Annotated in this window: 50 protein-coding genes, 1 tRNA gene and 2 pseudogenes (2 of these 53 only partly in view); 31 read left to right on the top strand and 22 right to left on the bottom strand. The window is 63.0% G+C overall.

Annotated elements, in window-relative coordinates:
- Positions 1-153, bottom strand: the 5' end (the start) of a protein-coding gene (locus IGS60_RS18625) for a (Fe-S)-binding protein (protein WP_230505796.1). The gene continues 639 nt to the left of window position 1, outside the view; the window shows 153 of its 792 coding nt (coding positions 1-153); its start codon is at positions 151-153; its stop codon lies beyond the left edge, outside the window.
- A 140-nt stretch (positions 154-293) separates the two neighbouring features.
- Here IGS60_RS18625 and IGS60_RS18620 point away from each other — a divergent pair, with 140 nt between their 5' ends.
- The 10 genes and pseudogenes from IGS60_RS18620 to IGS60_RS18575 all read left to right on the top strand — a co-directional run bounded on the left by IGS60_RS18620 (position 294) and on the right by IGS60_RS18575 (position 9,032).
- Positions 294-1,007 carry a FadR/GntR family transcriptional regulator gene (locus tag IGS60_RS18620; RefSeq protein WP_230505795.1) on the top strand — a complete coding sequence of 238 codons (714 nt, stop codon included), beginning with the start codon at positions 294-296 and terminating at the stop codon, positions 1,005-1,007.
- Between the two features lie 83 nt (positions 1,008-1,090).
- Entirely contained in the window at positions 1,091-1,504 is a 414-nt protein-coding gene (locus IGS60_RS18615) for a hypothetical protein (protein WP_230505794.1), read from the top strand.
- A 287-nt stretch (positions 1,505-1,791) separates the two neighbouring features.
- Entirely contained in the window at positions 1,792-2,550 is a 759-nt protein-coding gene (locus IGS60_RS18610; RefSeq protein WP_230505793.1) for a TorF family putative porin, read from the top strand.
- 57 nt (positions 2,551-2,607) lie between these two features.
- Entirely contained in the window at positions 2,608-4,698 is a 2,091-nt protein-coding gene (locus IGS60_RS18605) for a methyl-accepting chemotaxis protein (RefSeq protein WP_230505792.1), read from the top strand.
- Between the two features lie 141 nt (positions 4,699-4,839).
- Positions 4,840-5,454, top strand: a complete 615-nt coding sequence (locus IGS60_RS18600; RefSeq protein WP_230505791.1) for a hypothetical protein — start codon at positions 4,840-4,842, stop codon at positions 5,452-5,454.
- Between the two features lie 80 nt (positions 5,455-5,534).
- Positions 5,535-5,681 (top strand): annotated as a pseudogene (locus IGS60_RS18595) (IS1595 family transposase); the annotation flags it as partial.
- A 172-nt stretch (positions 5,682-5,853) separates the two neighbouring features.
- The gene (locus tag IGS60_RS18590; protein ID WP_230505790.1) at positions 5,854-6,882 is read left to right on the top strand and encodes an acyl-CoA dehydrogenase; all 1,029 of its coding nucleotides are present in this window, start codon (positions 5,854-5,856) and stop codon (positions 6,880-6,882) included.
- A gap of 1 nt (position 6,883) precedes the next feature.
- The gene (locus IGS60_RS18585) at positions 6,884-7,654 is read left to right on the top strand and encodes a PIG-L deacetylase family protein (protein ID WP_230505789.1); all 771 of its coding nucleotides are present in this window, start codon (positions 6,884-6,886) and stop codon (positions 7,652-7,654) included.
- The gene (locus tag IGS60_RS18580; RefSeq protein WP_230505788.1) at positions 7,651-8,295 is read left to right on the top strand and encodes a class I SAM-dependent methyltransferase; all 645 of its coding nucleotides are present in this window, start codon (positions 7,651-7,653) and stop codon (positions 8,293-8,295) included. The genes IGS60_RS18585 and IGS60_RS18580 overlap by 4 nt, the downstream gene beginning before the upstream one ends.
- Positions 8,292-9,032, top strand: coding sequence for a glycosyltransferase family 2 protein (locus tag IGS60_RS18575; protein WP_230505787.1), 741 nt, complete (start codon positions 8,292-8,294; stop codon positions 9,030-9,032). Before IGS60_RS18580 ends, IGS60_RS18575 begins: the two co-directional genes overlap by 4 nt.
- Positions 9,033-9,036: 4 nt before the next feature.
- Here IGS60_RS18575 and IGS60_RS18570 read toward each other — a convergent pair whose 3' ends face one another.
- From IGS60_RS18570 to IGS60_RS18560, 3 genes are all read right to left on the bottom strand, one after another.
- Positions 9,037-10,086, bottom strand: a complete 1,050-nt coding sequence (locus IGS60_RS18570; RefSeq protein ID WP_230505786.1) for a hypothetical protein — start codon at positions 10,084-10,086, stop codon at positions 9,037-9,039.
- Between the two features lie 49 nt (positions 10,087-10,135).
- The gene (locus IGS60_RS18565) at positions 10,136-12,145 is read right to left on the bottom strand and encodes a S9 family peptidase (protein ID WP_230505785.1); all 2,010 of its coding nucleotides are present in this window, start codon (positions 12,143-12,145) and stop codon (positions 10,136-10,138) included.
- Between the two features lie 204 nt (positions 12,146-12,349).
- A complete protein-coding gene (locus IGS60_RS18560) occupies positions 12,350-13,519 on the bottom strand; it encodes an MFS transporter (RefSeq protein WP_230505808.1) in 1,170 nt (389 codons plus the stop codon).
- 140 nt (positions 13,520-13,659) lie between these two features.
- On the opposite strand from IGS60_RS18560, the gene IGS60_RS18555 reads away from it, so the two are divergent.
- Both IGS60_RS18555 and IGS60_RS18550 read left to right on the top strand, forming a co-directional pair.
- Entirely contained in the window at positions 13,660-14,655 is a 996-nt protein-coding gene (locus IGS60_RS18555) for an AraC family transcriptional regulator (RefSeq protein ID WP_230505784.1), read from the top strand.
- A gap of 17 nt (positions 14,656-14,672) precedes the next feature.
- Positions 14,673-14,861 (top strand): annotated as a pseudogene (locus IGS60_RS18550) (integrase core domain-containing protein); the annotation flags it as partial.
- Positions 14,862-15,097: 236 nt separating this feature from the next.
- Here the strand turns inward: IGS60_RS18550 and IGS60_RS18545 are convergent.
- From IGS60_RS18545 to IGS60_RS18510, 8 genes are all read right to left on the bottom strand, one after another.
- Positions 15,098-15,538: a hypothetical protein gene (locus tag IGS60_RS18545; RefSeq protein WP_230505783.1), complete on the bottom strand. Its 441-nt coding sequence runs from the start codon at positions 15,536-15,538 to the stop codon at positions 15,098-15,100.
- A gap of 250 nt (positions 15,539-15,788) precedes the next feature.
- Positions 15,789-15,926 carry a hypothetical protein gene (locus IGS60_RS18540; protein WP_162995750.1) on the bottom strand — a complete coding sequence of 46 codons (138 nt, stop codon included), beginning with the start codon at positions 15,924-15,926 and terminating at the stop codon, positions 15,789-15,791.
- Positions 15,927-16,185: 259 nt separating this feature from the next.
- Positions 16,186-16,494 carry a hypothetical protein gene (locus IGS60_RS18535; RefSeq protein ID WP_230505782.1) on the bottom strand — a complete coding sequence of 103 codons (309 nt, stop codon included), beginning with the start codon at positions 16,492-16,494 and terminating at the stop codon, positions 16,186-16,188.
- A gap of 126 nt (positions 16,495-16,620) precedes the next feature.
- Positions 16,621-16,697, bottom strand: a tRNA-Pro gene (locus IGS60_RS18530).
- A gap of 103 nt (positions 16,698-16,800) precedes the next feature.
- Complete coding sequence (locus IGS60_RS18525; protein ID WP_230505781.1) at positions 16,801-17,415, bottom strand: TetR/AcrR family transcriptional regulator; 615 nt, start codon at positions 17,413-17,415, stop codon at positions 16,801-16,803.
- A gap of 63 nt (positions 17,416-17,478) precedes the next feature.
- Complete coding sequence (gene adeC / locus IGS60_RS18520; protein ID WP_070219161.1) at positions 17,479-18,927, bottom strand: AdeC/AdeK/OprM family multidrug efflux complex outer membrane factor; 1,449 nt, start codon at positions 18,925-18,927, stop codon at positions 17,479-17,481.
- 1 nt (position 18,928) lies between these two features.
- Entirely contained in the window at positions 18,929-22,093 is a 3,165-nt protein-coding gene (locus tag IGS60_RS18515; protein ID WP_230505780.1) for an efflux RND transporter permease subunit, read from the bottom strand.
- A gap of 15 nt (positions 22,094-22,108) precedes the next feature.
- Positions 22,109-23,329, bottom strand: a complete 1,221-nt coding sequence (locus IGS60_RS18510; protein WP_070310281.1) for an efflux RND transporter periplasmic adaptor subunit — start codon at positions 23,327-23,329, stop codon at positions 22,109-22,111.
- 421 nt (positions 23,330-23,750) lie between these two features.
- Between IGS60_RS18510 and IGS60_RS18505 the strand changes: the two genes are divergently transcribed.
- Positions 23,751-25,265: an ATPase domain-containing protein gene (locus tag IGS60_RS18505; protein WP_083286944.1), complete on the top strand. Its 1,515-nt coding sequence runs from the start codon at positions 23,751-23,753 to the stop codon at positions 25,263-25,265.
- 7 nt (positions 25,266-25,272) lie between these two features.
- A complete protein-coding gene (locus IGS60_RS18500) occupies positions 25,273-26,814 on the top strand; it encodes an ATP-binding protein (RefSeq protein WP_230505779.1) in 1,542 nt (513 codons plus the stop codon).
- 3 nt (positions 26,815-26,817) lie between these two features.
- Here the strand turns inward: IGS60_RS18500 and IGS60_RS18495 are convergent, their stop codons facing one another.
- Positions 26,818-28,704 (bottom strand): MFS transporter, encoded by a 1,887-nt coding sequence (locus IGS60_RS18495; protein WP_230505778.1) that lies wholly within the window; start codon positions 28,702-28,704, stop codon positions 26,818-26,820.
- Positions 28,705-28,950: 246 nt separating this feature from the next.
- On the opposite strand from IGS60_RS18495, the gene IGS60_RS18490 reads away from it, so the two are divergent.
- Both IGS60_RS18490 and IGS60_RS18485 read left to right on the top strand, forming a co-directional pair.
- Positions 28,951-32,145 (top strand): DUF2339 domain-containing protein, encoded by a 3,195-nt coding sequence (locus IGS60_RS18490; RefSeq protein ID WP_230505777.1) that lies wholly within the window; start codon positions 28,951-28,953, stop codon positions 32,143-32,145.
- A complete protein-coding gene (locus tag IGS60_RS18485; protein WP_230505776.1) occupies positions 32,142-33,596 on the top strand; it encodes a DUF3999 family protein in 1,455 nt (484 codons plus the stop codon). The genes IGS60_RS18490 and IGS60_RS18485 overlap by 4 nt, the downstream gene beginning before the upstream one ends.
- Positions 33,597-33,620: 24 nt before the next feature.
- Here IGS60_RS18485 and IGS60_RS18480 read toward each other — a convergent pair whose 3' ends face one another.
- Positions 33,621-34,364: a helix-turn-helix transcriptional regulator gene (locus IGS60_RS18480; protein WP_230505775.1), complete on the bottom strand. Its 744-nt coding sequence runs from the start codon at positions 34,362-34,364 to the stop codon at positions 33,621-33,623.
- A gap of 160 nt (positions 34,365-34,524) precedes the next feature.
- Here IGS60_RS18480 and IGS60_RS18475 point away from each other — a divergent pair, with 160 nt between their 5' ends.
- The 3 genes from IGS60_RS18475 to IGS60_RS18465 are packed head-to-tail and all read left to right on the top strand — an operon-like array spanning position 34,525 to position 36,172.
- The gene (locus tag IGS60_RS18475; protein ID WP_230505774.1) at positions 34,525-34,947 is read left to right on the top strand and encodes a hypothetical protein; all 423 of its coding nucleotides are present in this window, start codon (positions 34,525-34,527) and stop codon (positions 34,945-34,947) included.
- Between the two features lie 23 nt (positions 34,948-34,970).
- Entirely contained in the window at positions 34,971-35,384 is a 414-nt protein-coding gene (locus IGS60_RS18470) for a hypothetical protein (RefSeq protein ID WP_230505773.1), read from the top strand.
- 5 nt (positions 35,385-35,389) lie between these two features.
- Complete coding sequence (locus IGS60_RS18465) at positions 35,390-36,172, top strand: DUF2145 domain-containing protein (protein WP_070290560.1); 783 nt, start codon at positions 35,390-35,392, stop codon at positions 36,170-36,172.
- Here the strand turns inward: IGS60_RS18465 and IGS60_RS18460 are convergent.
- From IGS60_RS18460 to IGS60_RS18435, 6 genes are all read right to left on the bottom strand, one after another.
- The gene (locus IGS60_RS18460) at positions 36,169-37,215 is read right to left on the bottom strand and encodes an AbrB family transcriptional regulator (RefSeq protein ID WP_230505772.1); all 1,047 of its coding nucleotides are present in this window, start codon (positions 37,213-37,215) and stop codon (positions 36,169-36,171) included. The two genes, IGS60_RS18465 and IGS60_RS18460, sit on opposite strands and share 4 nt — an antisense overlap.
- A gap of 2 nt (positions 37,216-37,217) precedes the next feature.
- Positions 37,218-38,291 (bottom strand): ABC transporter ATP-binding protein, encoded by a 1,074-nt coding sequence (locus IGS60_RS18455; RefSeq protein WP_070219149.1) that lies wholly within the window; start codon positions 38,289-38,291, stop codon positions 37,218-37,220.
- A gap of 20 nt (positions 38,292-38,311) precedes the next feature.
- Entirely contained in the window at positions 38,312-40,102 is a 1,791-nt protein-coding gene (locus tag IGS60_RS18450; protein WP_070219148.1) for an iron ABC transporter permease, read from the bottom strand.
- 78 nt (positions 40,103-40,180) lie between these two features.
- Complete coding sequence (locus IGS60_RS18445) at positions 40,181-41,278, bottom strand: ABC transporter substrate-binding protein (RefSeq protein ID WP_070219147.1); 1,098 nt, start codon at positions 41,276-41,278, stop codon at positions 40,181-40,183.
- 43 nt (positions 41,279-41,321) lie between these two features.
- Positions 41,322-42,317, bottom strand: a complete 996-nt coding sequence (locus IGS60_RS18440) for a tripartite tricarboxylate transporter substrate binding protein (protein ID WP_230505771.1) — start codon at positions 42,315-42,317, stop codon at positions 41,322-41,324.
- Positions 42,318-42,320: 3 nt separating this feature from the next.
- Positions 42,321-43,382 carry a porin gene (locus IGS60_RS18435; protein ID WP_230505770.1) on the bottom strand — a complete coding sequence of 354 codons (1,062 nt, stop codon included), beginning with the start codon at positions 43,380-43,382 and terminating at the stop codon, positions 42,321-42,323.
- Between the two features lie 214 nt (positions 43,383-43,596).
- Here IGS60_RS18435 and IGS60_RS18430 point away from each other — a divergent pair, with 214 nt between their 5' ends.
- The 4 genes from IGS60_RS18430 (at position 43,597) to IGS60_RS18415 (ending at position 47,035) form a co-directional block, all read left to right on the top strand.
- A complete protein-coding gene (locus tag IGS60_RS18430) occupies positions 43,597-44,319 on the top strand; it encodes a response regulator (protein ID WP_070219206.1) in 723 nt (240 codons plus the stop codon).
- Positions 44,316-45,809: a sensor histidine kinase gene (locus tag IGS60_RS18425; RefSeq protein WP_230505769.1), complete on the top strand. Its 1,494-nt coding sequence runs from the start codon at positions 44,316-44,318 to the stop codon at positions 45,807-45,809. Before IGS60_RS18430 ends, IGS60_RS18425 begins: the two co-directional genes overlap by 4 nt.
- 168 nt (positions 45,810-45,977) lie before the next feature.
- Positions 45,978-46,538, top strand: coding sequence for an outer membrane beta-barrel protein (locus IGS60_RS18420; RefSeq protein WP_070290554.1), 561 nt, complete (start codon positions 45,978-45,980; stop codon positions 46,536-46,538).
- 143 nt (positions 46,539-46,681) lie between these two features.
- Positions 46,682-47,035, top strand: coding sequence for a ribonuclease E inhibitor RraB (locus IGS60_RS18415; protein ID WP_083293510.1), 354 nt, complete (start codon positions 46,682-46,684; stop codon positions 47,033-47,035).
- Positions 47,036-47,102: 67 nt separating this feature from the next.
- On the opposite strand, the gene IGS60_RS18410 is transcribed toward IGS60_RS18415, so the two are convergent.
- On the bottom strand, positions 47,103-48,425 hold the full coding sequence (locus tag IGS60_RS18410) for a homoserine dehydrogenase (protein WP_070219142.1): 1,323 nt from the start codon (positions 48,423-48,425) through the stop codon (positions 47,103-47,105).
- A 71-nt stretch (positions 48,426-48,496) separates the two neighbouring features.
- A complete protein-coding gene (locus IGS60_RS18405) occupies positions 48,497-49,726 on the bottom strand; it encodes a pyridoxal phosphate-dependent aminotransferase (protein ID WP_034750427.1) in 1,230 nt (409 codons plus the stop codon).
- A gap of 423 nt (positions 49,727-50,149) precedes the next feature.
- Between IGS60_RS18405 and IGS60_RS18400 the strand changes: the two genes are divergently transcribed.
- The 8 genes from IGS60_RS18400 to IGS60_RS18365 all read left to right on the top strand — a co-directional run.
- Positions 50,150-50,542 (top strand): Mth938-like domain-containing protein, encoded by a 393-nt coding sequence (locus IGS60_RS18400; protein WP_070219140.1) that lies wholly within the window; start codon positions 50,150-50,152, stop codon positions 50,540-50,542.
- Entirely contained in the window at positions 50,539-52,212 is a 1,674-nt protein-coding gene (locus IGS60_RS18395; RefSeq protein WP_230505768.1) for a glycosyltransferase family 39 protein, read from the top strand. Before IGS60_RS18400 ends, IGS60_RS18395 begins: the two co-directional genes overlap by 4 nt.
- Positions 52,213-52,418: 206 nt before the next feature.
- Positions 52,419-53,555, top strand: coding sequence for a DegT/DnrJ/EryC1/StrS aminotransferase family protein (locus IGS60_RS18390; protein WP_230505767.1), 1,137 nt, complete (start codon positions 52,419-52,421; stop codon positions 53,553-53,555).
- Between the two features lie 11 nt (positions 53,556-53,566).
- Positions 53,567-54,562, top strand: a complete 996-nt coding sequence (locus tag IGS60_RS18385; RefSeq protein WP_099410120.1) for a glycosyltransferase — start codon at positions 53,567-53,569, stop codon at positions 54,560-54,562.
- Positions 54,562-55,479, top strand: a complete 918-nt coding sequence (locus IGS60_RS18380) for a formyltransferase (RefSeq protein ID WP_230505766.1) — start codon at positions 54,562-54,564, stop codon at positions 55,477-55,479. The genes IGS60_RS18385 and IGS60_RS18380 overlap by 1 nt, the downstream gene beginning before the upstream one ends.
- Positions 55,480-55,500: 21 nt before the next feature.
- Positions 55,501-56,553 (top strand): bifunctional UDP-4-keto-pentose/UDP-xylose synthase, encoded by a 1,053-nt coding sequence (locus IGS60_RS18375; protein WP_070290550.1) that lies wholly within the window; start codon positions 55,501-55,503, stop codon positions 56,551-56,553.
- Complete coding sequence (locus IGS60_RS18370) at positions 56,553-57,512, top strand: polysaccharide deacetylase family protein (RefSeq protein ID WP_070219135.1); 960 nt, start codon at positions 56,553-56,555, stop codon at positions 57,510-57,512. The genes IGS60_RS18375 and IGS60_RS18370 overlap by 1 nt, the downstream gene beginning before the upstream one ends.
- Before the next feature lie 75 nt (positions 57,513-57,587).
- Positions 57,588-57,671, top strand: the 5' portion of a protein-coding gene (locus IGS60_RS18365) for a peroxiredoxin (protein ID WP_034750445.1). Its footprint extends 387 nt past the window's final position; 84 of the gene's 471 nt are visible here — the first part of the coding sequence; its start codon is at positions 57,588-57,590; the stop codon falls past the right edge of the window.

Below are 57,671 nucleotides of genomic sequence, written 5' to 3'. Positions count from 1 at the left end.
CGGATAGTGCACCAGCAAGCCTTCCCGTTCCAGCAGGCGCACCGCGTCGAGCCCCGCCTGCGGCACGAACAGGTCGACCAGGCAGGTGGCGAACAGGTACACCTCGTGTGGTGATGGCGGATAGTGGCGCGGCTGGCGCGGGTCTGGCTGCATGAGTGTGTCTCCCCGGCGCTCTGTGTGTTGCTGCGGCGCCGCTGTGTGTTGTTAAGAATGACCGGTTCACGCATAATTCCAGCTTCCGCAAGCCACTTCAAATTGCTCGGACCACTTTAAAACAACACCGGAAGACATCGATGGCGACAGGCATGCAAACGCGGGGCAGGGTCGAGCTGGTGATGCGCAGGCTGGAGACGGCCCTGCTGGACGGCAGCTTGCCGGCGGGCGCGCAATTGCCGGCCGAACGCCTGCTGGCGCTGCAATATGGGGTCTCGCGCAACACCGTGCGCGAAGCGGTGCAGCGGCTGGCGGCGCGCGGCCTCGTGCGCAGCCGGCGCGGGGCCGGCGTGTTCGTGACCGATCAATTGCGCACCGGCATGGCGTCACCGTGGAGCCAGCTGGTGGCCGACCACCCCGCCCTGCGCGACGACATCCTGGAATTTCGCCGCGTGCTGGAAGGGGCGACGGCCTATTTCGCGGCGCAGCGGGCCAACGGCGACGAGCGCGCGCAGATCATGGCGCTGCTGGCCGAACTGGAGCAGGCACGCGCCAGCGACGACAAGCACGGCGAGGCGCAGGCCGACGCGCGCCTGCATGAAGTCATCGCCCAGGCGTCGCACAACACCATGTTCCTGCACTTGCACACCAGCATCATCGGCATGCTGCGCGAACACATCACCATCAATGGCACGGGCTTGCGCCAGCAGGACGACGCGACCTCGCTGCAGCTGCTGTCGCAGCACCGCACGCTGTGCGAGGCCATCTGCGCCAGCCAGCCCGAGGAAGCGCGCACGGCCATGCAAAGCCACATCGATTTCGTGCGCACGCGCGTCACCAGCGATGACGACTGACGCCACTGGTAGGACCACAGTCCATGGCCACAGCGGCGGCGAAAGCTGCTAACATCGCGCGCCGCCATTGACTTCCTCCTGCCATGACCGTCCTCGTCCACACCCACCCGCTGGTGCTCCAGCTGGAAAACGACTTGCTGCCCCTGTTCCGCGCCGCCCTGCCCGCACTCGCGGCGGCGGCCCCACGGGCGCTCGCCTCCGTATTCGCCTTTTCCAGCGGCACGGCCAGCGCCTTCCACGATTATCATTTCGGCATTTCCTGCCTGCTCGAGGACGTGCCCGACGATGCCCCGGAAGAAGTCGCCCTGCTGGTCAGCGTCACGGGACTCGAATCGGGCGCCCGGCTCAGCGCACAGGTCGTCTGGGGCCAGCCTTCGGGCCGGGTGGAAACGCAGGCCGACCTGTCGGCGGGCGACCTGCCTGCCTTGCACGCGGCCCTGCCCGGCTTGCTGGCCAGCCTGCAGGAGGCAGCCAGCCGTGGCGGGCCGCGAATGTAACAAGCGCATGTGACAGGCACATGAAAAAGTGCCGGGAAACAACAACTTACGTTTTCCGTAGCGCAACTTTGTTGACTTCCACTAGTCCCAACCCCTATCCTTTCAGTTAAGTTTGGCGAGAATATCTGCCCGTTCATGCGAGCCTGCAGGCAGGGTCCGCCTTGCCTCCACAAAAGTCCATTCCGCATTTTTATTGCAACCATCAGGGCAACGTGCCTGGACGGCCGCTGCCAGCAAATACGGAGCTGACTGCCATGCCATCGCACCACTATTTTCCTGGAACATCCTTGCTCGGCTGCCTCTTCCTGCTGGCCGCCCTGCCCGTGCAGGCGCAAAACACGGACAGCCCTGCCGCCACCTTCAGCGCCAATGCCAGCCTCACTTCCCAGTACATTTCGCGCGGCTTTCGCCAGACCTGGGGCAAGCCGGCGCTGCAGGCGGGGGCCGACTACGCGCACCCGAGCGGCTGGTCGCTCGGCACCTGGGCTTCCACCGTCAGCGACCGCTACATTCAAGACGCCACGGTCGAATGGGATCTGTACGGCGGCTACAGCGGCACGGTGGGTGAACTGGGCTACAGCGTGCTCGCGTATTACTACAAGTATCCGGGCGCCGTCTACCGCGCCACAGGCGTCAAGTATGACTATGGCGAACTGTCGCTGGGCCTCAGCTACAAGATGCTGTACGCCAAGTACAACCATACGGTCACGCCGGACTTCTTCGGCATCACGCATGCGCGCGGCACGGGCTACCTGGACGTGGGCGCGAATGTCGACCTGGGCAATGCCTGGACCTTGAACCTGCACGCCGGCAATGGGCGGGTGGCGGGCACGGGCAATGCCATCTGGAACTGGCGTGACGCCAAGGTGGGCGTCACCCGGGCCTTCGACGGCGGCTGGAGCGCCAGCGCGGCCGTGACGCGCGCCTGGGGCGCCACCGACGCCTACGACCATTACACGCTGGGCATCCCGAATGCGGCCGGCCAGTTCGACACGTCGAACCCGGCCGCGGCCACGCTGGTCGTGGCCATCAGCAAGACATTCTAGGCGCGCCACTCGCGACGCCCATGGCACCGATACCCCTTCCCATCAAGGAACAGCATCATGCAACTCTCACTGAACAGTAAAATCTGCGTCGCCGCCACCGCGCTCGCCGTCCTCAGCCTCGGCGTCACGGCGGCGGTGATCGGCTACAAGAGCAGCGCCAGCGCGGAAGCGGCCGCGCTGGACCTGGCGCGCACATCGGCGCGCGAAGTGGCCGGTGCGCTGCAGGCGCGCATCGCCAGCAACCTGTCCAGCGTTTCCAGCCTGGCCGGCGCCATGCGCGGCACCAAGAGCGCCAGCCTGCCCCTGCAGCGCGAGCAGATCAATGAACTGACCAAGGCCACCCTGACCAGCTCGGAAGACTTGCTGGGCGCGGCCGTGACGTGGGAGCCGAACGCGCTCGACGGCAAGGATGCGGATTTCGCCAACCAGAAGCCGTACTACGACGCCAGCGGCCGCTTCATGCCCTACTGGACGCGGGGCGCCGGCGGCAAGCTGCAAGTCGAACCCATCGTCTTCGACCCGAAACCGGGCGCCAACGACTGGTATGACGTGCCCAAGCGCACGGGCAAGACGTACTTTACGGAACCGTACATCTACCCCGTCGACGGCAAGAATGTGCTGATGGCCTCGCTGGTGGCCCCCATCATGATCGACGGCGGCTTCAAGGGCGTGGCCAGCGCCGACTTCATGCTCACGCGCCTGGCGAAAATCCTGGCCGACCTGAAAGTGATCGAGGGCGGCAAGCTGGCCCTGATCTCGAACGGCGGCCTGTACGCGAGCCATCCCGTGCCCGAGCGGCTGGGCAAGAAGGCCGACGACGTGCCTGCGGCCGGCCTGGAAAAAGTGCGCCAGGGCCAGCCGTACGAATATGAAGACGGCCAGGGCTATATCCATTTGCTGCAGCCGTTGCAGATCCACCCCGATATCGCCCCCTGGAGCGTGGAACTGAACTTCCCGAAAAGCGTCGCCATCGCCTCGGCGCGCGACCTGATGATCTACACACTGATCGTCGCCCTGCTGTGCGCGGCGGCCACGGCCGGCATTTTGATCCTCGTCGTCAACCAGCTGACGCGCCCCCTGCGCACCCTGGGCCGCACCATGACGGACCTGTCGAGCGGCGACGCCGACCTGCGCGTCAAGCTGGAAGTCAAGGGGACCGACGAGCTGGCCGTCATCGGCAAGGGTTTCAACGCCTTCGTGGAAAAGATCCACGCCGTGCTGCTGCAAGTGCAAGCCAGCGCCGACAACGTGGCCCGCGCCAGCGCGGAAATTGCGCAAGGCAATAACGACCTGTCGGCCCGTACGGAGCAGCAAGCCAGTTCGCTCGAGGAAACGGCCGCTTCGGTGGAAGAACTGACGGGCACCGTCAAGGAAAACGCCGACCATGCGCGCCAGGCGAATCAGCTGGCCGCTTCCGCATCGAGCGTGGCGCAGAAGAGCGGCGAAGTGGTCGGCAAGGTCATCGAAACGATGACCTCGATCAACGACTCGTCGAACAAGATCGTCGACATCATCAGCGTGATCGACGGCATCGCCTTCCAGACGAATATCCTGGCCCTGAATGCGGCCGTGGAAGCGGCCCGTGCGGGCGAACAGGGCCGCGGTTTCGCCGTCGTCGCCACGGAAGTGCGCAACCTGGCGCAACGCTCGGCGGCGGCGGCCAAGGAAATCAAGCTGCTGATCGACGATTCGGTGGGCAAGGTCGCGGCCGGCAGCAAGCTCGTCGATGAAGCGGGCGCCACCATGGAACAGGTGGTCGACAGCGTGCGCAAGGTGACCGCCATCATGGCCGACATCAGCGTCGCCACCAACGAACAAAGCGACGGCATCGCCCAGGTCAACCAGGCGCTGGCGCAGATGGATGGCGTGACGCAGCAGAACGCGGCCCTGGTCGAGGAAGCGGCGGCGGCCGCCGAAAGCCTGCAAGACCAGGCCAGCCATCTGGCCGAGGTGGTCAGCGTGTTCAAGCTGGGCGAGCAGGTGCGCCAGACGGCGCCGACAGCAACGCCGGCGGCAGCCGTGGCAACGCCACGCGCCGCGCCGCCAAAGACAGCATCACCGGCCAAGCGCCTGGCAGTTGCCAAGCCCCCAGCGGCACAGCACGCGCCGGCCAAGGCACCGGCAGGAGATGACTGGGAAGAGTTTTAAGCCTGTCTTGCCTGGTCATTGCACGCTATCCTTGATGTAAATCAAGTGGCAAATACATTCGGTGAGAATTGCCCCTGAGCCATCCTTTTATACTGTTGCCGCGTCTACGGCACGCATGTTTGCCGGCATAAAAGGATGGGCATGAAAAAAATCGTAGCAGTATTATTGACATCAAGTACCGCACTGCTGGCTGGCTGCGGCGGTGGCGGCGGCAACAGCAGTGATGCAGGCAATGTCAATGCCGGCTCGACGCTGGCGCCCTACGTCGGCACCTGGCAAGCGCCATGCGACGAGCATGAACGCCAGACCATGGTCGTCGCAGCCAAAGCCGACGGCAGCGGCGCGATGGAACTGACCTCCACCACCGAAACCTATCTCAAGACAGGCTGCAGCGGCACCTTGCTGGGCACGGAAACCATGACCGCGAAAATCACGGCGACACCGGATGGCGTGGCTGACGTTCTCGTCAAACTGACGGAGAATGGGGCCGCGAGCAACGTGCGCATCGACAAGCTGAACCTGTCCATCCCCGCCTATAGCTTCAACGTCACGGGGCCCGGCGTGCAATACGTGAAGAAAGATGGCAAACAGCAATGGTGCATCGAATATGAAGGCGGCTCCACTTGCCTGCTCGACGAAGGCACGCTCCCCGCGCAAACCATCAAAGGCGGCATCGTCTTGCGTGACAACACCCTCTACACCTTCTCGCACAACGGCAGCAGTTACGTGCCCGACATGCTGTATGTAAAAAAATAGGCTCAGTCATCGGCAAGTAGGGGAAATGGCGGAATCTTCCCTTGGCGGTGCTGTCTGACTCTGCATATTCACCATGCGACTGGCTGCGGCCGTTTCACGGCGTGGCCACGCGCTACCTGCCGAACTACCTGGGCTGGCGCTGAATACCCGACGCCAGGCGCATCCGTTCACCAGAAACGTTACTGAAGGCAACACTGGGAGCGTTCCCACACCTGACGGTGACATAGCCCAAAAATAAACGCACGAGTAGCCGTGGGGCCGCCCGGCCCCGCAGCTTGGCGCGGCGGCGCCATCTCACCCACCGCCTCGTAGACTCGAGTCCGTTAGCGAGCGTATGTGTAGAATCGAACATACTTTGCGTAAATAGAAAGCTATTCTGTTGAAAAACAGGAGCTTGCCATGTCGTCCCACGCTTTCCCCCTGCCGTCCCACGCTGCACTGAGCGCCCTGCTGCAGCAGCAGGACAGCGCCTTTCTCCCCATCGAAGGCTTGCGGCGCCTGCGCGATGCGGGCTTGGACCAGCTGCCCCTGCCCGGCCACGGCGCCACCCTGCTGCGCTGGCAAATGCTGGCCGCCATCGCCGCCATCGACCTGTCCCTGCTCAAGCTGTATGAGGGCCATACCGATGCGCTGGCCATCCTGGCTGAAATCGACGGCCCCGGCGTGCCGGCCGGCAGCAGCTGGGGCGTATGGTGCGCGGAAATGCCGGGCGCGCGCGTGCAATTGCAGCAGGCGGCCGATGGCCGCTATGTGCTCGATGGACGCAAGGCCTGGTGCTCCGGTGCACATGGCATCAGCCATGCCTTGGTCAGCTGCTGGAATGAGGACGGCCAGGCTTGCCTGGCCTCGGTAGCCCTGTCGCAGCCGGGCGTGCACGTCACGGACCAGGGCTGGCAAGCCGTCGGCATGGCCGCCTGCGCCAGCGTCGACGTGACCTTTTCCGCCGCGCGCGCCTTTCCCGTGGGCGCGCCGGGCGCATATCTGGCCCGTCCTGGCTTCTGGCATGGCGGCGCCGGCATCGCGGCCGCCTGGTACGGCGCCGCCTGCGCCATCGCCAGCCACCTGCACGCACGCGCGCAGCACGCCGCCCCCGATGCCGTGCGCTTGGCGCAGCTGGGTCAGATCGACTGTGCGCTGCGCGCCGCTGGCGCCCTGCTGCGCGAAGGCGCTGCGGAAATCGACGCCCATCCGCAGCGCGACGCCATGGGACTGGCCCTGCGCCTGCGACTGGCCGTGGAGGATGCCGCCACGCTGGCCCTGCAGCTGACCACTCGCGCGCTGGGCGCCGGGCCCCTGTGCCGCGACGCCCGTTTCGCGCGACTGGCGGCCGACCTGCCCGTGTTCCTGCGCCAGAGCCATGCCGAGCGCGATCAGGCCGTGCTCGGCGGTATCGTCGCCGGCGCCGAAGACCATCCGTGGGCGCTATGACATGCTGACCCTTGCCGATACGCATGCGCGCCGCATCGAAGGTTGCGGCACGCCGGACCATGTGTGGCAATCCTGGCCGGGGCTCAACGAGCTACCCGCAATCAGCGCCCAGGCCCTGGTGCCGCCGGGGGCGCGTGCCGTCATCGTCGCGCCCCATCCCGACGATGAAATCCTCGCCTGTGGCGGCTTGCTGCAACTGCTGGCGGCGCAGGGCAGCGAACTGCTGTTCGTCGCCGTCACCGACGGCGACGCCAGCCACCCGGGCTCGCCACTCTGGCCGCAGGAACGCCTGCGCCAGGTGCGTCCGCAGGAATCGGCGCTAGCGCTGCAGGCACTGGGACTGGCGCTGCCCGCGTGGCTGCGCCTGCACCTGCCCGATGGCGGCGTGGCCGGCATGACGCCGCAGCTGAGCGCCACATTGGCAGCGCAGCTGCGGCCCGGCGACATCGTCTTCACCACCTGGCGCCTGGATGGCCACCCGGACCATGAAGCGTGCGGCTGGGCCTGCGCTTCGGCCTGCTCGGCCAGCGGCGCCACCCTGGTGGAAATGCCCGTCTGGGGCTGGCACTGGGCCGTGCCGGGCGACGCGCGCGTACCCTGGCACCGCGCGCGCCGGCTGCCATTGCCGGCCCCCCTCCTGCAGCGCAAACGCGCCGCCCTGCGTTGCTTCGCCAGCCAGATGCAGGATGACCCGTCGACGGGCAGCCCCGCCATCGTGGCAGGCGACGCCTTGCAGCGCCTGTTGCACGCGTGGGAGGTGTATTTTCTATGAGCGCCATTTCCACGCCCGACGACCAGCGCCGCAGCTATTTCGAACAACTGTATCGCCAGGATGCCGACCCGTGGCTGGTGCGCCAGCGCTGGTACGAAGAGCGCAAGCGCGCCCTGTTGCTGGCCAGCCTGCCGCAGCAACGCTACCGCCACGCATATGAACCGGGATGCGGCAATGGCGAGCTGACACTGGCGCTGGCACGGCGCTGCGAGCGCCTGCTGGCGGCCGACCTCTCGGCCGAAGCGCTGGGGCTCACGCAGCAGCGGCTGCTCGACGCCGGAGGCGGCGGCAACGTCAGCCTCGCGCAGCACCGGCTGCCGCAGGACTGGCCGCGCATCGTGCCCGGCGCCGACAAGTTTGACTTGATCGTCCTCAGCGAGATCGCCTATTACCTGTCGCCGGAAGAGCTGGCGCGCGTGGTCGAACACTGCATCGCCAGCCTGGCGCCGGGCGGCAGCATCGCCCTGTGCCACTGGCGCGCGCCATTCGCGCAACGCATCATCTCGACCGTGCGCGTGCATGCGGCGTTCGAGGATGCGCCCGGCCTGCACCGCGTGCTGCGCCACGAAGAGACCGACTTCCTGCTGGGGATCTGGTCGAACGATGCGCGCTCGGTGGCGCAGCGCGAGGGCTTTGCATGATCGGCGTCGTGGTGCCCGTACATGACGAGGAAGCGTGCCTGGATGCCTGCCTGGAGGCATTGCGCCTTGCCGTCACCTGCCCCCGACTGTCCGGAGAAGCGGTGTGCATCGTCATCGTGCTCGACGCCTGCAGCGACCAGTCGCAACGCATCGTGCTGACGCACGCCATGCAGACGGACCTGCGCTGGCGCCTCGACTGTATCGCCGTCAATGTGCGTAACGTGGGCAGCGCGCGCGCCGCGGGCGCGCAGGAGCTGCTGCAACGCGGTGCCCGCTGGCTGGCCTTCACGGATGCGGATACGCGCGTCTCGCCATCGTGGCTGAGTACACAGCTGGGCCTGAATGCCGATGCCGTCTGCGGCACGGTGGCCGTGGACGACTGGTCGCCGCACGGCGACAACGCCGGGGCGCTGCTTGCCCACTTCAGCCGCACCTATACCGATGCCGACGGCCACCGCCACATCCATGGCGCCAACTTCGGCGTGTGCGCCAGCGCCTACCTGCGCGCCGGCGGCTTCGCGCCACTGGCTTGCAGCGAAGACGTGGCCATGGTGGCCGCGCTGCAAGCGTGCGGCGCGCACATCGCCTGGAGCGCCGCGCCGCGCGTCACCACCAGCGCCCGCCGCCATGCCAGGGCACGGGGCGGCTTTGGCGATACCTTGCAGCAGGTGGTGGCGGAGATGGCAGGGCAGACGGCAACGTGCACTCTCGCCATGCTGCCAGAGCATCAAGGATAAGGGATCATGCGCTTGCCTGCTCTGCGCGGCCCGCCTCGTCCTCCAGCTTTTGCCGCCGCGCCTCCTGCTCCGCCTCATCCTTCTCCTTCTTCTCCTTCTCCACGAACTGTTCATCCAGACGTACCCTTAGCTCTGCCCAGGCCACTGCGACCTTGGACGACACCGCTAAACTGGCAAATAGCAGGATCACCAACGGCAAGAGGCTAAAGGCATATGTCAGCAGCCCATCCTTCAAATCAATCACTTTCAGTTTGGAAACGCCCTCATCCAGCGCATTGGCCTTCGCACTTGCGGCGGGTAAATCGAGTAATTTTATCTGCAAGATAATTCCATCGATATTTTTCGTGACTTCTTCCCCCGTATCCAGCATTACATTTACATACAGCGCAGCTATTTCTTGAGTGATGGTGTCACAACTCTTTTTCAACTGCGGGCGTGACAAGCAATACTCAGGGGGAAGATGCTCCTTGAAAATAGCCGAGGCGGCGTTGAGATGATGGCTCCGCTCATTTCTTTCCAATTTATCCAGGCTCAAGCCGATCTGATAGTAGGGTCCGATGAATACGATGAGGGCAAACGCGGCCATGACCTCGGCGCGAAATTTCATTCTGGCGACAAACACATTGCGTTCCGTGCCCTGCTTGGCAAGCACCTCGTCACGCTTGCGAAATGAATGAATAATTGTCCCCGCGACCACTAGCAGGCACGCTACAACGTAGAAATACCTGAGCCAGATCACTTTGGCAGCCAAGGAAAATAGAAGAAAAACCACGCCTGGAATGACCACCACGAGCCCTACGACAATCAGAGCGCGGTTCCAATTAATTTGTTTGTACATTTTCACTTTACAAAGACAAGACCAAGATACGGGATACGCCGGAGCACCGGCGCAATTGATGAGAACTATTGCCAAATAGAAATTATATTGAGGCAAATTTGATGTCAAGCGAAAATCGCTATTAACTAAAAATTGAGCAGCTGCAGCAAAAAATATCACCCGCACAGCATCGTCGAAGCAAGCAGCACGCGCTATGCCGGCGGCACGAGGAACCAAACCGTTCGTCTGTCCCTGCGCGCCGCCTTTGCTACTTGACTAGCGCTTGTTACATCGCTTCCTTCAGGCCCGGCGCAAACTCCGCGCCATGCTTGACCTGCGCGGTGGATGCCTTCAGGGTGGCGCCGATCGGCTCGGCGCGGCCCGCCAGGCATTGCCCCAGGAAGTTTTCCGTCACGGCATTGAAGGCGATGTTGTTGACGGGCCGGGCAAAGCCATGGCCCTCATCGGGGAACAGCACATAGGTGACGGGAATATTCTTCGCCGCCATGGCCGCCACGATCTGGTCCGATTCAGCCACGTTGACTCTCGGGTCGTTGGCGCCCTGGCCGATCAGCAGCGGGCGCTGGATATTCTGCGCAAAGTTCAGCGGCGAGCGTTCCTTGAGCAGCGCCTTGCCCTCTTCCGTGGTCGGGTCGCCCATGCGTTTGTAGAACTGCTGCTTGCCCGCTTCCCAGTACGGCGGGATGGTTTGCAGCAAGGTAAACAGGTTCGACGGGCCGACGATGTCGACGCCGCAGGCAAACGTCGTCGGCGTGAACGCCATGCCGGCCAGGGTGGCGTAGCCGCCGTAGGAGCCGCCCATGATGGCCACCTTGTCGGCGCTGGTCACGCCGCTTTTCACCGCCCATTGCACCGCATCGAGCAAATCGTCATGCATCTTGCGGCCCCACTCCAGGTCGCCGGCCGAGATGAATTGCTTGCCGAAGCCCGTCGAGCCGCGGAAGTTCACCGACAGCACGGCATAGCCGCGGTTGGCCAGCCACTGATGGTAACCGTTATAGCCATAGGTGTCGCGCGCCCACGGTCCGCCGTGCACCAGCAGCACCATCGGCACCGCCTGCGTGGCCTTGCCGCCGGCGCCCGCCTTCGACGCCTGCGGCAGGGTCAGGTAAGACACGAGGTTCAGGCCGTCGCGCGCCTTGATTTGCTGCGGATACATGGGCACCAGCGGCGCGCCTTCCAGTTCCGGACGCGTCACGTACAGCCGCGTGAGCTTTTTGGTCTTGCGCTCGTACAGCCAGCTCGATGGGGGCGCCGTGACGGCATCGACACTCACCAGCCATTTATCGTCGGCATCCGTGCGCGAGGTCACCGTGAACTGGCCCTGGGTATTTTTCTTCAGGAACTCCAGGTCGGCTTTCAGATCGTCCGCCAACGGCAGATATTCCTGCTGCAGGTAATTGACCGTATAGGCCTGCACCCGGCCCGTGCGCGTGTCGTACAGCGCATCGGCGATGTCGGCGCGCGGGTCTTGCGCCATGACCGTGGTCTTGCCGCTGGCCACGTCCTGCGCCAGCAGCGCCGAGGTATTGCGGCCGCGCGAATCGGTCCAGTACAAGGTCTTGCCGTCGACCGTAAACGCCAGCGGCGCCGTCGTCTGCGAGTCTTCCAGGCCCACTTCGGTCAGCGGCGTGCTCTCGACCTTGCCGTCCGTCAGGCGGAAATACTGCATGCCGCCATCGGCGCGCGCCTTGCTGGCGATACGCAGATTGAGCAATTCATCGGCCAGGTAGCCGCCATAGCCATCGTTCTGCTGCACCAGGGTCAGCTTGCCGCTGGCCAGGTCCAGGCTGTACACGTCGTGCCAGCGCGCATCGCGGTTATTGATGCCGACGAGGATGCGGTCCTTGACCTTGCTGCTGATCTGGACGATGCGCACGCGCGTCTTCTCGAACGGCGTGTAATTGACCTGCTTGCCGGTCGCCACGTTCACGCCGTACAGCAGGAAATTCTCGTCGCCGCCCTTGTCCTGGATGAACAGCAGGGTTGTCGAATCGGGCGACCAGAAGCTGCCGCGGATGGGACGCACCTTTTCTTCCGTCAGCGGCCGCGCCTGCGCCAGGTCGCCGGCCGGCGCCACCCACACATTGAGCACGCCATCGCGCGGCGCGATCCACGACAGCCAACGTCCATCGGGGCTGAGCTTGCCGCCGGACTTGCTGGGATTGCCGAACAGCTTGGTGCGCTCGATCAGCGGCGTTTCCTTGACAGGGGCTTGGGCATGCGCCGGCAGGGCGCTGGCGAACAACAGGGCAGGCAGGACATAGCGAATCATGGATACCTCATGGTTGTGGGATGAAGGAAAACATAATCATGGTGCATGTGCCAGCAAATCATAGGTCAAAGCCGTGCTGCCAGGTTGATGACAGCGACAGGGAACGAAAATCGGGGCACAGGAAGGTGGAAAGGAGGGATGAACTGCATAGCAGATGATGCATGCCCGCATGGCGACGGCGGACAGTTCGGATGTGGCTTGCGTTCAACCGTGCAGCACCGGGGCAGCGGTCGCACCGTGCTGCGGCAGTTCCACGCGAACTTTTAAAGCGATAACGAGAGCGGCGAACAGCATCACAACGCCAGCAATCATGAAAACGCCTGTCACTCCACCAAAGCCGAACATAATGCCACCCAATGCAGCGCCGGCAGCTATTGACGATTGCACCGCAGCGACGACCATGCCGCCTGCTGTCTCCGCTTGATCCGGGACAGCACGGGCTACCCAGTTGGACCAGGCGACAGGTACGCCGCCGAACGCCAGGCCCCACAGAGCGACCAAAAACATCAGACCTGTTCCTTGGATTGGCAGCAGGATCATGCCGAATGCCGCCAAGCCCACCAGCGCAGGCATGAGCACTAAAGTGGCACGCAGGCTACGCTCCATTAGCCAGCCGGCCAGCAGCGTGCCAATGAAGTTGGCGACACCAAAACCCAGGAGCATCAGAGACAAACCATTTACATCTATATGGACAACGCTTTCAAGAGCGGGGCGAATATAGGTGAACAATGCATATTGCCCGGTATGGGCCAGTACGCAGCCCAACATCCCGATCCCGATCCCCGGGCGACGGAGCAATCGCAGCACCGATGTGGTGCGCGTCATCGTACGCGGCGCCATACGGGGCAGCGTGAACAATTGAAACAAAAGTGTCAGCCCTCCGACAGCCGCGGCTGCTATAAATGCACTGCGCCAGCCATATATGCCCCCTAAGTAACTGCCCAGCGGTACGGAAACGACCGTCCCGACGGCGATGCCGCTGAATATGATGGATAGCGCTCGCGGCACCAGCTTTGCCGGCACCAGACGCATGGCCACGGCTGCCGCCATGCTCCAGAAACCTCCTAACGCGACGCCCAGAAGAATGCGCATCACCAACAACACTGTCAAGCTTGAGGACAACGCCACCAGCAAGTTGGAGGCGATCATCAGCACCGTGAAAGCCAACAAGACGATACGCCGGTCAAAATTACGCGTGAGAACTGGCACCGACAGCCCGGCGAACATGGCCACTACGGCCGTCACCGTCACTGCCTGACCAGCTAGTGCCTCCGATACGCCAAGATCGAAGGCCATCGGGGTCAGCAGACTGGCCGGCAGGTATTCCGCCGTCAGTAAACCGAAAACCCCCATGGCCAGTGAAAACACTGCCATCCATGCCGCTGTCGCTGGCTCTGGAACAGACACATCGTTCGCGTTGGGCGTTTGCTCGGTAGCAAAAACATCGTTTTTCATCTCTGAAATCCCTAAAACAATCGGAGTCGAAAGTCTAGAGGTAAAATCCAGGATGATCTATGATGGCAAGTCCGGATGTTTTGATCGAAACACCTAAAATGAGCAAGCAAAATCAAATTTTTCCATTATCTAATCTCGTCAGTGAACTATTGACAGGCATGCGCCTGCGTGGAGTCCAGTACCGGCGTATTCAGACCGGTCCAGCTTTCGGCATAGGCTTTGAAGACAAGCCAGGCCACGCCTACTTCCACTTCCTCGCTGTTGGCACTGCCTTCCTGTGTACCGATGATGGTGAGTTGCATAAGCTGTCCGCCGGTAGCGCGGTGTTCATGCCTCACGGCAGGAAACATCAGCTTCTATCGGATGCGGGTATTGCATTTCAGGACATCGAAAAGTTCGATGTCGCGCCCCTGGGTGAATCCGTTAGCGGAGTAGACACATGTCCCAGTACGCACCCCGTGCCCAGTGCAGTTATTTTTTACGGCTGCATGGAATTCGATCTCGGCGGGATGCAAGGGATCGGCAAGCTGATGCCAACTGTCATGGTGGCTGACACGCAAGCGCAAGGCTATCCCGGGTTGCTGCCTGTTCTTGATTCAATGAAGCGTGAAATCTGTGCCGGCCGTATTGGCTTTGCAGGCATTCTGGCTCGCCTGGCGGAGGTCGCGGCAGCAATGATCGTGCGCGGCTGGATTGAATGCGGTTGTGAAACCGCTTCCGGTCTCCTCGCCGCCTTGCGTGATCCGCGCCTTGCTCGCGCCATATTGGCGCTGCACCGCCAGCCTGGTCGTGAATGGACAGTTGCGCAGTTGGCTGCGGAGTGCCATATCTCCCGCTCTGTTTTCGCCCAACGCTTTGAAACCACCATCGGAGTGCCGCCCTTGCGCTATGCCACGGAATTGAGAATGCGCCTTGCGAGACAATTGCTCACTCACGAAAGCGTGTCCATCGACGTCGTCGCCCGACGCCTTGGCTATACATCGCAAGCCGCGTTCAGTCGTGCTTTTAAGCGCGTCATCGGCACGCCGCCGGGTGCCTGTCGGCAAATGCTTTGAGGAGAATAGCGGAGGGAAGCGCTGATCAATCCATTTTTCAGCGACATAACCGCACGGTGCGTTACGACTGGTTGGCCCATTATTTGTTTGAAATGCTCGAGGATATCGAGGATTTGGCAACCCGCTGGCTGTGGACTTGCAATCACGACCGGCCGAACACAACACTTGACGCCATCACGCCAAAACAAAAGCTTGCCATGGCCGCTCAAGCGCTACTTTTAACGCGCTCTAAAAACAGGGGGATGACCATCCATGCCTGCGAAGGGAAATGGCCGAATAGACGGCACACCTCTTCGGGAATGAGGTCGTCGCCAAATAATCGTAGCGTCGCTTCACATCTGTTGATGAAGCCGATCTGTCGCCCTGTTCACGACTGACCGCTTGTGGCCGGAGGCTGCTTAAAAGGCATCACCTAAGCATAGCGGACGCGCAGCGTCTCACTTTACAAGCGCTCGTCGTTAGAACCATGGATCGAAGTACTCGGAAGCAGAAGCCTTGCCTCCCTCATTGGCGCACCAAACCGTAACACGGCGCCTGACGTTGACAGCACCAACACCAAGCCGCCCTTGATTGTTATTTGATCAAATGGATTGGATTGATCCGAAACAAACGTCCAAACAGGTTCATGATTTTGCAGCGATTCCAAAACGACTACGCCGATTGAGCCGTGTTCCGCAGCCTCTCCGCACTTAACCATGTACCGTCCACCATACAACTCTTCTTGCGCCAGAATCGCGACATTGAGCCAACAGCCAAGTTCCTGTTTTTCACGTACCCTGGCCATTCTGGTTGCGTGCACGTCGTAGAGATCACCATTGCTGCACAGGAGGCCATTGCAGCTTCGCACCTCCTGGCTCTTCCACTTTGTTGCCATCACTGTCATTGATTCCATACTTAGAAATGGACGACTGCATGCCCTGAATTAAACAAGCTCTATTCTATCGGGCGGCTGCTCTTGCAGTCGTTAGCGTCGCTGAAAGTAGCCCGGGAAAATTCGACGCAGAATCGACTTGCGTTCAGAATCGTTGAAGACGATTGTGTTCTTGCCCGTAAAGGCAGGCAAGCAGCAGCGCATGCCTGTTCAACGTCCGCTCCCGGCCAACAGCAGCTTTCCAATATCTTTTTCTGCGCACTTAATCAATGCCCATTTCATCCAGCCAAGATTCAAGTCCGAGCTCTTTTGCGGTTTGGATAAGGCATTTCTTTTCCTCGACGGAAGTTTTTTTCAACTCCGCTGAAATCTCTTCGAGTACCGCGACATCGTCGTCCAAGGCGTCGCCGGCTCGACTATTTATATATTGTGTGGCGAAAATTATGGCGCGTGCAAGTGTTTTGATATGACTCTCCGTGAATCGAAAAATATGCTCATCGGCGTCCGTCTTTGGCCGCTAGCGGCCCATGAGCATAACGACTTAGCAAGCGAGAAAGGTCACGTATTGTCAGGTCAACGCGAATGACTGTTCCTGGCCGATGTCAGCCCTACGGCGTACGGCAACTGTCGCCCCAGAGCAGAGGCAGAGCGCCACATGTTTAATCGTGCAAAACAATCTGAACTTCGATGCTTCGCGTTGTCGCAAGCGCGCGGAGAAAGGTGCGGAGCATTCGAATCTCATCGCCAATCGCGCCGCTAGCACTTGGCAGGCCACAGACTAACACCCGCGCAGGTAATGCACACTCGCTGGCATTACAGAGCATATCTTGAAGGAAGACCCAAGTTATTTCCCTATCGATTGGCACGCCAAAAGCGACCGCAACGGATTGACGAACGAACAAAGCATTCTTGGCGTAGGTAAGATCTATCGTTACTTGCTTGGTGCACATATCTGTCGAGTCAATCATGGCGGGTGCAGCTCTAACGCAGCGTCCGCTTCTGTAAACGGAAAAACCCAGCACCGATATTATACAAACGTATAATAAACAGTACTGGGTTTCTATACAGCTTGCGCTGTAACTCCTTGAATCTAATGGTCGGGGCGAGAAGATTCGAACTTCCGACCCCATGCACCCCATGCATGTACGCTACCAGGCTGCGCTACGCCCCGACGAGGTGGGAATTATAGCAGACGCTTTTAGGTTTTTGCCATGCTTTTGCGCGCGATTCATGTCGATCTGCGCAAACTTTTTTGCATGTCCCGCTCAAGCGCCCTATTCGCTCAGCAGCAGCGCCGTCAGGACGATGCGAAAGCCCGCGATCAGCGGTTCGACCTTCACGTCCGGATGGTGAATGAAGCGCACGGGCAAGCCCTGGTACAGCGCCACCAGGGCATCGAGGCGCCCCTGCAACATTTCCTCGTCGGCCGGCAAGCCGCGCTTGATGCGCGCATCCCGGATGATGGAGAGAAATAACTGGCGCGAACGCCGGTCCGAGCATTGCAGCATTTCCGCGATCGCCGGATTGCGCGACGCTTCGGCAAAGATTTCCAGCGGCATCATCCACGTGCTCGGGTCCAGCGCTTCGAGCACATGCTCGCCCGCATTGTCGATCACGGCCTGCAGCGGGTCTTCGCGCTGCGCCAGGTCCTGCATCAAATTGGAGACGCGCTCCGTATTCTGCATGACGAAGGCGGCGATGATCGCATCCTTGCTGTCAAAATAATTATAGATGTGGCCCGCGCTCATGCCGGCCGCCTTCGATATCTCGGCCATGCTGGCGCCGTGGAAACCGCGGCGGCTGAAGCAGCTTTCGGCCGCGTCGAGCACCTGCTTGCGCCGCGTGTTGGCGCGCTCGGGATCCGGATGCTTCTTTTCAACTTGGTTCATGACTTTTCCAGTAGCGCGCCGGCCCTGCCCTTGCGGGCAAGGCCGGCGTCGGCGTCCCCGTGATTATTGGGCGCCGCCAGCCGCCGCGACGGCCGTCTGCTCAGGCTGCCAACCGCCGCCCAGCACCTTGTACAAGGTGACCAGGTTGGTCGATTTGGCCAGGCGCGCCGTGATCAGGCTTTGCTGCGCCGTGTACAGCGCGCGCTGGGCCACCAGGGCGTTCAGGTAGGACTCGGCGCCCTGCTTGTAGCGCGCATCGTGGATGGTGTAGCTCTTCGTCGACGCCTCGACCAGCGAGACCTGCGATTGCAGGCGCTCGTCGATGGTGCCGCGCTGGGCCAGCGCATCGGACACTTCGCGGAAGGCGACCTGGATCGCCTTTTCGTATTGCGCCACGGAGATTTCACGCTGCACCTTGGCGATATCGAGGTTGGCGCGGTTCACGCCGCCATCGAAGATCGGCAAGCTGATCTGCGGCAAGAAACTCCACGTGCCGCTGCCCGCCTTGAACAGGCCCGACAGGTTGTCGCTGACCGAACCGGCCGTGGCCGTCAGCGAAATGCGCGGGAAGAAAGCCGCGCGCGCCGCGCCGATGTTGGCGTTGGCGGCACGCAAGGTGCGCTCCGCCGCCAGCACGTCGGGACGGCGTTGCAGCACGTCCGACGGCACGCCGGACGGAATGTCCGTCAGCGCCGTCACGGTGCCGAACTCGGCTGGTGGCAGCAAGTCGGCCGGCACGGGGCCGCCCACCAGCAAGACCAGCGCGTTCTGGTCCAGCGCCACCTGGCTCGTGTAGACAGCCACGTCGGAACGGGCCGACTCGACGCTGGTCTGGGCATCGTACTTGTCCAGGCCCGAGGTGGCGCCCGCGCTGAAGCGGCGCACGGCCAGGTCATACGACGACTGCTGGCTCTTCAAGGTGTCCTGCGCCACGCGCAGGCGCTGCTGGTCGGCCACCAGGTTCAAATAGGTGCTGGCCACTTCGGCCACCAGGCTGATCTGCTGCGCACGGCGTGCTTCTTCCGTGCCCAGGTATTGTTCCAGCGCGCTGTCGGACAGGCTGCGCACGCGGCCGAAGAAGTCCAGCTCGTAGGCCGACACGCCCAGGTTCGCCGTGTACTGGCGGTTGATGGACGCTTCGCCCGTCGGGCTGGCATTTTTCGAAATGCGCGTGGCCGACTGGCCGCCCGAGGCCGACAGGGTCGGGATCAGGGCGGCGCGTTCGATGCCGTACGTGGCGCGCGCCTTCTCGATGTTCAGGATCGAGACGCGCAGGTCGCGGTTGTTGGCCAGGGCCAGTTCCAGTACCTGGCGCAGGCGCGCATCGGCAAAGAACTCGCGCCAGGCGACGTCCGCCACCGGCTTGGCGTCGGCGGCGGCCGTGTCGGCCTTGTAGGAAGGGCCCGTCGGCCATGCCGTCGGCGCCGGCGCTGCCGGACGCTCGTACGTGGGAGCCAGGCTGCAACCGGCCAGCAAGGCCAGCGCCGCCATGGAGAGTAGTGATTTTTTCATATTAATGTGCATCCTTGGAAAGCGTGACGGCTGGCGAACCAGGCGTCGCCGGCGTGGCGGGCGCGTCCGGCTTCGAGAAGAAGCCGCGCACCAGCACGAAGAACACCGGCACGAAGAAGATACCGAGGAACGTGGCCGTCAACATACCGCCCAGCACGCCGATACCGATGGCGTTCTGGCTGCCGGAACCGGCGCCGCTGGAAATGGCCAGCGGCAACACGCCCAGGCCGAAGGCAATCGAGGTCATCAGAATCGGACGCAGACGCAGACGCACCGCGTGCAAGGTCGAGTCCAGCAGCGACATGCCCGATTCCTGCATTTCCTTGGCAAATTCCACGATCAGAATGGCGTTCTTTGCCGACAGACCCACCACCGTGAGCAAGCCCACCTGGAAGTACACGTCGTTCGACAGGCCGAACAGCCACGTGCCGAGCACGGCGCCGATCACGCCCAGCGGCACGACCAGCAGCACCGAGAATGGAATCGACCAGCTTTCATACAGCGCAGCCAGACACAGGAAGACGATCAGCAGCGACAGCGCGTACAGCTGCGGCGTCTGCGAACCGGATTCGCGCTCTTCCAGCGACACGCCGGTCCAGCTGAAGCCGATGCCAGGCGGCAACTTCGCCACCATCTCTTCCATCGCGTTCATGGCGGCGCCCGTGCTCTGGCCCGGTGCCGGCGTACCGAGGATCTCTACCGACGGCAAGCCGTTGTAGCGTTCCAGGCGTGGCGACGCGTAAATCCACTTGCCGGTGGCAAAGGCGGAGAACGGCACCATCTGGCCAGCCGTGTTGCGCACGAACCACTTGTTCAAGTCTTCCGGCAGCATGCGCGATTCGGCATTGCCTTGCATGAACACTTTCTTCACGCGGCCACGGTCGAGGAAGTCGTTCACATACGAGCTACCCCAGCCCACGCTCAGCACGCGGTTGATTTCCGAGATCTGCAAGCCCAGCGCGGTGGCTTTCTGCTGGTCGATGTCGATCTTGTACTGCGGCGTATCTTCCTGGCCGTTCGGGCGCACGCCCACCATGGCCGGATTCTGCGACGCCATGCCCAGCAACTGGTTACGCGCCGCCATCAGGGCGTCATGGCCGACACCGCCGATATCCTGCAGCTGCATGTCGAAACCGGTGGCGTTACCCAGTTCCAGCACGGCAGGCGGGGCGAACGTAAACACCATCGCATCCTTGATCTGCAACAACTTGCCCATGGCGCGGCCGGCCACGGCCGGCGCTTTTTGCGCCACGTCCTTGCGCAGCGACCAGTCTTTCAGGCGCACGAAGGCGATACCCGTATTCTGGCCGTTACCGCCGAAGCTGAAACCGGCGACGGCAAACACGGAAGCGACGTTGTCTTTCTCGCTGTTCATGAAGTGGTCTTCGACCTGTTCGATCACCTTCAGGGTGCGCTCTTGCGTGGCGCCCGTCGGCAATTGAATCTGCGTAAACAGGATGCCCTGGTCTTCTTCCGGCAGGAAGGAGGTCGGCAGGCGCATGAAGATGAACACCAGGCCAGCCAGCAGCAGCACGTACAGCAGCATCGAGCGGAAACGGTGCGTGATCATGGCGCCGACCCAGCCCTGGTATTTATTGCTGCTGCGGTCGAAGCTGCGGTTGAACCAGCCGAAGAAACCCTTGTTCGTCGCGTGATGGCCCTTCTCGACCGGTTTCAACAGGGTGGCGCACAAGGCTGGCGTAAACACCAGCGCGACGACGACGGACAGCACCATCGACGACACAATCGTGATCGAGAACTGGCGGTAAATCACGCCCGTGGAACCGCCGAAGAAGGCCATCGGCACGAACACGGCCGACAGCACCATGGCGATACCGACCAGCGCGCCCGTGATCTGCGTCATGGACTTGCGCGTCGCTTCCAGCGGCGACAAGCCCTCTTCGCTCATCACGCGCTCGACGTTTTCCACCACCACGATCGCATCATCGACCAAGAGACCAATGGCCAGCACCATGGCGAACATGGTCAGGGTGTTGATCGAATAGCCGAAGGCATTCAGGATGCCGAAGGTACCGAGCAGCACGACCGGCACGGCCATGGTCGGGATCAGGGTGGCGCGGAAGTTTTGCAGGAACAAATACATCACCAGGAATACCAGGATGACGGCTTCGACCAGGGTCTTGACCACTTCCTCGATCGACAGTTTCACGAACGGGGTCGTGTCGAACGCCACCTGGTAGCTCATGCCTTCAGGGAATTGCTTGCTCAGATTGCCCAGCATGGCTTTCGCCGCATTGGCCGTATCGAGCGCGTTGGCGCCCGTCGCCAGCTTGATCGCCACGCCGGTGGCCGCATGGCCGTTGTAGCGCGCCACGGTGTTGTAGTTCTCGCGGCCCAGTTCCATGCTGGCCACATCCTTCAGGTACACCATGGCACCGTTGGTCGTGGTTTTCAGCAAGATGGCGCCGAACTGCTCCACCGTTTGCAAACGGCTTTGCGCCGAGACGGTGGCGTTCAGCTGCTGGCCCTTGACGGACGGCGTGCCGCCCAGCTCACCGGCCGACACTTCCGCATTCTGCGCCTGCACGGCCGTAATCACGTCCGCCGGGGTCAGGTTAAAACTTTGCAGCTTGGCCGGGTCGAGCCAGATACGCATGGCGTACTGCGAACCGAACAGGGTTACATCGCCCACGCCGGCAACACGGCTCAGCGGATCGACGACGTTGGCGGCCACATAGTCGCTCAAGTCGGTCTGGTCCATCTTGCCGTTTTCGGAAATGAAGCCGAATACCATCAGGAAGTTCTTCGTGGCTTTCGACACGACAAGACCCTGTTGCGTGACAGCCGTCGGCAGCAGCGGCGTGGCCAGCTGCAGCTTGTTCTGTACCTGCACCTGGGCGATGTCGGGATTGGTGCCGCTGGTAAACGTCAAGGTGATGCTGATGCCGCCAGTCGCATCGCTCGACGAGGACATGTAGCGCAAGCCGTCGATACCCTTCATCTTTTGTTCGATGACCTGGGTGACCGCATCTTCCACGGTCTTGGCGGAGGCGCCAGGGTAGGAGCCGCTGATCGAAATCGACGGCGGAGCGATGCTCGGGTACTGCGCGATCGGCAGGCTGAGGATCGAAATCACGCCGGCAAGCATGATGACGATCGCGACCACCCAGGCAAAAATCGGGCGGTCAATGAAAAAACGGGCCATTAATATTCTCCTGAATTAGTGGGCGCTGGCAGCCGATGCGGCGGCAGAAGCGGCAGCGGCGGGCGCGGGCGCAGAAGCAGCTTCGGCCTTGGCCGGCACGGCAACGGCCGGCGCGCCTGGCTTGACTTTTTGCAAGCCTTCCACGATCACGCGGTCGCCTGCGGCCAGGCCGGACGTCACCAGCCAGTTGGTGCCGATGGTGCCGCTGGTGGTCAGCACGCGCTGCTCGACCTTGTTTTCCTTGTTCAGGATCAGGGCCGTGGCCTGGCCCTTCTGGTTGCGCGTCACGCCCACTTGCGGCACGGTAATGGCTTTCTCATCGACGCCCGTTTCCAGCTGCGCACGCACGTACATACCTGGCAGCAATTCGCCTTTCGGGTTCGGGAACAGCGCGCGCAAGATCACGTTGCCGGTGGTCGGATCGACCGTCACGCCGGCAAACTGCAGCTTGCCCGATGCGCCGTACTTGCTGCCGTCCGGCAGGATCAGGTCGACCTTGGCCTGGCCTTCGCCCACTTTCTTCAGTGAGCCGTCGGCCATCTGGCGTTTCAGGCGCAGCAGGTCGGTGCTCGACTGGGTCACGTCGACATAGATCGGATCGAGTTGCTGCACGGTGGTCAGCGCTTCGGCCTGGCCTGCCGTGACCAGCGCGCCGGCCGTCACGGTCGAGCGGCTGGTGCGGCCGCTGATCGGCGCCGTCACGGTGCTGTAGCGCAGGTTGATGTTCGCCGATTCCAGCGCCGCGGTGGCGGACTCGACGTCTGCCTTCGCTTGCTCGAACGCGGCGACGGCATCATCGTACTCCTGGCGGCTGACGCCTTCGATGGCCACCAGCTCCTTGTAGCGCGACGCTTTCGGACCGGCCGTCAGCAGGTTGGCCTTGGCTTTCGACAGGGCGGCCTTGGCCGAATTGGCGGCGGCTTGGTAAGTAGCGGAATCGATCTGATACAGGGCCGTGCCCGCTTTCACATCGCTACCCTCGACGAACAGGCGCTTCTGGATCAAACCGCCCACTTGCGGGCGCACATCGGCGACCTGGTAGGCATTCGTGCGGCCGGGCAATTCGGCGCTCATCGGCAACGCGGCCGGATTAACAGTAAACACGACCACCTGCGGCGCTTGCTGCGCGTGAGGTGCTTCCTGTTTTTTACTGCAGCCGGCCATGATTACAGTGGCGCACAGAACGGCAATAGCGCCGCTCGTACGCGGCGACGTCAGGGAAAAGGTTGGTTGCATCTTGGACTTTCTGAAAAAGAAGCTGGCTAGTGTCGTTAGAAATGACTAAATTTATTAACGCAGATCAAAGAATGAACGATCATTCTAAAATCGTCAAGCAGCGTTACAATTGAAACAAAGTAACCTTTAAGCGTTTTTTGTTGCTAATGATGCAATTAAATGGCGACAACAACAGCAGGTGCGCACCAGCAGGATCCATCGGAAATTCAGGCCGGCGGCGGCAAAACGGCAAAGCGGGAGAGTTGGATTGAATCAATACTTTAGCAGGGTCAAGATTTCTTTGCTGAGCCTGACGACAAGTGTGCAACACTGCCGGCCCCGGCTTGCATGGCGCCCGTGATTATTTACCAATGGTATCGAAAAGACATGCCGCAGCAGACGCGCTAATATATTGACCACAGCGTGGCGAAGCGAGGACGCGATGACGACAGCACAGGCGCAAGGAACGGCGCAAGACGATGGCGCGGGCGGCCTGGACGCGCCGCCACTGCTGTCGACGGGCATCCCCGGTCTCGACACCATACTGACGGGCGGCCTGCTGCCCGAGCGCCTGTACCTGCTCGAAGGCGTGCCAGGCACAGGCAAGACCACGCTGGCGCTGCAGTTTCTGGCCGAAGGGGCGCGCAAGGGCACGCCCGTGCTGTATATCGCCCTGGCCGAATCGGAAATCGAGCTGCGCGCCGCGGCCCTGTCGCACGGCTGGGACCTGGCCGGCATCGCCATCGAAGAAGTGGCGCCCAGCGACGACATACTCGATCCCGAGCGCCAGTACACGATCTTCCACCCGTCGGAAATCGAACTGGCCTCGACCAACCAGCGCATCCTGGCCGCCATCGAAAAGCACCGTCCGGCCCGCCTCGTGCTCGATTCGCTGTCCGAACTGCAGCTGCTGGCGGAAAACCCCTTGCGCTACCGGCGCCAGGTCGTGGCGTTGAAACAATACCTGGCCAGCCGGCACTGCACCACCGTGCTGATCGACGACCGCTCCGCGCTGGACGACGGCTTGCAAGTGCGTAGCGTGGCCCATTGCGTGATCTCGCTGGAGCTGCAAAACCAGGACTATGGCAATGACCGCCGCCGCGTGCGGGTGGTGAAATACCGGGGCGTGGCGTTTCGCAGCGGCACGCACGACTACAAGATCGCCCGTGACGGCCTGGTCGTCTATCCCCGTCTGGTGGCGGCCGACACACGCCGCGATGGCGGCCATCGGCGCCTGTCGAGCGGCGTGCCTGAACTCGACGCCATGATAGGCGGCGGCCTGGAAGAAGGCATGAGCACGCTCCTTTCCGGCCCCGCCGGCAGCGGCAAGTCCACCCTGGCGGCGCAATTCGTGCACGCGGCCACCGCGCGCGGCGAACCGTGCGCCATGTTCCTGTTCGAGGAAGCGCGCAGCAAGCTCCTGACCCGGGCCGACAGCGTGGGCATGCGCCTGCAGGAGGCGCTCGACACGGGTTTGCTGAGCGCACAGCAGATCGATCCGGCCGAGATGACACCGGGCGAATTCGCCCAGGCCGTGGTCGACGCGGCGCAACGGGGCGCCAGGGTGATCGTCATCGATAGCCTGAACGGCTACATGCATGCCGTGCCCGATGAACGCTTCCAGAGCACCTACCTGCATGAACTGCTCAATTACCTGAGCCAGCACGGCGTGGCCACCCTGCTCGTCGGCGTGCAGCAAAACATGCTGGGCACCTCGATGACGACGGCGGCCGACGCCAGCTACCTGGCCGACAGCGTCATCATGCTGCGCTACTACGAAACGGAAGGCGAGGTGCGACAAGCCATTTCCGTCTTCAAGAAACGCGACAGCGCGCACGAGCGCACCATCCGCCGTTTCGAGATCAGCCCGCAGGGCATCCGCATCGGCCCGGCCCTGGCCGGCTTTCACGGCATCCTGTCGGGCTTGCCCACCATCGGCGGCACGCCTTTCCCTTAGGACTACCATGGAGCTGCGCATCCTGATCTACGCGCCTGCCGGCCAGGATGCCGCCCTGGCCGGCACGGTATTGGCGGGCAGCGCCATCGCCAGCCACGCCTGCCGCTCGCCCGGCGAACTGGCCGAGCAGCTGGCGCTGGGCGCCGGCGGCGTGCTGACGGTGGAAGAGGCGCTGCATGCTGGCGTGTACACCGTGCTCGACGCCTATGCCCGGCAGCAGCCGGACTGGTCCGACTTGCCCATCATCCTGCTGACGCACGCGGGACTCGATTCCCTGCCCGTGCGGCAAGCTATTTCCACCCTGGGCAACCTGACCCTGCTGGAACGCCCCGTGCACATCCTGACCCTGATCACCTCGGCGCACGCCATGCTGCGCGCGCGCCAGCGCCAGTACCAGTTGCGCGAGACGCAGCGGCGCAAGGACGAATTCATTGCCAGCCTCGGGCATGAACTGCGCAATCCGCTGGCGCCCATCAAGTCGTCGGTGACCCTGCTCAAGCACCTGTTTCCGGCATCGGCGCAGGTCGGCAAGGTGAGCGACGTGATCGAACGCCAGGTGACGCACCTGACGCGGCTGGTGGACGACTTGCTCGACGTGGCCCGCATCAGCAGCGGCAAGGTCCTGCTGCAGCGCAAGGAATTTGAATTACAGCAAGTGCTCGAGCATGTCATCGAACTATGCCTGCCTGCGGCCAGCAGCCGGCACATCCGCATCACCGTCGATCTACCGCCGCATGCCGTGACATTGCACGCCGACTATGCCCGGGTGGTGCAGGTCTTTGCCAATATCGTCTCGAATGCCGTGAAATTCACGCCGGACGGCGGGCTCATCCACATTACGGCGCGCCTGGCGCAGGGCCAGTTGCAGGTGACGATCGAAGACAATGGCATCGGCATTGACCCGGACGCCATCGCGCGCATCTTTTCCATGTTCGAACAGGGACGCACGGTGGCGGGCCAGATGACCAGCGGCCTGGGCATCGGCCTGAGCCTGGCGCGCCAATTTGCCGAAATGCATGGCGGCAGCATCGAGGCCTATAGCGACGGCCCCGGACGTGGCAGCCGCTTCATCGTCACCCTGCCGGCCAGCGCCGGCGGTGCCCCGCCCGCCACGCCGTCCGCCGCCGGAAGCGACACGCCCGCGGGCGCGGGCCAGCCCGTGCCAGTGCTGGTGGTGGACGACAACCGCGACGCGGCCGATTCCCTGCGAAGCCTGTTCCAGCTCGAGGGCTATGCGGCCCAGGTCGCGTATGGCGGCGCGCAAGCGCTGGCGGCCGTCGACAGGATATGGCCGCAACTGGTGGTGATGGATCTGGGCATGCCGGACATGGATGGCTACGAGGCGGCGCGCCAGATCCGCCAGCGCGCGCAGGGGCGCGACGTGCTGATGATCGCCTTGACGGGCTGGGGCCAGGGCGAGGCGCGCGCGCGCACCGAGCAAGCCGGTTTCGACCATCACCTGACGAAACCCGTGGATTTCGACGCCATCACCGCCCTGCTGCGCGCGCACCTGGCGCGGCAGGAAGGGACGGCTACGCAAACGCCATAGCGCTTATTTCCACTTGCCGCGCAGTTCCTGCACCTTTTGCTGCAGCAGTTCCGGCGTGGCGGCCTCGGGCGCCACGGGCATGCCCACGGCCAGCGACAGACGCGAGCGCAAGCCCGCCTTGAAGGCGCGTTCGAACAAATGGCCGTTGCGATGGCTCAACAGATGACCCCACAAGCCGCGCAGCGCCAGCGGAATCACGGGCACCTTGCTGCGCTCGACGATCTTGGCGATGCCGCCCTTGAATTCGCTGATCTGGCCCGTGCGGGTCAACTTGCCTTCGGGGAAAATGCAGACCAGTTCGCCTTGATGCAGCGCTTGCGCGATATCGATGAAGGCTTTTTCCATCAGGAAAGGATCTTCCTTGGCCGGCGCGATGGGAATCGCCTTGGCCGTGCGGAAAATCCAGCCCATCAGCGGCATCTTGAAGATGCGGTGGTCCATGACGAAGCGGATCGGACGGGGGCTGGCCGCCATGATGACGATGGCGTCCACATAGCTGACGTGGTTGCAAACCAGCACGGCCGCCCCTTCCGCGGGGATGCGCTCGCCATCGACGACTTTGACCCTGTGCACGGTCTGGATGAGTATCCACGCCAGGAAGCGCATGAGGAATTCTGGCACCAGCGAGAAGATGTAGGCGGCCACCAGCGCATTCAGAATCGCCGTGACGAGGAACAGCTGGGGTATGGTGAAACCCTTTCCCAGCAGCACGATGGCCACGCCGGCGGCCGCCACCATGAACAGGGCGTTCAGGATATTCATGCCGGCGATCGTGCGCGAAATGTGTTTCGGGTCGCAGCGGGTCTGGATCAGCGCGAACAGGGGCACGATGAAAAAGCCGCCGAACACGCCGATCATGACGATGTCGATCAGGATGCGCGGCACGCCCGCCTGGCCCACAAACGCCAGCGCATCGACCACCTGCGTGTTGACATACGCATTGCTGGCGAAATACAGGTCGATGCCGAACAGCGACAGGCCGATGGAGCCGAACGGCACCAGGCCGATCTCGATCTTGTGGCCCGACAGCCGCTCGCACAGCAGGGAACCCGTGCCGATGCCGACGGAAAACACCGTCAGCAGCAGCACGAACACGCTGTGGTCGCCATGCAGGAAATCCTTCGAATACACGGGGAACTGGGCCAGGATCAGGGCGCCGTAAAACCAGAACCAGGAGTTGCCCAGCATGGCCAGGAAGACGGGGCGGTTCTTGCGCGAAAAATTCAGGTTGCGCAACGATTCGGCGACGAAGTTCAAACTCACCTTCAGCTCCGGCTCGGGCGCGGGCGTGCGCGGCACGCGGTAGCTGGCGATCAGACCGAAGACGGCCACGGCGATGGTCGCGCCGGCTACCAGTTCCACGCCCAGCGGCTTGTGCACGATCAGCACGGCGCCGAGGATTTCACCCAATAAGATGCCGACAAAGGTGCCCATCTCGATCAGGCCATTGCCGCCGACCAATTCCTCGGGTTTGAGCTGCTGCGGCAAATACGCATACTTGACGGGGCCGAACAGGGTCGAATGCACGCCCATGCCCACGACGGCCGCCACCAGCAACCACAGCGTGTGCGTCATCCATCCGGCGGCGGCCACGGCCATGATAGCCAGCTCCATCCATTTCACGAAACGGGCCAGGCCCGCCTTTTCGAATTTATCTGCCAACTGACCGGCCGTGGCCGAAAACACGACGTAGGGCAGGATGAACAGGCCGGGAATCAGATTCGTGATGGTGGACGGGTCGAGCGTGGTCCAGCTCAGCGCATCGTAGGCGAGGATCACCATCAGGGCCGTCTTGAACAGATTGTCGTTGAAGGCGCCAAAGAACTGGGTCCAGAAGAAGGGCCCGAAACGGCGCTGCGACAATAAGGAAAACTGGCTGCTTTGACTCATGGCATGGGGAACCGGCAATTAAGGAATTGCTAAAATACAGCACTATCTTGCGCGCGACAATCTGAATGTCGTCATATTGCTTGGCGTCAATACGGGAAACAGCCTGCCACGCCATGCTGGCCATGTCTTCCTGATGCCGCCCTTGGCACTTGCCATGACGCAACAGAAATCGCCAGTCTCTTGATAATAAGGTAATGTGCGCATACTTCGGGCGCCTTCGCCCTGCCCTTCCCAGAAAGCTACTCCATGTTTGGATTGATCACGCTGTTCATCCTAGGCTTGCTGATTACCGCCTTCGTGCTGGCATTGCAATACCGCAGAAAGGTGGCCGATCTGGAGCTGCTGACGGCGCGCCTGCGCAAGGAAGTCAGCGGCATCCAGCAGCGCCTGCAAGCGCTGGAAGGCCTGGCCGACGCGCCAGTTGCCCCGCGCGCCGTAGAGAGTGTTGTGCCTGTGCCGGTGCCGGTGCCGGTGCCTGTGCCTGTTTCCGTGCCGACGCCGGTTCCGCAAGCGGCCATGACCGAGCCGGTCGAACTGGCAAAGGCCGCGCCGGCAGTGCCGGCGGCAGCCCCGCCCAAACCTGCGCCGCCCGCCGCGCCGGCTCCCGCCAAACCTGTCCCCGCCGCCCCGAATACCCCGTCCTGGATCGCGCGCCCGGATGGCCTGTTTGCCAAGGCGAAGAACTGGCTGTTGACCGGCAACCTGGTCGCCAAGCTGGGCTTGCTGATCCTCTTCCTCGGCGTCAGCTTCCTGCTCAAGTATGTGTCGGCGCAGGTCACGCTGCCCATCGAACTGCGCCTGGCCGGCATCGCGCTGGCCGACATCGCCCTGCTGGCCTGGGCCTGGCGCATCCGCGTCAAGCGTCCCGGCATCAGCCTGCCGCTGCAGGGCACAGCGCTGGCGATATTGATGCTGGTGACGTTTGGCGCCTTCCGCCTGTATGAACTGATCCCGGCCGGCCTGGCGTTTGCCGTGCTGTTCGTGCTGACGGCGTTCACGTGTTTGCTGGCCGTGCTGCAAAACGCCGTCTGGCTGGCCGTCTTCGGCATCGTCGGCGGCTTTGCCGTGCCCTTGCTCGTGTCGACGGGCAGCGGCAGCCATATCGGCCTGTTCAGCTATTACGCGCTGCTCAATGCGGGCGTCTTCGCCATCGCCCTGAAACGCGCCTGGCGCGTCCTGAATGTGCTGAGCTTTGGCTTTACCTTCGTCGTCGCCACCATCTGGGGCCTGCTGCGCTACACCCCGGACAACTACCTGTCGACGCAATTGTTTTTGATCCTGTTCGTGCTGTTCTATATCGGCATCGCGATCGCCTACTGCGCACGCCAGGCGCCGCGCCTCAAGCACTACGTGGATGGCACGCTCGTGTTCGGCACGCCGCTGGCCGCCATGGGCCTGCAATACAGCCTGGTCTGGAATTTTAAATTTGGCCTGGCGTTTTCCGCGCTGGTGGCCGGTTTGACCTACACGGGCCTGGCCGTGGCCCTGTGGCGCCGCGAAGGCTTCCGTCTGCTGGCCGAAGCCTTCCTCGCGCTGGGCATCGTCTTCGGCACGCTGGCCATCCCGTTCGCCCTCGATGGCCGCTGGACGTCGGCCGCCTGGGCGCTGGAAGGCGCGGGCATCGTCTGGGTCGGCTTGCGCCAGCGCCAGACCCTGGCCTGGGCCTTCGGCCTGCTGGTGCAGGCAGCCGCGTGGATTGCCTTCCTCATCGCCATGCAGCAACTCAATACGGCATTGGCCCTGCAGGCCAACATCTGGCTCGGCTGCGCGCTGCTGGCCGCCGCCGCGCTGGTGATGGCTTACAATTTCCGCCGCCATGGCAGCCCCTTGCATCCGGAGTTCATGAGCAGCATGTCCGTGCTGTTCCTGACGGCCGCCACGGTCTGGCTGCTGGGCGGTATCTGGAGCGAGATCCTGCTGCGCACGGACGCCGCCACGCAACTGAACCTGCTGACGATCAGCGCGCTGGCAGTGGCGGCCCTGCTGGCGGCACTGGCGCGGCGCGAGCAATGGCATGCGCCGCGCGCGCTGCTGCTGGCCGTGCAGGTACTGGCCGGCATGGTCATGCTCAGCCACGCCAGCTGGGCCTGGGACCAGCATCCGGCCAGCCTGTTCGGCGGCTCCTTCCTCAGCGCCCTGCTGCTGGGCGCCGGCGCCTTTGCCAGCGCCCGTTTCCTTGCGCTGCGCGCGCGCGGCGGCGACGAACTGCTGGCCCTGGTAGCGCGCCCCCTGCTGGTCTGGAGCGGCTTGCTGTGGTTTGCCGCCATCCTCGTGCCGCTCGTCAGCTGGCTGCTGCGCCTGATCGACGGCGACCTGACCATGCAGCCGCACGCGGGCGAACACTGGCTGGCGCTGTACCTGATCGCCGTATCCGTCACGACGCCCGTGTTCGCCATCGTGGCCCGGCGCCTGGACTGGCCGCAACTGCGCTGGTTGACCGTGGCCGCCTGGCTCGGCCTGGGCCTGTGGAGCGCCAACCTGCTGCTGGCGCTGTACCTGCGCGACTACCTGCCGACAGGCTTGAGCTGGCTGGCGCTGGCCTGCGCGCTGGCGGCCGGCGAATACCTGCTGCGGGCCTGGCCGCAAGCGGGCTGGCCACTCGACGTGCGGGCGCTGCGCCTGCTGCACACGCTGCGCACGGCCGCGCCATGGCTGATGCTGTGGCCCGTGGGCGCCATGCATGTCAGCACCTGGCTGGCACAGCATGAAGACAGCGTCAGCCCTGCCTGGGCCCGCTACTTGCCGGCCTGGGCCATGATGCTGGTCCTGGCCTGGCTGATCCGCCGCTGCCGCGCGGGCGCCTGGCCGGTGGCGCCGATTGCCGCGTGGTACCAGCGCACCTTGATACCGCTGGGCGCGCTGTGGTCGCTGCTGCTGATCGCCGCATGGAACGTCTTTGACGACGGCGCCATGGCACCGCTGCCCTACTTGCCGCTGCTCAATCCGCTGGACCTGAGCACGGGCTTTGCCGTGCTGCTGGCCATGGCCAGCTACCGTTTATTCCCGGCCGGACAGATCCCGCTGCCGCCCCTGTGGCAGGCGCGCTTGCCCGTCGTGGCCGCGTGCTTGCTGTATGGCTGGTTCAACCTGATGCTGCTGCGCACGGTCTCGCACTACCTCGGCGTGCCGTACACCTTTGACGCCATGCTGGCCTCGCAGTTCGTGCAAGCGATGCTGTCGCTCGTGTGGAGCGTCACAGCCCTGCTGCTGATGCGCCATGCGGCCCGCCAGCAGCGGCGCCAGCAATGGAGCATGGGCGCCGTGCTGCTGGGACTGGTTGTCTTGAAACTGTTCCTGATCGACCTGTCGAACGTGGGCGGCATCGAACGCATCATCTCTTTCGTGGGTGTCGGCTTGCTGATGGTCTTGATCGGCTACCTGGCACCTTTTCCCAAGGCTGCCGCGACAGCGCCGGCCGAACCGCATCCGGGAGCCGCATGAAACCCATATTGATCTGTTGCAGCCTGCTGCTGGCGGGCGCCGCGCTGGCCGCGCCCGGCCAGGACCGGCCGCAGGACTATCGCTGGAGCATGCCCATCCAGTCGCCTGCCGGCGCGGGCATCGTGCAGCTATCGTTGCCCAGGGAAGTCTACCTGCACGCCAGCTCGGCCAGCCTGGCCGACCTGCGCCTGTTCGACGCCGACGGCAAGCGCCTGGCCTATGCCATCGGTGCACCACCGGCGCAATCGGCCACGCAGCGCACGAACATTCCAGCCCGTATCTTCCCCGTGACGGGCACGCCGGCAACTGGCGATGGCTTGCAAGGCATCGATATCCGCACGGCCGACGATGGCCGGCTGCTGTCGGTCAGCACGCGCGCCGGCACGGCAGCGGCGACGACGGCGCTGCAGGCGCTGATCCTCGACCTGGGCAAGCAAGGGCAAGACAAGCGCATCGCCGCCCTGCGCTTCACGCCGCCGGCCCGCACGGACAATTACAGTGCACAAGTGCTGCTGGAAGTAAGCGACGACCTGAAGCAATGGGACGCCATCGGTACCACCACCCTGAATTGGCTCAGCAACAGCGACACGCAAACCCTGGCCAACGACAGCATCGCCTTTGCGCCGCGCGCGTTTCGCTATGCACGCCTGAGCTGGCAAGCGGGCGAACCGCTGGCCTTTGCCGCGATCACGGCGCAAGCCGTCAGCGAAACGGACATCGCCGCGCCGCGCGCCAGCGTCGTGCTGCAAGGCTTGCCTGGCAAGCAGGCGAATGAATGGCGCTACGCCACGCCCCTCGCCATTCCCGCCGACAGCATCGCCCTGCAATTGACGCAGACCAATACGGTGCTGCCCGTGACCCTGGGCGTGTATCGCCAGAACAGCTATGTTCCCCGGCACCGGCTGCACCTGCGCCAGCAGGCGCGTCCCGCGCAAGGCGCGTATTTCGATCCCCTGCTGAGCACGACGTTTTACCGCATCGGCCTCGATGGCAAGGAACGGATTTCGGGCGACTTGGCCATGCCCGTGACGCAGACCAGCGAATGGGTGCTGCAGACATCCACGGAACAGCCGCTCGCCGCCGGCAATGCGCCCGCCTTGCGCCTGGGCTGGACACCGGCCACTGTCGTCTTCCTGGCCAGCGGCAAGCCGCCCTATCAGCTGGCGTTCGGCAACAGCAACGCCGCCGCCGTCGCGCAGCCGCTGTCGCAAGTGGCGCCCGGCTTCAAGGCAGACGAATTGCTGGCGCTCAAGACGGCCAGCGCCGGCCCGCTCCAGACCAACGCCGGCGCTGAAGCCCCTCCACGCGTCACCAAGGACGGGGCACCGTGGCGCCTGGCCGCACTATGGGCGGCACTGCTGCTGGGCGTGGCCGTACTGGGCTTTTTTGCCTGGCGCCTGCTGACGCAAATGAAAGAGGAACAAGGCAGTACGGACAAGCAGGAACATTAGCCGCTTGGCCGCGACATTACTGCCTCACTGCCGCAGCAGCGCCTTGAACGTCTGCGGCATCCAGGGACGTGCCGCCAGCATGAAGCTGATGGCCAGACGCTCGTCGCCAGGCAGGCGCGCGTCTTCCTGGTGCTGCTGCGAAAATTCCACCGCCACTTGCTTCAGGCGCTCCAGCAAGGCTGCCGTGGATTTCTTCGACAGCATCACGTTCACCAGGCGCAGCAATTCCGTTTCGCCATCGAATTGCGAATTCAGGTAGTCGCCATAGGCTTCCTGTTTGAAATAGGTGTGAATCGGACCGTTCGGTATCCACGCAAACGTGCGCGCCACCAGCAGTTTGACCCGGTTATTCGGCAGCAGTTCCAGAAAACCGATCTTGTCGAGACGCAGCAGGTATTTCACGGCTTGCGCTTCGCTGATGTCGTAGATGGCGACGATCTGCTCCAGCGGCAGCAGGTTCAGGGCGGAGACGGCCACCACGAACAGCCGGGTGTCTTCGATGATTTCCTTTTCCTGCGCATACGTCAGGCCCGTGATCAGGGTGGGCGCGGCCTGGGCTGACTGCACGGCCAGCGCCAGCTGCTGGAAATCGCTGCCGATGGCCACCAGGATCTGGTCCAGCCGTTGCAGGGTAAATTGTTTCTGCGAAAACATCCGCTTGACGCTGGCTTCGGACACGCCGATGCGCTGGGCCAGCTCGGCATACGTGACGGAACGCGCTTTCAACAAGCGTTTCAAGGCCTCGATCAGGGCGTGGGTTTGCGGCATGCACTTCCTTTATAAAAATAGCATTGATTCAGGCGGCAAAAAAGTAGCGCAATACGCTACCTGCGGTATGCCTGCCCGCTACGAGTAGCGTTTTCATTGACCAATTGCCCACAGTCTACAATGATGGCGTTGCCACTTGGCACACTTGAAGGAGAAACACATGAAACGCCTGCTGCCCCTCTGCCTGTCCTTGTCGCTGTTGACGCTTTCCGTGGCCGCCCCCGGCCTGGTCCACGCCGCCGCCTCGGAGAACCTGTCGAAAGGCTCGCAAAACCTCAGCGACGGTTCCGCCATCGTCGTCGCCGGGTCCATGTCGATGCTGGTCGCCTCCGGCCAGGTCGTCGTTGCCAGCGTGGAAACAGTGGGCGAAGGCATCGTCATCGTGCTGAAAGGCGCTTCCGAAGCGGGCGGCGCATCCATCCAGATGAGCACGCAAGCGGCCAAGGGCCTGTCGCTGGCGGCCGGCACCGTGGTCAATGTGGTGGCGCTGTCCACCGGCCACATGCTGGTTCTTTCCGGCAAGGCCATCGCCTTCATCCCGAACGAACTGGGCAAGGCGCTGCTGCACCATTCCAAAGTGTAACCACCATGAAGAACGGAAATTCCATGAAACAGTTGCTCGCCATGACCCTGCTGTGCGCCGCCACCACGGCGCCGCTGGCCCAGGCCAACTCCGATACCACCAACGCGTCCGACAACGCCAGCATGGTCTCGGCCATCGTGCTGGTCGGCTCCATGTCGGTGCTGGCCGCCGCCGGTGAAATCGTCATCGACAAGGTGGAAGACGTGGCCGACGGCAGCGTGCTCGTGCTCAAAAGCGCGGCCAACGGTGCCTCGCAGGCGGCTACGGCCTCCGTCAAGCTGAGCCAGAAAGCCATGCAAGGCCTGTCGCTGGCGGCCGGCACGGCCGTCAAGGTAGTGGCCGTCTCGACGGGCCACATGCTGATGCTGTCGGGCAAGGCCATCGCCTATGTGCCGAACGCGGCCGGCAACGCCATCCTCCACCATTCGAAAGCGTGAACCCCATGAAACGCCTGACCGTCATTGTTCTCAGCCTGGCCCTGGCCGGCACCGCCCATGCGGGGCGCTCGTGCGAGGAAAAGCAAACGGATGCGACCACCCTCGTGAAATCGATGGACCTGGCGCAAAAGACCCTGCAGGCGCTCGACGCCTCGGGCGCGCAGGTGGCGCTGGTGGCGCGCGCCGGCCAGGACCTGTCGAAGTACCATTTGCGCTATTCGCACATGGCGCTGGCCTGGCGCGACCACCCGAAGGGCCGCTGGCTGGTGGTGCATGAACTCAATGAATGCGGCACGGCGCAGTCGTCGCTGTACAACGAAGGCTTGGGCAATTTCTTCATGGATGACGTGTTCATGTACGAAACGCTGATCCTGATTCCCGGCCAGGATACGCAGCAGCAACTGGTGCGCCTGCTGACCAGCAACACGCCCAAGCGCCTGCATGAGCCGCACTACAATATGCTGGCCTACCCGTTTTCCACCAAGTACCAGAACTCGAACCAGTGGGTGCTGGAAACCCTGGCCGCCGCCAGCAACGAACCCGGCAAGATCGAGACGCGCGCCGAAGCGCAAGGCTGGCTGCGCAGCGCCAGCTACGCACCGCAAACGCTGAGCATCCCCGCCGCCACGCGCCTGGGCGCGCGCATGTTCCGCGCCAATATCGCTTTCGACGATCACCCGTTCGAGCGCCGCATGACGCGCCAGATCGACGTCGTCACCGTCGACTCCATCGTGCGCTTCATGCGCCAGCGCGAACCGCAGGTGCAGGAAATCGTCGTGCGGAACTAAGGACGCTGCAGCAGGCGGAACAGCGGCCCCGTCAGCAATACCAGCACCACCATGCGCGCCACGTGAAACGCCGTGACGATGGGCACGCCCAACTGCAGGGTCTTGGCCGTCAGCGACATTTCCGCGATGCCGCCGGGCGAAGTGGCCAGGATGGCCGTGCCCGGGTGGATGCCCAGCCAGTGCGCCAAGCCCAGCCCGAAAGCGGCCGCCAGCAGCAGCATCAGGACACTGCACAGGGCAACGCCGGCCAGGTAGCGGGGCGCGGCATGCAGGAAGGCGGGACTCAAGCGCGTGCCCAGGGCGATGCCGATGAACAGCTGGCCCGCGCGTATCATCCATTCGGGCAGGCGCGACAGATGGATACCGCACGCCGTCAGCAGCAGCGCGGCCAGCAGCGGGCCGATGACCCAGGCATTGGGCAACTGGCCCCGTTTGAAGGCGAGGGCCGCCAGCACCGTGATGCCGACCAGCAGCGCCAGCCCGCCATAGTCGACCAGCGCGGCGCCGGGCACGAAGCTTTCATGCCCCGCAGCCAGGCCATGGCTGCCCCAGTAGCGCACGCCGAAGGGAATGGTCGCCACCACCAGCATCATACGCAAGCTGTGCGCGGCGGCGACCTTGCCCACATCCGCGCCATGGCGCTCGCTCTGCACCGCCATCTCGGACGCGCCGCCGACAGCCATGGCAAAAAAGGCGGTGGCCTGGTCGACGCCGGAAAGGCGCCGCAGCAGCATGGCGCCAGACGCCCCCAGCGCCAGCGCGAACAGCACGGCGCCGGCGATCCATGGCATATAGAGAATGAGGACGGCCAGCACGGGCGCCGTGAAATACAGGCCCAGGGCCGTGCCGATGGCCCACTGGCCCGCCTCGCGCACGCGCACGGGGCAGGCCAGTTCGCGCCCTGCCAGGCGCAGTGCGGCCGTGGCAAACAGGGGGCCGATCATCCACGGCAGCGGCGTGTGCAGCCACAGGCAGATGGCGGCGCCCGCCAGCCCGGCGGCCAGCGCGGCAGCAAAGGCGCGCCAGCGCGGCCACCACGGCACCGTTAAAACACCCAGAGCTTATCGGCCGGCATGTGCAGCCAGTACTTGCCCGCGTCGAGCTTGTGGCGCGAATACGCGCGCAGGCTGATGTTCTCGGCGCCGCCGCGCTCGAACAGGCATTCCCAGCGGTCGCCCAGGTACATGCAGGTCAGGAGCGGCAGCTCGATGGCGTTGTCCACCTGCGTGGCGCTGATCTTCACTTCCTCGACGCGTATCATGGTCGTCACTTCCGTGCCCACGTTGGCGCCGCGCGCCACGCCCTGCATGGAGGCGCCGTCGACCAGCAGGCGCACGGCGCTGCCATCGCGCTGCACCACCTTGCCGGGCAGGCGGTTGTTACTGCCCATGAATTCGGCCGTAAACAGGGTGTCCGGCGTTTCATACATGCTTTGCGGCGTGCCCTGCTGCTCGATCTTGCCGTTATTGAGCAGCAGGATGCGGTCGGAAATGGCCATCGCCTCGCCCTGGTCATGCGTCACCATCAGCGCGGACAGGCCCAGGCGCACGATCAGCTCGCGCAGGAAGGCGCGCGCTTCTTCGCGCAGCTTGGCGTCCAGGTTCGACAGCGGTTCGTCGAGCAGAATCACGGGCGGGTTGTACACCAGCGCACGGGCGATCGCCACGCGCTGCTGCTGGCCGCCGGACAGCTGATGCGGATAGCGTTCGCCCAGGTGCCCCAGGCCCAGCTGCGTCAGCACTTCCTTGATGCGCGCGGCGATCTCCGTGCTGCCCATCTTGCGCAATTTGAGGCCATAGGCGACGTTGTCGAACACGGTCTTGTGCGGCCACAGCGCGTACGACTGGAACACCAGGCCCAGGTTGCGGTGCTCGGCCGGCATCTCGAAATGCTGCGCGCCGTCGAAGACATTGCGCTCGCCGATCTGGATCGTGCCCGCCTTCGGGCTTTCCAGCCCCGCCACGGCGCGCAGCAAGGTGGTCTTGCCGCTGCCCGAAGGCCCCAGCAGGGCGACCACTTCGCCTTTTTGCAGGTGCATCGAGACACCCTTCAGTATCTGGTTGGCGGCAGCGCCCGTGCCGTAGTCCAGGTGCAGTTCATTGACGGTCAGTTCATTCATGATGTGGTCTCATTTTCTAATTAGTTATGTAACTTCACGCCGAAGCGCAGCGCGATGCCCAGGCCGATGGCCACCAGGGTGATATTGATGAAGGACAGCGCCGCCACCAGGTCGGTCGAGCCGCCTGCCCACAGCGATACCAGCATGGCGCCGATCACTTCCGTGCCCGGCGAGAGCAGGTACACGCCCGTCGAATATTCGCGCTCGAAGATCAGGAACACCATCAGCCAGGCGCCCAGCAAGCCGTATTTGATCAGCGGCAGGGTCACGTCGCGCGTCACCTGGCCGCGGCTGGCGCCGACGGCGCGCGCCGCCTCTTCCAGCTCCGGCCCCACCTGCAGCAGCGCCGTGGAAATCAGGCGCATGCCGTAGGCCATCCACACCACCGAATACGCGAGCCACAAGGCGAAGATCGTCGAGCGCACTTCGCGCAGCACGGGGATCACATGGCCGCTCAGCCACAGCGCCACGCCGTTATCCATGCCTTTCAAGATGCCGTCAAGCCAGGCCGGCACGAACAGGAAGACCCACAGGAACGACAGGCCGGCCAAGAGGCCCGGCACGGCGCGCGGCACCAGCACGCTGTAGTCGAGCAGGCGCGTGATGCCGTCCTGCTTGCGGTGCATGGCCAGCGCGATGAAACTGTAGCAGCCGACGGCCAGCGCGCCGCCGACGACGCCGATCAGGATGGTGTTGACGATGCCGCGCACCAGCGACGGCTGGTCGAAAATGTCGCGGAAATGCTGCAAGGTCAAGACGTCGGCCAGGTGCACGCCCTCGCCCCAGTACTGCACGAAGGAGCGCAGCACGATACCCGTCAACGGCAGGATGATGGTGAAGATCAGCCAGCCGGCCAGCAAAGCGAACGCCAGCCACTTCCAGCGGCCCAGCGGCATGGCCTTGCTGCGCGCGCCCTTGCCCTTGATCGACACATATTTGTTGGCGGATTTGAGCAGCCAGCGCTGTATCATCACCAGCGGCATGGTCACCATCACCAGGCAGACGGCGACGGCGGCCATCAGGTGATACGACGGCGTACCGAGCTTGTTCGTCAGTTTGTACAGATAGGTCGGCAGCACCAGGTGGCCTTCCGGATCGCCGAGCACCAGCACCAGGCCGAACACCTCGAAGCCGAGGAAAAATACCAGCACGCCCGCATACGCCAGCGCCGGCATGATCATCGGCAGCGACACGTTGAGCATCACCTGGATCGGCGAGGCGCCGGCCACGCGGGCCGCTTCCTCGACGTCCGAACCCAGGCTTTTCAGGGCCGACGAAGCGTACAGGTAGACGTGCGGCACGTGCGTCAGGCCGGCGATGATGACGATGCTGGTGAAGGAATAAATATTCCACGGCACGAAGCCGAGCAGCTCCTTGGCCCAGATCGAATAGAAGCCCACGGGCCCCATCGAGACGACGTAGCCGAAGCCCATCACCATCGGCGACACAAAGATCGGCACCAGCAGCATCGGGGCCACCCAGCCGCGGCCAGGCAGGTCCGTGCGCACCATCAAAAAGGCCAGCATGCCGCCCAGCGGCACGGCGATCACGGTCAGACCGAAGGCCAGCATCAGGCCATTCTTGAAGGCCATGGCGAAATCGGGATCATCGAAGATGAAACGGTAGGAATCAAAGCCAAATTCGCGCACGGGCATGAAAAACGGCGCGTTCAAAAAGCTCTGGTAAAAAATCAGGAACAGCGGCAGGAAGATGGCGACCAGCGTGATCGCCACGACCACGCCGCGCGGCCAGTTCAGGCGCGACAAGGGAGAGCGCGACCGCGCAGGCAGCGGCAAGATAGCAGTTTGCATGATGAATCCAATGAATGAAGGGTGCGGCGTGCGCCCGCAAGCCAGGCTCGCGGGCGGCCAAGACGGCATTGGCTATTTTTACTTCTTGCCGGCGGTCTCTTTCCACTGCTTCAGGAACGCCATGCGCTTGGCAGGTCCCAGAAATTGCAGGATGATCGGGTGCACGGGAATCGGCTTGACGTTGGCCGCGCCGATTTCCTTGATCAGTTCCGCCGATGTCGTTTCGCCCGTGACGTCAGCGCGGATGGCGAACAGCTTGGCGCCGTTGGCGATGATGGTCTGGCCGCGGTGCGACAGGATGTAATCGAGCCACAGCTTGCTGGCGTTGACGTTCTTCGCGTTCTTGTTGATGAACTGCACGCGCGACAGGATCAAGGTGTAGTCCTTGGGCAGCACCACGCCGATCGACGGATCGGTCTTGGCGCGCACCAGGGCGTAGGAGCCGAGCACGTTGTAGCCGATCAGGTTTTCACCGGACGAGATGCGCTCCATCATGGTGCCCGTCGACGACTGCACGCGCACCTTGGCCGTGCCGAACGCGTTTTGCAGCGCCAGGAATTGCGGATATTCCTTCGCATCCTGCGCCATGAACATGAAGCCGACGCCCGACTTTTCGATGTCGTAGGTGGTGACCTTGTCCTTGAATTTCGGCGTGGCGATCAGCTTGACGAAGTCGTCGTGATTCTTCGGCACTTCCTTCGGATCGAGCAATCGCTTGTTGTAGACGATGGCGGCCGGCTCGAACGTGGTGCCGTAGGCCTGGTCGTCCCACATGGCCCAGCCGGGGATCTTCGCCGCTTCGACCGACTTGTATTTCAGGGCGTAGCCGTCGGAGGCCAGGCGCATCTGCAAGTCCATCGCCGACGACCACATCACGTCGGCCGTATTGCCGCCGGCGGCCACTTCGGAAATGAAGCGGTTGTACACTTCCGTCGAATTCATGTCGTTGTATTCAACCGAGATGCCCGGATACAGCGCGCTGAAATCCTTGATCAGGGGCGCGGCGGCCTTGCTGTCGGTGGCGCTGTAGATCACCACCTTGCCTTCCTTCTTGGCCGCGTCGATGATCTTCTGGTAGTCGGCCGGATAACCTGCCGGCACCTGGGCGAAGGCGGCGCCGGTGGTACCCGCAAAAGCGGCTGCCAGGGCGATGGCGAGTATGGTCTTGGTTTGCATGGTTTGTCTCCGTCTGTGATTGTTGTATGGTTTGCTATTGGCTTCAGCGCATCAGGCCCAGTTCGGCGGCCTGCCTGGCATAGCGTTCGACCGCCTGGTTCACGTACTGCGTCAATTTGTCGCCCGTCAGCGCGAACGGATACATGCCCGCCTGCGTGCGCCACTGGGCAAACTGCGGCGTGGCCATGGCGCGTTCAAAACTGGCCACCCAGCGCTGGTAATCCGCTTCCGGCACCTGTGGCCCCATCCACACGCCGCGAATGATGGGCCACACCACGTCGATGCCCTGCTCGCGCGCCGTCGGTACGCCGGCCAGCACGCCGGGCAGGCGCTTTTCCGACAGCACCGCCAGCACGCGCGCATGGCTGTCGCCCGCATTCAGGGTCGCTTCCGAGGTGTCGCCCGACATCACCTGCACGTAATCGGCCTGCATCGCCGTAAATATTTCGCCGCCACCTTCCAGTGCCACGAAGCGCAGCACTTTCGGGTCGATGCCGGCCTTGCGCGCCACCAGCGCCATCTTCAGCCAGTCCTGGCTGCCGATGGTGCCGGACACGCCGATCAGCACCTTGTCGGGGTGGCGCTTGAGCGCGGCGATCAGGTCGGCCAGGGTCTTGTAGGGCGAGTCGCTGCGCACGGCGATCATGCCGTAGTCGGCGCCCAGCGCCGCCACCCAGCGCACGTCGCCCGTCTTGGCGTTGCCGAACTTGCCTTGCGCCAGGTTCAGCAGCGAGCCGCCCGAAAACACCACCAGGGTGTTGGCTTCGGCACGCCGGCGCTGCGAGCCCATCGAACGCCACGCCACCGCGCCGATGCCGCCGGGCAGATAGCTGATGCGCACCGAGGACGCGAACGGCGCTGCCGCCGCCGGATCGGGCTGCAGCAGCCCTTTCTGCGCCAGCTTGCAGGTCAGGTCCATGGCGCCGCCCGGCTTGGACGGCACCACGCAATCGACTTCAGGCGCGGCGGCTGTTGCCGGCGCGGGCAGCAGCGCCGACAACAGCAGCAACGACAGGAACGCGGTGCGCGGCATCGTCATGCCTTAGAAGCGGTGCTGGATGCCGGCGATCAGGCCGCGCTGCGTGTCGCCGAAACCGGCATCGTCACGCGACAGGCTGACCAGCTGGTTGTGCTTGGCCTTGGCATAGGCGCCGGCCACGTACAGGTCCGTGCGCTTGGACAGGGCATAACGCACGCGCGCCACGTACATGATCGGATCGGCATTGAGGCTCGCCGCCACGTTTTTCACGTCCTGGTAGTAGATCACGCCCGTCAGGGTGATGACCGGCGTGGTCTTGTAGCTGACGCCGCCCCAGTACAGGGTGCCGCGCACGTCGGCCTTGCCGGCTGCTGCCGGATCGAGCTTGTAGTCGCGCGCCGCCGCCTGCACTTTCCACGGGCCGTCGTCGTACATGGCGCCCAGGTGGTACACGGTGGTCTTGTCGCGCGCGCCGCCGGCGATGGCATTGCCGTTCACCTGTTCATACGTGGCCAGCAGGCTGACGGGACCCGTCTTGTAGGTAACGGCCGTCGACAGCTTGGCGCTGTCCGAGCTGCCCGTCGACTGTTCGCCGAAGCCGTACGATGCGCCGTAGCTGAAGTCGCCCGTCTTGCCCGAGTACTTGACCATGTTGTCGAAGGCCGTCGTCATGCCATACTTGCTCGGACCCGACGCGTTGGCCGAAGTGGCCCACGAATAGAACGGCGCATAGGCCATCGGATCGAATGGCAGCACGAAGTCGTACACGGTGGTGAACGAGCGTCCCAGCACGACGCGGCCAAACGCGCCTTCCAGGCCCACGTTGGCCTGGCGCTTGAACAGCGCGCCGTCGGCCGCGCCCGTGTCGACCAGGATGCCGCCTTCCAGATTGAAGACGGCTTTCAGGCCGCCGCCCAGATCTTCGCTGCCCAGGATGCCCCAGCGCGAGGTGTTCATGCCACCCGAACTGACTTGCGTCATCGAGCTTTTGTTCGGACCGGCGTTGCTGGTGTTGCTGATGCCGGCGTCCAGGCGGCCGTACAGGGTGACGTTCGACTGGGCGTGGGCGCTGCCAGCGGCGGCGAGTACCGCCATTGCGGCCAGCGAGAATGCAGTTTTCTTCATGTAGAGTGTCTCCCTTAGATATAGTTATTAGTGATATGCCTGATCAATTTCATGAATCAGGATCACACTATATGATCGTGATCCTTTCAATTCGCTTTCAGACTGACAGGTGTCGCCGGCCAGCCACAAGCAATACCAACAAATTCATTGCGGCCCCTGTCGGCGGCGTGCCGAGAGGCTTACACTGCACCAATTCAAACGAATGGCGGAGACCATGCGCATATTATTAGTGGAAGACCATCTGGAGCTGTCGCACTGGCTGGCAAAGGCCCTGCGCGACGCGCACCTGACGGTGGAGACCGCCCACAACGGCGCCGATGCCGACGCCCTGCTGCATACGCAGGAATATTCCCTGGTGCTGCTCGACCTTTCCCTGCCGAAGATGGATGGCCTGGACGTGCTGCGCCGCCTGCGCGCACGCGGCGGCACGCGCGGCAAGACTCCCGTCATGATACTCACGGCGCGCGGCGGCCTCGATGACAAGGTGCAGGGCCTGAACCTGGGCGCGGACGACTACATGGCCAAGCCGTTCGAACTGGCCGAACTGGAAGCGCGCGTGAAAGCCCTGCTGCGCCGCAGCCAGGGCAACGAAGCGCTCGTGCACACCTGCGGCGCCCTCAGTTTCGACACCGTCACGCGCATGTTCAGCTATGCCGGCGCCCCTTTTCCCCTGACGCCGCGCGAACACGCCGTACTCGAAGCGCTGATCACGCGCTCGGGACGCGCCGTCTCGAAGGAAAAGCTGTTCGACGAAGTCTTCGCGCTGGCCGACGACGCCAACCTGGACGCCATCGAACTGTATATCCACCGCGTGCGCAAGAAACTGGAAAACGGCGTGGAAAGCGGTTCGCCCGACGGCGCCGTCATCACCACCCTGCGCGGCATCGGCTACCTGCTGCAGCCGCGCAGCGCGATGGCGCCCGCCGCCTCAAAATGACCGTGCGCGCCCCCAGCCGGCCCCTGTTCGAGCGCCTGCGCCGGCGCTGGGCGCAGGGCCGGCCGCTGGGCAGCCTGCGCAGCCAGCTGCTGCGCTGGCTGCTCATCCCGCTGGTCATGCTGGTGCTGCTCGATGCCGTTTTTGTCTACCGCAACGCGCTCGACGCGGCCGACATGGCCTACGACCGTTCCTTGCTGGCGTCGACGCGGGCGCTGGCCGAGCGCGTCTCCATCGTCAACGGCAAGGTCGTGGCCGAAGTGCCCTATGTGGCGCTCGACAGCTTCGAGACCGATACCCTGGGCCGCATCTACTACAAGGTCACGGGCATCAACGGCGAACTGGTGTCGGGCTACGGCGACTTGCCGCCCGTGCCGAAAAACGTGCCCCGTTCGCAGAATTATCCGGCACTGGTGCGCTTCTACCACGCCGACTACCACGGCAAGCCGATCCGCATCGCCGCCCTGCTGCAGCCCGTGTACGACGACTCGATGCGCGGCATCGCCCTGATCCAGGTGGCCGAAACGCTGGATGCGCGGCGCGGCCTGTCGAACCAGATCCTGTTCGACACCCTGATCTGGCAGGCGGCGATGGTGCTGGTGATGGGCGCCCTCGTGTGGTTTGCCGTGCGCCTGGTGCTGCGCCCGCTGATGCGCCTGAAAATGGAAGTCGAGACGCGCACCCTGTCCGACCTGTCCGACGTCGATCCCGCACTGGTGCACAAGGAAATGCGTCCGCTGGTGAGCGCCATGAACGGTTCCATGTCGCGCCTGCAGCAGCTGATCGCCAGTCAGCGCCGCTTCATCGCCGACGCCTCGCACCAGCTGCGCACGCCGTTGACGGTGCTGAAAACCCAGGCCGAACTGGCCATGCGCGAGTGCGACCGCCAGGCGGGTGCGCCGCCGGACATCGCCGCCCTGCGCGACATCGTGCGCTCGATCGCCGTCACCACCGATTCGACCGTGCTGCTGGCCAACCGCCTCCTGACCCTGGCGCGCATCGAACATGGCGGCGAAAACCTGGCGATGGACACCGTCGCGCTGCGCGACGTGGCGCAGCAGGTGGGACTGGAAATGGCCATGGCCGCCGTCGCCAAAAATATCGACCTGTCGCTGGAAGCGCCCGACGAGGCGCCCGTGCATGGCCAGGCGCTGCTGCTGCACGAACTGGTCGCCAACCTGGTCGACAACGCCCTGCGCTACACGCCACAGGGCGGCAGCGTGATCCTGCGCGTGCGCGCGGGCGGTCATGGAAACGAAACGGTGCTGGAAGTGGAAGACAGCGGCGCCGGCATCCCGCCGGCCGAGCGCGAACGCGTGTTCACGCCGTTTTACCGCGTCGGCGCGGCGCTCGAGAGCAACCCCGGCGGCGCCGGTCTGGGCCTGGCCATCGTGCGCGACATCGCCGCCCTGCACGGCGCCAGACTGGAACTGGCGACGGCGGCGAATGGGCACGGATTGAAGGTCAGCGTGCATTTCGGCGGCGCCGCATGAGGTACCAGACAGATATACCTTCGATATTGAATGTTGCACCAAAACAACAAGTACATTATTTGTAATATTTTTTGAATAATTGCCTTACATAAACATATTCATCCCTATACAATTCGGTTCCCATTAAGCGGCGAGGCAGTCTCCCCGCATTAATTATCTAGGATTAATATGAAAAAGCAATTGTTCGCAGTAGTTGTTGGCGCCGCCCTGGCATTCCCTTTGTTCGCCCAAGCTGAAGGCGCTTACGTCGGCGTTAACGTCGGCCGTTCCGAATTGAAAGCATCGGACGAATTTGATTCGATCAAAAAAAGCGACACCGGCTACAAAGCTTACGCTGGCTATGACTTTACGCAAAACTTCGGCGCGGAAGCTGGCTATGTCGACTTCGGCAAACTGACAGAGAAATTTGACGGCGGAAAAATGGAAGTGAAAAGCCATGCATTCTACGTCGCCGCCACCGGCACCCTGCCACTGAACGAACAGTTCTCGCTGTTCGCCAAGGCTGGCGTATCGCAGAACCGCACCAAAGCCACCGTCAGCGAACTCAATTTCAGCGAGAGCGTGTCGAAAAACAAAACTTCCGCCCTGTTTGGTATCGGTGCTGCTTACAACATCAATAAAAACCTGTCGGCTGTTGCGGAATACGAAAACTTCGGCAAAGTAGCAAACGAAGATGGCTCCAAAGTGAAAGCCGACCTGCTGTCGATCGGCCTGCGTTACAAGTTCTAATTCGCACTTGCGCGAATTAATCTCCTGCCGATGTAATGGCGGATAAGAAACCGGCTGCACAGCCGGTTTTTTTATGGGCGAATGGCGTGCAGGCGGCATGGATGCTAAGATCGCGCCCTGAGATTTTAAGAAGGCACCTTGCCATGATGACCAAAGACGATGTAACCGAACTGTTTGCCAATATCGCCGAGAACGCGCCGTGGGATTTGTCCCAGCCGCTGCTGTGGGGCTATTACTTCACCAACCCGACGTCCGAGCCGCTGGAACAGGCCGCCACCTTGCTGGCGCTGCAGGGCTACCGCCCCGTGGAACTGTACCAGCCGGAACTCGACGATCCGGCGGCACCGCCCGTGTGGGTGCTGCACGTGGAAAAGGCCGAAGTGCACGGCGTCGACAGCCTGCATGCGCGCAATGGCGAACTGATGGCATTTGCGCAGGACAACCAGCTGGCCAGCTATGACGGCATGGACGTGGGCCCCGTCGGTACGGCGGCGTAATCCGACGATATTACGCATAAAAAAACGGCGCCCGCGGGCGCCGTTTTGCATGGATCGCTGAAAACGTTTAGCTGAGGTTTTCCAGGCGGATCTTGGTGACCGTGCCCACCACGCTGTTCAACGCTTCCATCTTCTCGATGGCGGCCGTGACGTTCTTTTCCTGCGTCTGGTGCGTCAGCATGATGATGTCCGTATGCGTCTCGCCCTCGGCCGGCTCTTTTTGCAGCATGGCGTCGATCGAGATTCCGCGTTCGGCCAGGATGCGCGTCAGGTCGGCCAGCACGCCCGGCTGGTCGGCCACGTGCATGCGCAGGTAGTAGCTGGTGGTGATTTCCGACATCGGCAAGATCGCGATATCGGTCATCGCGTTCGGCTGGAACGCCAGGTGCGGCACGCGGTGCTCCGGATCGGCCGTGGCCAGGCGCGTGATGTCGACCAGGTCGGCGATCACCGACGAAGCGGTCGGCTCGGCGCCCGCGCCGCGGCCCGAATACAGGCTGGCGCCGACGGCGTCACCGTGCACCAGCACCGCGTTCATGGCGCCTTCCACGTTGGCGATCAGGCGCTTGGCTGGGATCAGGGTCGGATGCACGCGCAGCTCGATGCCTTCCACGCCATTGACGGTGGCGCGCTTGGTGATGCCCAGCAGCTTGATGCGGTAGCCCAGCTGCTCGGCGTAGCGGATGTCGACGGCATTGAGGTTGCTGATGCCTTCCACGTAGGCCTTGTCGAACTGCACCGGAATGCCGAAGGCGATGGCCGACATGATGGTGGCCTTGTGTGCGGCGTCGACGCCTTCGATGTCGAAGGTGGGGTCGGCTTCCGCGTAACCGAGTTCCTGCGCCTGTTTCAGCACGGTGGCGAAATCGAGGCCCTTGTCGCGCATCTCGGACAGAATGAAATTGGTGGTGCCGTTGATGATGCCGGCGATCCATTCGATGCGGTTGGCCGTCAAGCCTTCGCGCAGCGCCTTGATGATGGGGATGCCGCCGGCGACGGCCGCCTCGAAGGCCACCATCACGCCCTTGTCCTGGGCGGCGGCGAAGATTTCGTTGCCGTGCACGGCCAGCAGCGCCTTGTTGGCCGTCACCACGTGCTTGCCGTTGGCGATGGCCTGCATCACCAGGGTTTTCGACAGGTCGTAGCCGCCGATCAGTTCGACGACGATGTCGATCTCGGGATCGTTGACGATCAGGTAAGGGTCATTGACGACCTTGCAGCCGCCGGCGACGAGCGCTTCGGCGCGCGCCACGTCGCGCACGGCGACGGCGACGACGTCAATGCCGCGGCCCGCGCGGCGCTTGATTTCTTCCTGGTTGCGTTTCAGGACGCTGAACGTGCCGTAACCGACGTTGCCCAGGCCCAGCAGGCCGATCTTGATGGATTTCATAGTTGTGCTTGACTGCTCATAAGTGGCGCCCCCTTGGGCGGCGCCAGGTTGATCGAGATTGCTGCTGGCTTTCAGCCCCGGCCGTGACGCTTGCGATAGCCTTCGAGGAAGCGCGCAATGCGCCCCATGGCCTCGGTCAGGTCATCGGAGTTGGGCAGGAAGACGACGCGGAAATGGTCGGGCGCGATCCAGTTGAACCCCGTGCCCTGCACGATCAGGACCTTGGCTTCGGCCAGTAATTCATAGGCAAACTGCTGGTCGTCGGCGATCGGGTAGATCTCCGGGTCCAGGCGCGGGAACATGTACAGCGCGGCCTTCGGCTTGACACAGGTGACGCCGGGGATATCGGTCAGCAGCTTGTGCGCTAGGTCGCGCTGTTTCAACAGGCGCCCGCCGGGCCCCACCAGGTCTTGTATGCTCTGGTAGCCGCCTAGCGCCGTCTGGATGGCAAACTGCCCCGGCGCATTGGCGCATAGCCGCATCGAGGCCAGCATGTTGAGGCCCTCGATGTAATCTTTGGCGTGGCGCTTTTCGCCCGAGACTACCATCCAGCCGGAACGGTAGCCGCAGGAGCGGTAATTCTTCGACAGGCCGTTCATGGTAATGAACAGCACGTCGTCGGCCAGCGAGGCGATCGACACGTGCTCGGCTTCGTCGTACAGCACCTTGTCGTAGATCTCGTCGGCGAAAATGATCAGTTGGTGCTGGCGCGCCAGTTCGACGATCTGCAGCAGCACGGAAACCGGGTACAGCGCGCCGGTAGGATTGTTCGGGTTGATGACGACGATGGCCTTGGTCTGCGGCGTGATCTTGCGGCGCATGTCCTCGATGTCGGGATACCACTCGTTCTGCTCGTCGCACACATAATGCACGGGATTGCCGCCCGACAGGCTGACGGCGGCCGTCCACAGCGGATAATCGGGCGCCGGCACCAGCACTTCGTCGCCACTGTTGAGCAGGGCGTTCATCGACATGACGATCAGTTCGGAAGCGCCATTGCCCAGGTAAATGTCATCGATGGTCACGCCGGCGATATTCTTGCCCTGCGTGTAGTGCATGACGGCCTTGCGCGGCGCGAACATGCCTTTCGAATCCGTATAGCCGGCCGCGTTCTGCAGATTGAGCATCATGTCGCGCACGATCTCGTCGGGCGGATCGAAGCCGAATACGGCCAGATTGCCGATATTGAGCTTGGTGATCTTGTGGCCTTCTTCTTCCATTTGCCTGGATTTTTCCAGGACCGGGCCGCGGATGTCGTAGCAGACGTCCGCCAATTTATTCGATTTCTGAATCGGTCGCAAAATAAATCCCTGTCGTGATGCGGCGCGGAGACTTGAGCTTGCAGCGTGGCCGCCGCGCCAGAACTATGAACCCGTGAAACTGCGATGCGAAAGACTGCAAGGCGAAAACAACCATTCTCGCCGAAAACAGGCCATTTTATCAAATTAAACATGGCGAACTGCAGCATTTGACGCCGATTCTGCCACGCCGGCGCAGCCGGACGACTATCGGGCGGGCGCCATCTTCATCTTCCCTTAATCTTGCAGCATTACCATGGCGCCAGCATGCAGCGCCACTGTGGCGCCGAACATTGCAAATTGGAAAGGATGTTGCTTTTCAGTCGCTCTTTTCTGTCATTTATGGCATGCTTACGCCCTTGGCCGCGGCACCCAGTTTGGCCGCGCGCGTACCGATCAACCGACACGACCAGCCCCGATATCGCCATGAAACTCCACGCCAGCAGCACCCAACAATACCAGACTGTCACCGGCTATGACGAAAACGGCGTCGAGATCAATGCCCAGCCGTACAACTACAGCCTGATCGTCATGCCGGAAACGCCGCCGCGCGCGTGGGAAGTGGACAGTTTCGAACAATTGAACGAGGCGCATTTCGCGCAAATCCTGGCCGATGCGCCCGACGTGGTCATCCTCGGCACGGGCGAGCGCCAGCGCTTCGTGCACCCGAAGCTGACGGCCGCGCTGACCATGCGCCGCATCGGCGTCGAATGCATGGATAGCCAGGCTGCCTGCCGCACCTACAACATCCTCATGGGCGAGGGCCGCAAAGTCACCCTGGCACTGATCCTGGCCCCGGCCGCAGGCAAGCCTGCATGAAAATCAATGTCAACGAACTGCACTCGTCGCGGGTGCTGATGTGGTCCCTGCTGGGCATCTTCATCGTCGTCACCCTGTATGCGCTGGGCGTGCGCACCCTGGTGCCGCCCGACGAGGGCCGCTACGCCGAGATGGCGCGCGAGATGTTCGTCACGGGCGACTGGATCACCACACGCCTGAACGGCATCAAGTACTTTGAAAAACCGCCGCTGCAAACGTGGATGAATGCGCTGACCTTCGCCGCCTTCGGCCTGGGCGAGTGGCAGGCGCGCCTGTGGACTGGCCTGTGCGGCATCATCGGCGTGTGCATGACGGCGTACGCGGGCAAGAAGGTCTTCGGCCCGCGCGTGGGCCTGTATGCGGGCCTGGTGCTGGCGTCGAGCCTGTTCTGGCTCGCTTCCGGCCAGATCAATTCGCTGGACATGGGCCTGTCGGGCATGATGACCCTGACCCTGGGCAGCCTGCTGATCGCCCAGCGCGACGACGCCACGGCGACGGAGCGGCGCAACTGGATGCTGGCCTGCTGGGCCGCCATGGCGCTCGCCGTGCTGGCCAAGGGCCTGATCGGCATCGTGCTGCCGGGCGCCGTGCTGGTGCTGTATTCGCTGTGTGCGCGCGACTGGCGCATCTGGACGCGTCTGCACCTGGTCAAGGGCTTGCTGGTGTTCTTTGCCATCGCCACGCCGTGGTTCGTGCTGGTCGCCCTGCGCAATCCAGAGCAGCCGCATTTCTTCTTCATCCACGAGCATTTCCAGCGCTTCCTGATGAAGGGCCACAAGCGCGAAGGCGCCTGGTATTACTTCCTCGTGCTGCTCATTCCCGGCATCCTGCCATGGATAGGCCTGCTGCCGCAAAGCCTGGCCGCCGCCTTCCAGCGTCAGGAAGGCGCCTTCCAGCCCCGTTTGATGCTGCTGGTCTGGGCCGTCTTCATTTTCTTCTTCTTCAGCTATTCGACCTCGAAGCTGCCCGGCTATATCGTGCCCATCTTCCCGGCGCTGGCCTTGCTGGTGGCGCTGTACCTGGAATCGGCATCGCGCCGCCAGCGCCTGTTCGCCGCCGGCCTGCTGTGCGTGCTGGGCGCTGCCATCCTGATCGGCGGACCGATCGCGTTCAGCAAGGCCAGCGCGCGCGATCCGGCAGCATTGATTGCATTGAAAGGCTACCAGCCATGGCTGATGGCGGCCGGCTTCTTCGCCCTGGCCGGCGGCGCCCTGGCCTTGCTGCATGCGCGCCAGCTGCGCCGCGACATGACGGTGCTGACGATCGCCGGCGCCGGCTTCCTGGCCACGCACTGCATCCTGGCCGGCTCCGAACTGTATGGCCAGAACCGCGCAGGCACCGACATGCTGCCGCAGATCCAGGCCGAACTGACGGCCGATACCAAGCTCTATTCGGTCGGCATCTACGAACAGTCGTTGACCTATTATCTGCAGCGGCCCGTGATCCTCGTCGATTACTGGGATGAATTCACGTTTGGCCTGAAACAGCAGCCGGAACTGTCGATCCCGAACATCGAGCCTTTCATCACGCAATGGACGAACGATGCCAACGCCGGCGTGCGCGACATGGCCATTATCAGCCTGGACCGCTACAAGGAATTGCAACAACGTGGCGTGCCCATGCGTGTCATTGCCGAGGACGCGCGCCGCATGGTCATTGCCAACAAATAATGTTTAACTGGGGCGCGAGGCAGCACGGATCGCGCCCCCGGCCAGCTTGCCCCGCCCCCGCATCGGCATGATTTTTTCACCGCTGAACCGGCTGCGCCGCCATACTGACGATATAAAATAGCCATGCCTGCCGGCCGCTTTTCACCGTACGGCAGCCTCGGCAACACAGATACCCTGACACCATACCGACTCAAGAACCGCGCCCCATGACCTCTACCCTGCCCTTTTTGCCTTTTTCCAAACCCACCATCGATGAGGCGACCATCGCCGCCGTCGGCGAGGTGCTGCGCTCGGGCTGGATCACCAGCGGCCCGAAAGTGCAGGCATTCGAAGCCCAGCTGTCCGAGTATTTCGGCGGGCGTCCCGTGCGCACCTTCAATTCGGGCACGTGCACCATGGAAATCGCGCTGCGCATCGCCGGCATTGGCCCCGGCGACGAAGTCATCACCACGCCCGTGTCGTGGGTCGCGACGGCCAACGTCATCATCGAAGTGGGCGCCACGCCCGTGTTTGCCGACATCGACCCCGTCACCCGGAATATCGACCTCGACAAGCTGGAAGCGGCCATCACTCCGCGTACGAAAGCCATCATCCCTGTTTACCTGTCCGGCCTGCCCGTCGACATGGACCGCCTGTACGCGATTGCTGAAAAATACAATTTAAGGGTCGTGGAAGACGCGGCGCAAGCGTTCGGCTCCACCTGGAAAGGCAAGCGCATCGGCGCGTTTGGCGACTTCGTCTCGTTCAGCTTCCAGGCCAACAAGAACATCACCACGGGCGAAGGCGGCTGCCTCGTCCTGAACAACCTGGAAGAAGCGAAGCTGGCCGAGAAATACCGGCTGCAGGGTGTCACCCGCAGCGGCGTGGACGGCATCGACGTCGACGTGCTGGGCGGCAAATACAACATGAGCGACATCATGGCCGCCATCGGCCTGGGCCAGTTCTCCAATATCGACGCCATCACGGCCCACCGCCGCGCGCTGGCGCGCCACTATTTCGCGCAGTTCGGCAGCGACTTCGAAGCGCAGAGCGGCGCCCGGCTGCCCGTGCAGGACTTTGAAAACAGCAACTGGCATCTGTTCCAGATCATCCTGCCCGACAACGGCCCCGGCACGCGCGCCGCGTTCATGCAGGCCATGGCGCAGCAAAACGTGGGAACGGGCTATCATTACGCACCGATCCACCTGTTTACCATGTACCGCGAACGCGGCTTTACCGAGGGCATGTTCCCCGTCTCGGAACAGATCGGCCGCCTGACCGTGACCTTGCCAATGTTCTACGCCATGACGACACAGGACGTGGAACGCGCCGTCGCCACCGTCAAATCCATTCTCATCAAATGAGCAGCGCGCCGATGAAACCTGAACTGTCCGTAATCATTCCGATCTACAACGAGCAGGATGGCCTGGCCAGCCTGTTCGCCCGCCTGTATCCGGCCCTCGATGCCTTGCAGACGAGCTACGAGATCATCTTCATCAACGATGGCAGCCGCGACAACTCGGTGGCCATCCTGGCGGAACAGTTCCGCCAGCGCCCCGACGTCACGCGCGTGATCTTATTCAACGGCAATTATGGCCAGCACATGGCCATCCTGGCCGGCTTTGAAGCCTCGCGCGGGCAGATCATGGTCACGCTCGACGCCGACCTGCAGAACCCGCCCGAAGAAATCGGCAACCTGGTGGCGAAGATGCGCGAAGGTTACGATTACGTGGGCTCGATCCGGCGCAAGCGGCAAGATTCCGCCTGGCGCACCCTGGCCTCGAAGATGATGAACCGCCTGCGCGAACGCATCACCAACATCAAGATCACGGACCAGGGCAACATGCTGCGCGCGTACGGCCGCAATGTGATCGACCTGGTCAACCAGTGCGCCGAAGTCAACACCTTCGTGCCCGCCCTCGCCTACACGTTCGCCCGCAAGCCCACGGAAATCACCGTCGAGCACGAGGAACGCGCCGCCGGCGAGTCGAAATATTCGCTGTACAGCCTGATCCGCCTCAATTTCGACCTCGTCACGGGCTTTTCGCTGATTCCCCTGCAAATCTTTTCCATGCTGGGCATGGCGATGTCGTTGGGCTCGGCGCTGCTGGTGATCTTCCTGCTGGTACGCCGCTTCCTGCTGGGCGCGGAGGCCGAAGGCGTGTTCACCCTGTTCGCCATCGCCTTCTTCTTCATGGGCGTGATCCTGTTCGGCATCGGCCTGGTGGGCGAATACGTGGGACGCATCTTCCAGCAAGTGCGCGCCCGTCCCCGCTATGTGGTGCAAACCATCTTGCAGGATGGTATGGTCCAGGCGGAAGCCGAGGCGCCATCGTACGTGCGCCTGGAAAAGCGCCAGGTGAGCCGCTGATGGGCGCCCCGCGCGCCGTCGTCTTCGGCTACCACAATGTGGGCGTGCGCTGCATCAAGGTGCTGCTGGCCGGCGGCGTCGATATTGCCCTCGTCGTCACGCACGAAGACAGCCCCACGGAAAACCTGTGGTTCGAATCCGTCGCCAGCCTGTGCCAGGCCGAAGGCATCCCGTACATCACGCCTGCGGACGCGCGCGCGCCCGAGCTGCTGGCGCAGGTGCAGGCGGCCAGGCCGGACATGCTGTTCAGCTTTTACTACCGCCACATGCTGCCGGCCAGCATCCTGGAAGTCGCGCCCGCCTACAATATGCACGGCTCGCTGCTGCCGCAGTTCCGCGGCCGCGCGCCCGTCAACTGGGCCGTGCTGCATGGCGCCCCGCAAACGGGCGCCACCTTGCATGAAATGACGGTCAAGCCCGATGCCGGCGCCATCGTCGCGCAAACGGCCGTACCCATCCTGCCCGACGACACGGCGTTCGAAGTGTTCGGCAAGGTCACGGTGGCGGCGGAGCAAACCTTGTGGAACGTGCTACCAGCCTTGCTGGACGGCACGGCGCCGCGCCAGCTCAACGATTTACGCCAGGGCGGCTACTTTGGCGGCCGCACGCCGGAAGACGGCCGCATCGACTGGAAGTTACCCGCGCAGCAGGTGTATAACCTGCACCGGGCCGTCGCGCCCCCGTATCCTGGCGCGTTCACCGAAGTCAACAATGTCGTTTACACCATCGAAAAAGCCCGTTTAAGCAAGCATTCAGCAGGAAGTTTGCCAGCGGGCTTGGCGGTAGTGGATAATTGCATCTTTGGCGTCTGCGGAGACGGCCGCATGCTGGCCATTTCCGCGCTGAGGGCTGCCGGGGAGCCGATTTCGGCTCAGCAATTGCAAGCAAGTCTGACCGCCCGCGTCAGCACACACTGATATCACTCAAGAGAATCTCACATGAAAAAAGTCCTCATCTTAGGCGTCAACGGCTTCATCGGCCACCACCTGTCCAAGCGCATCCTGGAAACCACCGACTGGCATGTCTACGGCATGGACATGAACACGGACCGCATCACGGAATTGCTGGAAGATGACAACTACAAGTCGCGCATGCATTTCTTCGAAGGCGACATCACGATCAACAAGGAATGGGTCGAGTACCACGTCAAGAAATGCGACGTGATCCTGCCGCTGGTGGCCATCGCCACGCCGTCGACCTACGTCAAGCAGCCGCTGCGCGTCTTCGAACTGGACTTCGAAGCCAACCTGCCTATCGTGCGCTCGGCCGCCAAGTACGGCAAGCACCTGGTCTTCCCGTCGACCTCGGAAGTGTACGGCATGTGCCATGACGAGGAATTCGATCCGGAAAACTCGGAACTGATCTGCGGCCCAATCAACAAGCCGCGCTGGATCTATTCGAACGCCAAGCAGCTGATGGACCGCGTGATCTGGGGCTACGGCATGGAAGGCTTGAACTTCACCCTGTTCCGTCCATTCAACTGGATCGGCGCGGGCCTGGACTCGATCCACACGCCAAAAGAAGGTTCCTCGCGCGTGGTGACGCAATTCTTCGGCCACATCGTGCGAGGCGAAAACATCTCGCTGGTCGACGGCGGCGCGCAGAAACGCGCGTTCACCTATATCGACGACGGTATCGATGCGCTGATCCGCATCATCGCCAACAAGAACGGCATCGCCAGCGGCAAGATCTACAACATTGGCAATCCGACCAATAACTATTCGATCCGCGACCTGGCCGGCATGATGCTGACCCTGGCTGCCGAATACCCGGAATACGCCGAAGGCGCGAAACACGTGAAAATCGTGGAAACGACTTCGGGCGCCTACTACGGCGCCGGCTACCAGGACGTGCAGAACCGCGTGCCGAAAATCACGAATACCTGCGAAGAGCTGGGCTGGGCGCCGACCACCACCATGGCCGATTCCCTGCGCAATATTTTCGACGCCTACCGCAGCCAGGTAGCCCAAGCCAAAGCCTTGATGGATTAATGTTGAGCAAGCCGTTCCTGACCCTGAAAATCGACGTCGATACCTATCGCGGCACCCGTGAAGGCATGGGCAATCTGGTGCGCATGCTGGCCGCGCACCAAGCCAAGGCCACCTTTCTGTTCTCGCTGGGCCCCGACCACACGGGCTGGGCCCTGCGGCGCGCCTTGCGGCCCGGCTTTTTCAGCAAGGTGTCGCGCACGTCGGTGGTCGAGCACTACGGCTTGAAAACATTGATGTACGGCACCTTGCTGCCGGGACCCGATATCGGCAAGCAGTGCGCGGCGCAATTGCGCGCCGTGCGCGATGCCGGTTTCGAGTGCGGCATCCACACCTGGGATCACACCCTGTGGCAAGACAATGTGGCCAAGCGCAACGCCGCCTGGACCATTACCATGATGCGCAAGGCCGCCAACCGCTACGAACAGGTGTTCGGCAGCAAGCCGCACACGCACGGCGCGGCCGGCTGGCAAATGAATGTCAGCGCCTTTGTCGAGCACGACACGGCCGGCTACCGCTTTGCCTCCGATGGCCGCGCCATGCTCGACGCGCGCGGCGCAATGGTGCATCCGGGCAATGGCCCGCACCGCGTGCGCAATGGCAACACCATCCTGCGCTGCGTGCAATTGCCCACCACCCTGCCCACCCTGGACGAACTGCTGGGCTGCGAAATCGACGGCAAGCTGATCACCACCGGCAATGTTGCCGCGCATATCCTGTCACTGACGGCGGACAACCCGCGCGATCATGTGTATACCTTGCATGCGGAACTTGAAGGACAGAAACTCGCCCCCATTTTCGAACAACTGCTGACTGGCTGGAAAGCCCAGGGCTACCAGTTTGCGGCGATGGGCGATTATTATGAAAAGATAAAAGATGCGGACTTGCCAATTTGCCCCATCACCTGGGATGAGTTGCCCGGGCGTTCGGGACGCCTGATTGTGCAGGGCAAAGCGGCCTGAATGCTGTATTGTTGCACCTGGATGCGTTGCCAGATTAAAAACCAGCGCTGATGATCACCGTTCAGGAGAGAACCTGTGGCTGATAGCCAATCCCTCGTTAGCATACCCGACTTTAGTGCCGCCATGACCAGCGGCAAGACCTTTCAGTTGCTGGGCCGC

The organism is Janthinobacterium sp. FW305-128, from assembly GCF_020858135.1.
Taxonomy (GTDB): Bacteria; Pseudomonadota; Gammaproteobacteria; order Burkholderiales; family Burkholderiaceae_D; genus Janthinobacterium.
This window is presented reverse-complemented; position numbering and strand designations above follow the sequence as displayed.

What these genes read in the sequence shown, in the direction of transcription:
- IGS60_RS18620 (WP_230505795.1), top strand. Translation starts at nt 294, where the DNA reads ATGGCGACAGGCATGCAAACGCGGGGCAGGGTCGAGCTGGTGATGCGC.
- IGS60_RS18615 (WP_230505794.1), top strand. Translation starts at nt 1,091, where the DNA reads ATGACCGTCCTCGTCCACACCCACCCGCTGGTGCTCCAGCTGGAAAAC.
- IGS60_RS18605 (WP_230505792.1), top strand. Translation starts at nt 2,608, where the DNA reads ATGCAACTCTCACTGAACAGTAAAATCTGCGTCGCCGCCACCGCGCTC.
- IGS60_RS18600 (WP_230505791.1), top strand. Translation starts at nt 4,840, where the DNA reads ATGAAAAAAATCGTAGCAGTATTATTGACATCAAGTACCGCACTGCTG.
- IGS60_RS18590 (WP_230505790.1), top strand. Translation starts at nt 5,854, where the DNA reads ATGTCGTCCCACGCTTTCCCCCTGCCGTCCCACGCTGCACTGAGCGCC.
- IGS60_RS18585 (WP_230505789.1), top strand. Translation starts at nt 6,884, where the DNA reads ATGCTGACCCTTGCCGATACGCATGCGCGCCGCATCGAAGGTTGCGGC.
- IGS60_RS18580 (WP_230505788.1), top strand. Translation starts at nt 7,651, where the DNA reads ATGAGCGCCATTTCCACGCCCGACGACCAGCGCCGCAGCTATTTCGAA.
- IGS60_RS18575 (WP_230505787.1), top strand. Translation starts at nt 8,292, where the DNA reads ATGATCGGCGTCGTGGTGCCCGTACATGACGAGGAAGCGTGCCTGGAT.
- IGS60_RS18565 (WP_230505785.1), bottom strand. Translation starts at nt 12,145, where the DNA reads ATGATTCGCTATGTCCTGCCTGCCCTGTTGTTCGCCAGCGCCCTGCCG.
- IGS60_RS18560 (WP_230505808.1), bottom strand. Translation starts at nt 13,519, where the DNA reads ATGGCAGTGTTTTCACTGGCCATGGGGGTTTTCGGTTTACTGACGGCG.
- IGS60_RS18555 (WP_230505784.1), top strand. Translation starts at nt 13,660, where the DNA reads ATGATGGCAAGTCCGGATGTTTTGATCGAAACACCTAAAATGAGCAAG.
- IGS60_RS18545 (WP_230505783.1), bottom strand. Translation starts at nt 15,538, where the DNA reads ATGACAGTGATGGCAACAAAGTGGAAGAGCCAGGAGGTGCGAAGCTGC.
- IGS60_RS18535 (WP_230505782.1), bottom strand. Translation starts at nt 16,494, where the DNA reads ATGATTGACTCGACAGATATGTGCACCAAGCAAGTAACGATAGATCTT.
- IGS60_RS18525 (WP_230505781.1), bottom strand. Translation starts at nt 17,415, where the DNA reads ATGAACCAAGTTGAAAAGAAGCATCCGGATCCCGAGCGCGCCAACACG.
- adeC (WP_070219161.1), bottom strand. Translation starts at nt 18,927, where the DNA reads ATGAAAAAATCACTACTCTCCATGGCGGCGCTGGCCTTGCTGGCCGGT.
- IGS60_RS18515 (WP_230505780.1), bottom strand. Translation starts at nt 22,093, where the DNA reads ATGGCCCGTTTTTTCATTGACCGCCCGATTTTTGCCTGGGTGGTCGCG.
- IGS60_RS18510 (WP_070310281.1), bottom strand. Translation starts at nt 23,329, where the DNA reads ATGCAACCAACCTTTTCCCTGACGTCGCCGCGTACGAGCGGCGCTATT.
- IGS60_RS18505 (WP_083286944.1), top strand. Translation starts at nt 23,751, where the DNA reads ATGACGACAGCACAGGCGCAAGGAACGGCGCAAGACGATGGCGCGGGC.
- IGS60_RS18500 (WP_230505779.1), top strand. Translation starts at nt 25,273, where the DNA reads ATGGAGCTGCGCATCCTGATCTACGCGCCTGCCGGCCAGGATGCCGCC.
- IGS60_RS18495 (WP_230505778.1), bottom strand. Translation starts at nt 28,704, where the DNA reads ATGAGTCAAAGCAGCCAGTTTTCCTTATTGTCGCAGCGCCGTTTCGGG.
- IGS60_RS18490 (WP_230505777.1), top strand. Translation starts at nt 28,951, where the DNA reads ATGTTTGGATTGATCACGCTGTTCATCCTAGGCTTGCTGATTACCGCC.
- IGS60_RS18485 (WP_230505776.1), top strand. Translation starts at nt 32,142, where the DNA reads ATGAAACCCATATTGATCTGTTGCAGCCTGCTGCTGGCGGGCGCCGCG.
- IGS60_RS18480 (WP_230505775.1), bottom strand. Translation starts at nt 34,364, where the DNA reads ATGCCGCAAACCCACGCCCTGATCGAGGCCTTGAAACGCTTGTTGAAA.
- IGS60_RS18475 (WP_230505774.1), top strand. Translation starts at nt 34,525, where the DNA reads ATGAAACGCCTGCTGCCCCTCTGCCTGTCCTTGTCGCTGTTGACGCTT.
- IGS60_RS18470 (WP_230505773.1), top strand. Translation starts at nt 34,971, where the DNA reads ATGAAACAGTTGCTCGCCATGACCCTGCTGTGCGCCGCCACCACGGCG.
- IGS60_RS18465 (WP_070290560.1), top strand. Translation starts at nt 35,390, where the DNA reads ATGAAACGCCTGACCGTCATTGTTCTCAGCCTGGCCCTGGCCGGCACC.
- IGS60_RS18455 (WP_070219149.1), bottom strand. Translation starts at nt 38,291, where the DNA reads ATGAATGAACTGACCGTCAATGAACTGCACCTGGACTACGGCACGGGC.
- IGS60_RS18450 (WP_070219148.1), bottom strand. Translation starts at nt 40,102, where the DNA reads ATGCAAACTGCTATCTTGCCGCTGCCTGCGCGGTCGCGCTCTCCCTTG.
- IGS60_RS18445 (WP_070219147.1), bottom strand. Translation starts at nt 41,278, where the DNA reads ATGCAAACCAAGACCATACTCGCCATCGCCCTGGCAGCCGCTTTTGCG.
- IGS60_RS18440 (WP_230505771.1), bottom strand. Translation starts at nt 42,317, where the DNA reads ATGACGATGCCGCGCACCGCGTTCCTGTCGTTGCTGCTGTTGTCGGCG.
- IGS60_RS18435 (WP_230505770.1), bottom strand. Translation starts at nt 43,382, where the DNA reads ATGAAGAAAACTGCATTCTCGCTGGCCGCAATGGCGGTACTCGCCGCC.
- IGS60_RS18430 (WP_070219206.1), top strand. Translation starts at nt 43,597, where the DNA reads ATGCGCATATTATTAGTGGAAGACCATCTGGAGCTGTCGCACTGGCTG.
- IGS60_RS18425 (WP_230505769.1), top strand. Translation starts at nt 44,316, where the DNA reads ATGACCGTGCGCGCCCCCAGCCGGCCCCTGTTCGAGCGCCTGCGCCGG.
- IGS60_RS18420 (WP_070290554.1), top strand. Translation starts at nt 45,978, where the DNA reads ATGAAAAAGCAATTGTTCGCAGTAGTTGTTGGCGCCGCCCTGGCATTC.
- IGS60_RS18415 (WP_083293510.1), top strand. Translation starts at nt 46,682, where the DNA reads ATGATGACCAAAGACGATGTAACCGAACTGTTTGCCAATATCGCCGAG.
- IGS60_RS18410 (WP_070219142.1), bottom strand. Translation starts at nt 48,425, where the DNA reads ATGAAATCCATCAAGATCGGCCTGCTGGGCCTGGGCAACGTCGGTTAC.
- IGS60_RS18400 (WP_070219140.1), top strand. Translation starts at nt 50,150, where the DNA reads ATGAAACTCCACGCCAGCAGCACCCAACAATACCAGACTGTCACCGGC.
- IGS60_RS18395 (WP_230505768.1), top strand. Translation starts at nt 50,539, where the DNA reads ATGAAAATCAATGTCAACGAACTGCACTCGTCGCGGGTGCTGATGTGG.
- IGS60_RS18390 (WP_230505767.1), top strand. Translation starts at nt 52,419, where the DNA reads ATGACCTCTACCCTGCCCTTTTTGCCTTTTTCCAAACCCACCATCGAT.
- IGS60_RS18385 (WP_099410120.1), top strand. Translation starts at nt 53,567, where the DNA reads ATGAAACCTGAACTGTCCGTAATCATTCCGATCTACAACGAGCAGGAT.
- IGS60_RS18380 (WP_230505766.1), top strand. Translation starts at nt 54,562, where the DNA reads ATGGGCGCCCCGCGCGCCGTCGTCTTCGGCTACCACAATGTGGGCGTG.
- IGS60_RS18375 (WP_070290550.1), top strand. Translation starts at nt 55,501, where the DNA reads ATGAAAAAAGTCCTCATCTTAGGCGTCAACGGCTTCATCGGCCACCAC.
- IGS60_RS18370 (WP_070219135.1), top strand. Translation starts at nt 56,553, where the DNA reads ATGTTGAGCAAGCCGTTCCTGACCCTGAAAATCGACGTCGATACCTAT.